At 67.7% G+C, this 56074-nt stretch carries 53 protein-coding genes (2 of these 53 only partly in view); 30 read left to right on the top strand and 23 right to left on the bottom strand.

The genetic code is table 11. The annotated features are described in order from the left end of the window. A protein-coding gene (locus tag E5P3_RS21840; RefSeq protein ID WP_162587871.1) for an HPP family protein crosses the window boundary here: on the top strand, positions 1–775 show its 3' portion. It extends 389 nt beyond the left edge of the window; only the last 775 of its 1164 coding nucleotides appear in the window; its start codon lies beyond the left edge, outside the window; it ends in the stop codon at positions 773–775. Here E5P3_RS21840 and E5P3_RS21845 read toward each other — a convergent pair. The 3 genes from E5P3_RS21845 to E5P3_RS21855 are packed head-to-tail and all read right to left on the bottom strand — an operon-like array spanning position 747 to position 3888. Then, positions 747–1727 carry a tripartite tricarboxylate transporter substrate binding protein gene (locus E5P3_RS21845; protein ID WP_162587872.1) on the bottom strand — a complete coding sequence of 327 codons (981 nt, stop codon included), beginning with the start codon at positions 1725–1727 and terminating at the stop codon, positions 747–749. The two genes, E5P3_RS21840 and E5P3_RS21845, sit on opposite strands and share 29 nt — an antisense overlap. 44 nt (positions 1728–1771) lie before the next feature. Then, complete coding sequence (locus E5P3_RS21850; RefSeq protein ID WP_162587873.1) at positions 1772–2926, bottom strand: CaiB/BaiF CoA transferase family protein; 1155 nt, start codon at positions 2924–2926, stop codon at positions 1772–1774. An 11-nt stretch (positions 2927–2937) separates the two neighbouring features. Then, positions 2938–3888 (bottom strand): hydroxymethylglutaryl-CoA lyase, encoded by a 951-nt coding sequence (locus tag E5P3_RS21855; protein WP_162587874.1) that lies wholly within the window; start codon positions 3886–3888, stop codon positions 2938–2940. A 114-nt stretch (positions 3889–4002) separates the two neighbouring features. Here E5P3_RS21855 and E5P3_RS21860 point away from each other — a divergent pair, with 114 nt between their 5' ends. Continuing rightward, positions 4003–4908, top strand: coding sequence for a LysR family transcriptional regulator (locus tag E5P3_RS21860; protein WP_162587875.1), 906 nt, complete (start codon positions 4003–4005; stop codon positions 4906–4908). Between the two features lie 82 nt (positions 4909–4990). Here E5P3_RS21860 and E5P3_RS21865 read toward each other — a convergent pair whose 3' ends face one another. After that, entirely contained in the window at positions 4991–5914 is a 924-nt protein-coding gene (locus E5P3_RS21865) for a LysR family transcriptional regulator (protein ID WP_162587876.1), read from the bottom strand. Positions 5915–6089: 175 nt separating this feature from the next. Between E5P3_RS21865 and E5P3_RS21870 the strand changes: the two genes are divergently transcribed. Together E5P3_RS21870 and E5P3_RS21875 are read left to right on the top strand one after the other, a co-directional pair. After that, positions 6090–6707 carry an NAD(P)-dependent oxidoreductase gene (locus E5P3_RS21870; protein ID WP_162587877.1) on the top strand — a complete coding sequence of 206 codons (618 nt, stop codon included), beginning with the start codon at positions 6090–6092 and terminating at the stop codon, positions 6705–6707. Between the two features lie 152 nt (positions 6708–6859). Next, complete coding sequence (locus E5P3_RS21875) at positions 6860–7996, top strand: branched-chain amino acid ABC transporter substrate-binding protein (RefSeq protein WP_162587878.1); 1137 nt, start codon at positions 6860–6862, stop codon at positions 7994–7996. Between the two features lie 19 nt (positions 7997–8015). On the opposite strand, the gene E5P3_RS21880 is transcribed toward E5P3_RS21875, so the two are convergent. The 9 genes from E5P3_RS21880 to E5P3_RS21920 all read right to left on the bottom strand — a co-directional run bounded on the left by E5P3_RS21880 (position 8016) and on the right by E5P3_RS21920 (position 16140). Continuing rightward, positions 8016–8423 carry an SRPBCC family protein gene (locus E5P3_RS21880; RefSeq protein WP_162587879.1) on the bottom strand — a complete coding sequence of 136 codons (408 nt, stop codon included), beginning with the start codon at positions 8421–8423 and terminating at the stop codon, positions 8016–8018. A gap of 52 nt (positions 8424–8475) precedes the next feature. Next, the gene (locus E5P3_RS21885) at positions 8476–9180 is read right to left on the bottom strand and encodes an ABC transporter ATP-binding protein (protein WP_162587880.1); all 705 of its coding nucleotides are present in this window, start codon (positions 9178–9180) and stop codon (positions 8476–8478) included. Beyond that, positions 9173–9931 carry an ABC transporter ATP-binding protein gene (locus E5P3_RS21890; protein ID WP_162587881.1) on the bottom strand — a complete coding sequence of 253 codons (759 nt, stop codon included), beginning with the start codon at positions 9929–9931 and terminating at the stop codon, positions 9173–9175. Before E5P3_RS21890 ends, E5P3_RS21885 begins: the two co-directional genes overlap by 8 nt. Continuing rightward, entirely contained in the window at positions 9928–10899 is a 972-nt protein-coding gene (locus tag E5P3_RS21895; protein ID WP_162587882.1) for a branched-chain amino acid ABC transporter permease, read from the bottom strand. Before E5P3_RS21895 ends, E5P3_RS21890 begins: the two co-directional genes overlap by 4 nt. A gap of 3 nt (positions 10900–10902) precedes the next feature. Beyond that, entirely contained in the window at positions 10903–11775 is an 873-nt protein-coding gene (locus E5P3_RS21900) for a branched-chain amino acid ABC transporter permease (protein ID WP_162587883.1), read from the bottom strand. A gap of 148 nt (positions 11776–11923) precedes the next feature. Further along, the gene (locus E5P3_RS21905) at positions 11924–13099 is read right to left on the bottom strand and encodes an ABC transporter substrate-binding protein (protein WP_162587884.1); all 1176 of its coding nucleotides are present in this window, start codon (positions 13097–13099) and stop codon (positions 11924–11926) included. Between the two features lie 155 nt (positions 13100–13254). Next, positions 13255–14265, bottom strand: coding sequence for a PDR/VanB family oxidoreductase (locus tag E5P3_RS21910; protein ID WP_162587885.1), 1011 nt, complete (start codon positions 14263–14265; stop codon positions 13255–13257). A gap of 16 nt (positions 14266–14281) precedes the next feature. After that, positions 14282–15037, bottom strand: coding sequence for a GntR family transcriptional regulator (locus E5P3_RS21915; RefSeq protein WP_162587886.1), 756 nt, complete (start codon positions 15035–15037; stop codon positions 14282–14284). Next, positions 15037–16140 (bottom strand): aromatic ring-hydroxylating dioxygenase subunit alpha, encoded by a 1104-nt coding sequence (locus E5P3_RS21920; RefSeq protein WP_162587887.1) that lies wholly within the window; start codon positions 16138–16140, stop codon positions 15037–15039. The genes E5P3_RS21915 and E5P3_RS21920 overlap by 1 nt, the downstream gene beginning before the upstream one ends. A 147-nt stretch (positions 16141–16287) precedes the next feature. On the opposite strand from E5P3_RS21920, the gene E5P3_RS21925 reads away from it, so the two are divergent. From E5P3_RS21925 to E5P3_RS21935, 3 genes are read left to right on the top strand one after another with little or no spacing between them, the layout of a single operon-like run. Next, complete coding sequence (locus E5P3_RS21925) at positions 16288–17409, top strand: 5-methyltetrahydropteroyltriglutamate--homocysteine S-methyltransferase (protein WP_162587888.1); 1122 nt, start codon at positions 16288–16290, stop codon at positions 17407–17409. Positions 17410–17447: 38 nt separating this feature from the next. Beyond that, complete coding sequence (locus tag E5P3_RS21930; RefSeq protein WP_162587889.1) at positions 17448–18125, top strand: glutathione S-transferase family protein; 678 nt, start codon at positions 17448–17450, stop codon at positions 18123–18125. A 16-nt stretch (positions 18126–18141) separates the two neighbouring features. Continuing rightward, positions 18142–19518 (top strand): phospholipase D-like domain-containing protein, encoded by a 1377-nt coding sequence (locus tag E5P3_RS21935; protein ID WP_232073259.1) that lies wholly within the window; start codon positions 18142–18144, stop codon positions 19516–19518. Between the two features lie 24 nt (positions 19519–19542). Here the strand turns inward: E5P3_RS21935 and E5P3_RS21940 are convergent, their stop codons facing one another. Together E5P3_RS21940 and E5P3_RS21945 are read right to left on the bottom strand one after the other, a co-directional pair. Beyond that, positions 19543–20676, bottom strand: a complete 1134-nt coding sequence (locus E5P3_RS21940; protein ID WP_162587890.1) for an ROK family protein — start codon at positions 20674–20676, stop codon at positions 19543–19545. A gap of 30 nt (positions 20677–20706) precedes the next feature. Then, entirely contained in the window at positions 20707–21495 is a 789-nt protein-coding gene (locus tag E5P3_RS21945; protein ID WP_162587891.1) for an alpha/beta fold hydrolase, read from the bottom strand. A gap of 106 nt (positions 21496–21601) precedes the next feature. Here E5P3_RS21945 and E5P3_RS21950 point away from each other — a divergent pair, with 106 nt between their 5' ends. Beyond that, positions 21602–23134, top strand: coding sequence for an ABC transporter permease/substrate-binding protein (locus E5P3_RS21950; RefSeq protein ID WP_174263151.1), 1533 nt, complete (start codon positions 21602–21604; stop codon positions 23132–23134). A gap of 192 nt (positions 23135–23326) precedes the next feature. Here E5P3_RS21950 and E5P3_RS21955 read toward each other — a convergent pair whose 3' ends face one another. From E5P3_RS21955 to E5P3_RS21970, 4 genes are all read right to left on the bottom strand, one after another. Continuing rightward, positions 23327–24763 carry an aldehyde dehydrogenase family protein gene (locus E5P3_RS21955; protein WP_162587892.1) on the bottom strand — a complete coding sequence of 479 codons (1437 nt, stop codon included), beginning with the start codon at positions 24761–24763 and terminating at the stop codon, positions 23327–23329. A 114-nt stretch (positions 24764–24877) separates the two neighbouring features. Further along, on the bottom strand, positions 24878–25789 hold the full coding sequence (gene kdgD / locus E5P3_RS21960) for a 5-dehydro-4-deoxyglucarate dehydratase (RefSeq protein WP_162587893.1): 912 nt from the start codon (positions 25787–25789) through the stop codon (positions 24878–24880). 224 nt (positions 25790–26013) lie between these two features. Then, a complete protein-coding gene (locus E5P3_RS21965) occupies positions 26014–26985 on the bottom strand; it encodes a Bug family tripartite tricarboxylate transporter substrate binding protein (protein ID WP_162587894.1) in 972 nt (323 codons plus the stop codon). A 133-nt stretch (positions 26986–27118) separates the two neighbouring features. Then, positions 27119–27931 (bottom strand): FadR/GntR family transcriptional regulator, encoded by an 813-nt coding sequence (locus E5P3_RS21970; RefSeq protein ID WP_162587895.1) that lies wholly within the window; start codon positions 27929–27931, stop codon positions 27119–27121. Between the two features lie 68 nt (positions 27932–27999). Between E5P3_RS21970 and E5P3_RS21975 the strand changes: the two genes are divergently transcribed. The 14 genes from E5P3_RS21975 (at position 28000) to dnaJ (ending at position 41867) form a co-directional block, all read left to right on the top strand. After that, on the top strand, positions 28000–28821 hold the full coding sequence (locus tag E5P3_RS21975; RefSeq protein WP_162587896.1) for an NAD-dependent epimerase/dehydratase family protein: 822 nt from the start codon (positions 28000–28002) through the stop codon (positions 28819–28821). 9 nt (positions 28822–28830) lie between these two features. Next, complete coding sequence (locus E5P3_RS21980) at positions 28831–29724, top strand: SMP-30/gluconolactonase/LRE family protein (protein WP_162587897.1); 894 nt, start codon at positions 28831–28833, stop codon at positions 29722–29724. Positions 29725–29771: 47 nt separating this feature from the next. Next, positions 29772–30746, top strand: coding sequence for a TRAP transporter substrate-binding protein (locus tag E5P3_RS21985; protein WP_162587898.1), 975 nt, complete (start codon positions 29772–29774; stop codon positions 30744–30746). Positions 30747–30835: 89 nt separating this feature from the next. Then, positions 30836–31282: a TRAP transporter small permease gene (locus tag E5P3_RS21990; RefSeq protein ID WP_162589794.1), complete on the top strand. Its 447-nt coding sequence runs from the start codon at positions 30836–30838 to the stop codon at positions 31280–31282. A 67-nt stretch (positions 31283–31349) separates the two neighbouring features. Beyond that, positions 31350–32648, top strand: coding sequence for a TRAP transporter large permease (locus E5P3_RS21995; RefSeq protein ID WP_162587899.1), 1299 nt, complete (start codon positions 31350–31352; stop codon positions 32646–32648). Continuing rightward, entirely contained in the window at positions 32645–34219 is a 1575-nt protein-coding gene (gene garD / locus E5P3_RS22000) for a galactarate dehydratase (protein ID WP_162587900.1), read from the top strand. The genes E5P3_RS21995 and garD overlap by 4 nt, the downstream gene beginning before the upstream one ends. Before the next feature lie 23 nt (positions 34220–34242). Then, positions 34243–35007 carry an SDR family NAD(P)-dependent oxidoreductase gene (locus E5P3_RS22005; protein WP_162587901.1) on the top strand — a complete coding sequence of 255 codons (765 nt, stop codon included), beginning with the start codon at positions 34243–34245 and terminating at the stop codon, positions 35005–35007. A gap of 53 nt (positions 35008–35060) precedes the next feature. Beyond that, positions 35061–36053: a Bug family tripartite tricarboxylate transporter substrate binding protein gene (locus tag E5P3_RS22010; protein ID WP_162589795.1), complete on the top strand. Its 993-nt coding sequence runs from the start codon at positions 35061–35063 to the stop codon at positions 36051–36053. 67 nt (positions 36054–36120) lie between these two features. Beyond that, on the top strand, positions 36121–36969 hold the full coding sequence (gene asd / locus E5P3_RS22015; protein WP_162587902.1) for an archaetidylserine decarboxylase: 849 nt from the start codon (positions 36121–36123) through the stop codon (positions 36967–36969). Between the two features lie 162 nt (positions 36970–37131). Continuing rightward, positions 37132–37500: a winged helix-turn-helix transcriptional regulator gene (locus E5P3_RS22020; protein ID WP_162587903.1), complete on the top strand. Its 369-nt coding sequence runs from the start codon at positions 37132–37134 to the stop codon at positions 37498–37500. A 37-nt stretch (positions 37501–37537) separates the two neighbouring features. Next, the gene (locus E5P3_RS22025) at positions 37538–37888 is read left to right on the top strand and encodes an FKBP-type peptidyl-prolyl cis-trans isomerase (RefSeq protein ID WP_162575998.1); all 351 of its coding nucleotides are present in this window, start codon (positions 37538–37540) and stop codon (positions 37886–37888) included. A 150-nt stretch (positions 37889–38038) separates the two neighbouring features. Continuing rightward, positions 38039–38605, top strand: coding sequence for a nucleotide exchange factor GrpE (grpE, locus tag E5P3_RS22030; protein ID WP_162587904.1), 567 nt, complete (start codon positions 38039–38041; stop codon positions 38603–38605). Between the two features lie 101 nt (positions 38606–38706). After that, the gene (gene dnaK, locus E5P3_RS22035; RefSeq protein ID WP_162587905.1) at positions 38707–40659 is read left to right on the top strand and encodes a molecular chaperone DnaK; all 1953 of its coding nucleotides are present in this window, start codon (positions 38707–38709) and stop codon (positions 40657–40659) included. A gap of 77 nt (positions 40660–40736) precedes the next feature. Then, positions 40737–41867: a molecular chaperone DnaJ gene (dnaJ, locus tag E5P3_RS22040; protein WP_162587906.1), complete on the top strand. Its 1131-nt coding sequence runs from the start codon at positions 40737–40739 to the stop codon at positions 41865–41867. A gap of 63 nt (positions 41868–41930) precedes the next feature. Here the strand turns inward: dnaJ and E5P3_RS22045 are convergent, their stop codons facing one another. Beyond that, positions 41931–42602 carry a FadR/GntR family transcriptional regulator gene (locus E5P3_RS22045; RefSeq protein ID WP_162587907.1) on the bottom strand — a complete coding sequence of 224 codons (672 nt, stop codon included), beginning with the start codon at positions 42600–42602 and terminating at the stop codon, positions 41931–41933. 132 nt (positions 42603–42734) lie between these two features. On the opposite strand from E5P3_RS22045, the gene E5P3_RS22050 reads away from it, so the two are divergent. The 5 genes from E5P3_RS22050 (at position 42735) to E5P3_RS22070 (ending at position 49839) form a co-directional block, all read left to right on the top strand. After that, on the top strand, positions 42735–43607 hold the full coding sequence (locus E5P3_RS22050; RefSeq protein ID WP_162587908.1) for a fumarylacetoacetate hydrolase family protein: 873 nt from the start codon (positions 42735–42737) through the stop codon (positions 43605–43607). Between the two features lie 64 nt (positions 43608–43671). Continuing rightward, complete coding sequence (locus E5P3_RS22055; protein ID WP_162587909.1) at positions 43672–44655, top strand: tripartite tricarboxylate transporter substrate binding protein; 984 nt, start codon at positions 43672–43674, stop codon at positions 44653–44655. Between the two features lie 430 nt (positions 44656–45085). Further along, positions 45086–47008 carry a PrkA family serine protein kinase gene (locus E5P3_RS22060; RefSeq protein ID WP_162587910.1) on the top strand — a complete coding sequence of 641 codons (1923 nt, stop codon included), beginning with the start codon at positions 45086–45088 and terminating at the stop codon, positions 47006–47008. A 30-nt stretch (positions 47009–47038) separates the two neighbouring features. Then, positions 47039–48325, top strand: a complete 1287-nt coding sequence (locus E5P3_RS22065) for a YeaH/YhbH family protein (RefSeq protein ID WP_174263152.1) — start codon at positions 47039–47041, stop codon at positions 48323–48325. After that, entirely contained in the window at positions 48322–49839 is a 1518-nt protein-coding gene (locus tag E5P3_RS22070; protein ID WP_162587912.1) for a SpoVR family protein, read from the top strand. The genes E5P3_RS22065 and E5P3_RS22070 overlap by 4 nt, the downstream gene beginning before the upstream one ends. A gap of 61 nt (positions 49840–49900) precedes the next feature. On the opposite strand, the gene E5P3_RS22075 is transcribed toward E5P3_RS22070, so the two are convergent. The 3 genes from E5P3_RS22075 to E5P3_RS22085 all read right to left on the bottom strand — a co-directional run bounded on the left by E5P3_RS22075 (position 49901) and on the right by E5P3_RS22085 (position 52780). Beyond that, the gene (locus tag E5P3_RS22075) at positions 49901–51148 is read right to left on the bottom strand and encodes a CaiB/BaiF CoA transferase family protein (RefSeq protein ID WP_162587913.1); all 1248 of its coding nucleotides are present in this window, start codon (positions 51146–51148) and stop codon (positions 49901–49903) included. A gap of 73 nt (positions 51149–51221) precedes the next feature. Next, positions 51222–52001 carry an IclR family transcriptional regulator gene (locus tag E5P3_RS22080; RefSeq protein ID WP_162587914.1) on the bottom strand — a complete coding sequence of 260 codons (780 nt, stop codon included), beginning with the start codon at positions 51999–52001 and terminating at the stop codon, positions 51222–51224. After that, positions 51998–52780, bottom strand: coding sequence for an IclR family transcriptional regulator (locus E5P3_RS22085; protein WP_162587915.1), 783 nt, complete (start codon positions 52778–52780; stop codon positions 51998–52000). The genes E5P3_RS22080 and E5P3_RS22085 overlap by 4 nt, the downstream gene beginning before the upstream one ends. Positions 52781–52936: 156 nt before the next feature. On the opposite strand from E5P3_RS22085, the gene E5P3_RS22090 reads away from it, so the two are divergent. The 3 genes in view from E5P3_RS22090 to E5P3_RS22100 are tightly spaced (at most 13 nt apart) and all read left to right on the top strand, a layout consistent with a single transcriptional unit that may run on beyond the window. After that, the gene (locus E5P3_RS22090) at positions 52937–53905 is read left to right on the top strand and encodes a Bug family tripartite tricarboxylate transporter substrate binding protein (protein WP_162587916.1); all 969 of its coding nucleotides are present in this window, start codon (positions 52937–52939) and stop codon (positions 53903–53905) included. A gap of 13 nt (positions 53906–53918) precedes the next feature. Beyond that, positions 53919–55079: an acyl-CoA dehydrogenase family protein gene (locus E5P3_RS22095; RefSeq protein WP_162587917.1), complete on the top strand. Its 1161-nt coding sequence runs from the start codon at positions 53919–53921 to the stop codon at positions 55077–55079. Positions 55080–55088: 9 nt separating this feature from the next. Further along, positions 55089–56074 carry the 5' portion of an acyl-CoA dehydrogenase family protein gene (locus E5P3_RS22100; RefSeq protein ID WP_162587918.1) on the top strand. The gene runs 178 nt beyond the window's last position, so 986 of the gene's 1164 nt are visible here — the first part of the coding sequence; it begins with the start codon at positions 55089–55091; the stop codon falls past the right edge of the window.

Below are 56074 nucleotides of genomic sequence, written 5' to 3' on the forward strand. Positions count from 1 at the left end.
GCTGCTGGTAGCGCTGAACCACACGACGCACTTCCCTTTCGCGCTCCACCCCGTGCTGGCCGATTCGGTGCTGCTGGTGCTGGCCGGCGTGCTCTACAACAGCCTCACAGGGCGGCGCTACCCGCACGTCCAACTGGCGCCGCGCACGCCGCAGGCCGATACGCGCTTCAGCTCTGCCGACGTCGACGCGGTGCTGGCGCGCTACAACCAGGTGCTGGACATCAGCCGCGACGACCTCGAGTCGCTGATCCGCGAAACCGAGTTGGAGTCCTACCGCCGCCGCCTGGGAACCGTGCGCTGCGCCGACATCATGTCGCGCGACCCGGTGGCCGCCGAGTTCGGCACGCCGCTGCAGGAGGCCTGGGCCCTGATGCAGGTGCGCCGCATCAAGGCCCTGCCGGTGATCGACCGCACGCGCCGGGTGGTGGGCATCGTGACGCGGGCGGACTTCCTCCGGCACATCGACCTGGATCACCACGAAGGCCTGGGCGGGCGCCTGCGGGACTTCATCCGGGCCACGCGCACCGTGATGTCGAGCAAGCCCGAGGTGGTCGGCCAGATCATGACGCGGCAGGTCCGCGTGTCCAGCGGGGAGCGGCCGATGGTGGAACTGGTGCCGCTGTTCTCCGAGGGCGGCCACCATCACATCCCGATCATCGACGGCGAGAGGCGGCTCACCGGGATGATCACGCAATCCGATTTCGTGCGCGCCCTGTACCGCGCTGTCGGTCCTGAGACCGGGCCGCCTACTCCAGCGTCACGTTCGCCTTCTTGACGAGCGCCGCGTAGCGCTCGGCCTCGCTGCGGAAGTAGCGGGCCGCCTCCTCCGGCGTCGTCGGCTTGACGATGTTGCCCTGCTTGTCCATGGCCTCGCGCACCTCGGCCGTGCTGAAGGCGGCCACGATGGCATCGTGCACGCGCTTGACCTCGGCTGCCGGCAGCCGGGCCGGCCCGATCACGGCGAACCAGCCCTCCACGCTGTAGTTGGGCAGGCCCTGCTCCGCAATGGTCGGGATCTCGGGCGCGGCCGGCGAACGTGCGGGGCCACACAGTCCGATGGCGCGCAGCGCGCCGCTCTTGATGTGCTGCTGCACCGCCGGCAAGGCCACCACGCCGATCTCGACCTGGCCCGCAATCATGTCGGTCACCATCGGGCCGGTGCCCTTGTAGGGGATGTGGCGCGCCTTCACGCCGGCTTCGTCCATGAACATCTCACCGGCCAGGTGGATGATGGTGCCGTTGCCCGAGGACGCGTAGTTGTAGCCATCGGGCTTCGCCTTGAGCAGCGCCACCACCTCCTTCACGTTCTTCGCCGGCATCTTCGGATTCACCACCAGCACCAGCGGTGTCGCGCCCACCACGCTGATGGGCGTGATGTCGTTGAGGGCGTCGAAGGGCATCTTCTTGTAGACGCTCGGGTTGATCACGTGGTTGTTCGAGACCATGCCGAGCGTGAGCCCGTCCGGCGCCGCCTTCACCACGGCGGAGGTCCCGGTGATGCCGCCCGCGCCCGGCAGATTCTCGATCACCACCGGCTGGCCGAAGGCCTTGCCCAGCGCCGGAGCGGCAGCGCGCGCGATGGTGTCCACGCCCGAGCCGGCGCTGATCGGCAGAACGATGCGCACCGGCTTGTCGGAGCCGCCCTGGGCCAGGACAGGCAGCGCGGCGGCAGCGAGTGCGCAAGTGCTGAAGTGCAGCATCGTCCGGCGCGAGAGGATGGGGTTCATGTCATGTCTCCTTGGTTTGTTCAAATCGTCGAGGCACCGCCCGATCAGGCCGCTTCGCGCGCCGCGAGCTGCGACAGCACCTCGTCGGTGTGCTCGCCCACGCGCGCCAGGGGCTGCCGCACGCCGGGCCGGCGGCCGCCCATCAGCAACGGCAGCAGCACCACCTCGGTCATGCCGCCATCGTCGGTTTCCATCGGCACGAGGCCGCCGCTGGCCTTCAAGTGGGGGTCTTGCAGCAGCTGGTCGGGCCGCACGATCGGGGCGTAGGGAATGCCAGCCTCCTCGAGCTTGGGCGCGAGTTCGTCGACGCGATGGTGCGCCAGGATCTCGCCAAGCCGCTGCAGCAAGGCCGGGCGCACCGCCACGCGCAGCGCATTGTTCGCCAGCGCCGGGTCCGCCGCCAGTTCGGGCGCATCCAGCACGCGGCACAGCGTGAGGAACTGCTTGTCGCTCACCGCGCCGATGAAGAGCTGCTCGCCCCCGGCGAGTGTGAAGACGTCGTAGACGCTCCAGGCCGACACGCGCGAGGGCATCGGCGGCGGCGGCTCGCCGGTCATCGCAAACTGCTGCATGTGCTGCGAGGACAGGAAAACGCAGTTCTCGAACAACGCGCTCTGCACCTCCTGCCCGCGGCCCGTGCGCTCGCGCTCGCGCAGCGCCGCCAGTACGCCGATGGCGCCGAACATGCCGCCCATGATGTCGTTGACCGAGGTGCCCGCGCGCAGCGGGCGGCCTTGCGGGCCCGTCATGTACGAGAGGCCTCCCATCATCTGCACCACCTCGTCGAGCGCGAGCCGCTTCTCGTACGGGCCGGGGAGAAAGCCCTTGTGCGAGACATAGATCAGTGCGGGGTACTTCTTCGAGAGGGTCTCGTGGTCGAGGCCCAGCGAGCTCATCAGCCCCGGCCGGAAGTTCTCGAGCATCACGTCGCACTGGCCGATCAGCTGGCTCGCCGTGGCACGCCCCTCTTCGCTCGTGATGTCGAGCACCACGCTCTTCTTGTTGCGATTGAAGGAGCGGAAGAAGCCGATACCGAGGCCCGGCAGCCGACGCGTCTTGTCGCCGCCCGGCGGCTCGATCTTGATCACCTCGGCGCCGAGGTCGGCCAGGATCATTCCGCAGGTGGGGCCCATGACCATGTGGGTGAACTCGACGACGCGGACGCCGGCGAGAGGCAGGGAATCGGTTTCGGTTTGCATGGTGCTTCGTATCAGGCTGCCAGGGCTTCGGGTGTGAAGGTCTTGGGCAGGCCAGCCCGCCAGAGCGTGCCGTGCAGCGTCTCGCCGTGCAGCCAGTCGGCCACCCGCGCACGCAGCGCGAGCAGTTGCCCGATGTCCACACCGGTCGCGATGCCCATGCTGCCCAGCATGTAGGCCAGGTCCTCGGTGGCGACATTGCCGCTCGCGCCGGGCGCATGCGGGCAGCCGCCAATGCCGGCCAGGCAGGCATCGAAGCGGCTCACGCCCAGCTCCAGCGCCGCATGCACGTTGGCCAGGCCCAGGCCGCGCGTATCGTGGAAGTGCCCGCACCAGAAGCGCTCGCCTGCGATCTTCAGCGCCTGCTCGAACAGCTCGCGCACCATGGCCGGATCGGCATAGCCCACGGTGTCCGCCAGGCTCACCCGGTCGGCGCCGGCGTCGAGCAGGGCCTGCATCAGGCGCAGCACCTCGCCTGGGTCGACCTTGCCCTGTAGCGTGCAGCCAAAGGCCGTGCCCACCCCGCCCTCGATCAGCGTCTTTGCGCCGGCCGCGTCGCGCGCCGCGCGGACACGCGCGACCTCCGCTACCACCTCGTCCGGCGTCTTGCGCAGGTTGGCAAGGCTGTGGGCATGACTGGCCGACAGCGGCACGATCATCAGGTCGGCGCCGCTCGCGATCGCGTTCTCGGCGCCGCGCATGTTGGGCACCAGCACCGAGACGAAGAGGCCGGGCAGCGTCTTGGCGAAGCTCACCAGCTCGGCGGTGTCGGCCAGCTGCGGCAGCAAGCGCGCCGGCACGAAGGAGCCGACCTCGATCTCGCGCTGGCCCGCGGCATGCGCTGCGCGGATCCACTCGCACTTGCGCTCGGTGGGCAGGATGGTCGCGATGCTCTGGAGGCCATCGCGCAGACCGACTTCGCGGATGACGGCGGCGCGCGGCAGGCGCGGGTTCGATGCGGGCATGGGGCTTTGTCTCCGTAGCCGGCAGGAAGCCGGCCCTTGCCCCGAACTCTAGACGTTCCCTATTGCTCCCGAAAGCGTTAATCTGGCACGCCCAACATTCCGATACGGAACGTCATGCGAGACCTGGACCTCACGAGCCTGCGCCTTTTCGTGGCGGTCTGCGAGACCCGCAACATCGCCCGGGCCGGCGAACAGCACCACATCGTCGCCTCCGCCATCAGCAAGCGGCTGGCCCAGCTCGAAAGCGTGGTCGGCGCCACGCTGTTCGAGCGCCGCCGCCGCGGCGTCACCCCGACGGCGGCTGGCGAGATCCTGTTGGAGCATGCACGTGCCATGCTGGCCAGTGCCGACCGCGTCGCCCGCGACATGGCGGCCTACGGGCGTGGCGTGAAGGGCCAGGTGCGGGTGCTGGCCACCGTGTCCTCCATCGCCGAGTTCCTGCCCGACGACATCGCGGATTTCCTGCAGACTGAGGCGCACCGCGACATTCGCGTCGACATCGAGGAGGCGCTCAGCCGCGACCTGGTTCGCGCCCTGCGCGAAGGCTCGGCCCCGGTCGGCGTGTGCTGGGACGCGGCAGACCTCGAAGGCCTGCAGGCCTGGCCCTACCGGCGCGACCGGCTGGCCATGGTCGTGCATCCTTCGCATCCGATCGCGCGGCGCCGGCGCTGCAGCTTCGAGGAGACGCTGGAGTTCGACCACGTGGGCCTGCCGGCCTCCACCGCGGTCCACACCATGCTGGCGCGCGCGGCCGCCATCATCGGCCGGCCGCTCAGCTATCGCGCGGTGGTATCGACCTTCGACGCGGCGCTGCGCTGCGTGCGCGCAGGCCTGGGGATCGCCGTGGTGCCGCGCGAGGTGGTCGACCCCGTGGTGCAGAGCCTCGGACTGCGCGTGGTGCCGCTGTCCGACGCCTGGGCCGAGCGGCGCTTTGCAATCTGTTTTCGCAGCGAGGCCAACCTCTCGCCGGCGGCCAAGCTGCTGGTGGCGCACTTGCGCGAGCGTGCCCGGGTCAGCTGACGACCGAATGCGGAGGTGCGGACGAAGAAGACGCGAAGGTTCCGCGAAGACACAAAAGGCGCAACCCGGTCTGGATGTTCATTCAGCGCTTCTTCTTCAGCGCCGTTGCCGGCGGCCAGTAGCGTGCGTCGGCAAAGCGCGCGGCCAGGAAATCCAGCATCGCGCGCAACGCGGCGGGCATCTGCCGGCGCGAGCCGTAGACGCCGTAGACCCCCAGCGCCTGCGGTTTCCATTCGGGCAGCAGCGCGACCAACCGGCCACTGGCCACCAGCGGCGCGGCTGAATACACCGGCTGCATCGTGATGCCAGCGCCTTCGAGCGCGCCCGCCAGCAACACGTGCGATTCGTTCGCGCTCAGGTTGCCGCCCACCGGCACCGCGAGCTGCCGCCCCTGCCGTTCGAACTGCCAGAGGCTCTTGCCGAAATAGGAGTGCGTCAGACAGTTGTGAAGCGCGAGCTCCTCCGGCGCACGCGGGGTTCCATGCGCCGCCAGGTAGGCTGGTGTGGCGCACACCAGCGAGCCGCAGCTGCCCAGGGGCCGCGCGATCAGGTTCGGGTCCAGGTCGTTGGTGATCCGGATCGCGAGATCGATGCGCTCCTCCACCAGGTTCACCGTGCGATCGCTGGTCTGCAGGTCGACCGTCACCGCCGGATAACGCTGCAGGAAGGCCGTCACCGCCGGCGCCAGTACGTCCTGCGCCATGGACTGGGCGCAGCTCAGCCGCAGCAAGCCGCGCGGCAGCTCGGCCTGCGCATCGACGGCCACGGGCATCTGGCCGGCAATCTCGAGCATCTGCCGGCTGCGCGAGAGCGTCTCCTCGCCTGCCGGGGTGAGGCTGAGCCGGCGCGTGGTCCGGTGCAGCAGGCGCGCGCCGGCCCAGCGCTCCATCTGGGCCAGATACCGGGTGACCATGGCGCGGGACATGCCCAGCGTTTCGGCCGCAGCGGTCATGCTGCCGCGTTCGGCCACGTTCACGAATACCTGCGCGGCGGTGATGCGGTCCATGATGATCTGATCGATTCAAGCAACAAACCTTTGCATGCTAAGCGGTTTTTCGATCGGATCGAGAAACATAAGATCGTTGCCACGCCCAGGCAACGACAGTAGGCATCTACAGCGGTGCGCAAGTTGCCCGAGCTCTCGGAGTCCTTGCTTTTCCTTTTCAACCAGGAGTTCTTCCATGAGTCACATCGCCATCCTCGGCATCAGCGGCCGCGTCGGTTCACGCATTGCCAACGAGTTGCTCGCAAGGGGGCACACCGTCACCGGCATCGCGCGGGACATCGGCAAGGTCCAGCCCAAGCCCGGCCTCACGCCCAAACAGGCCGATGCCACCCGGGTCGACGCGCTGGTGCCGCTGCTGCGGGGCCATCACGCCGTCGTCAGCGCGACCCACTTCGCGGGCGGCATCGACGCGGCCACCGCGATCGCCGCGGCGAAGCAGGCCGACGTGCCGCGCCTGCTGGTCGTGGGCGGTGCGGGCAGCCTCGAGATTGCGCCGGGCAAGGCGCTGGTGGATACGCCCGAATTCCCCTCGGCCTACAAGGCCGAGGCGCTGGCGGGCCGCAGCTTCCTGCAGGCGTTGCGCGCCGAGAAGGACCTGGACTGGACCTTCCTCTCGCCCTCCGCACTGCTGGAGCCGGGGGAGCGCACGGGCCGCTATCGCACCGGCCGCGATCAGTTGTTGGCCGACGCCAACGGCAAGAGCTGGATCTCGATGGAGGACTACGCGATCGCCATGGCGGATGAGATCGAGAAGCCCGCGCATCCGCGCCAGCGCTTCACCGTCGGCTACTGAAAGGCCGCGCAGGCGCCTCGAGCGCCTTGTTCGTTGCCCCGCCATGCGCTTGTCGACCATCGTGACATGAATGCTCGCGAAATCTGTTCGACCGCCCGAGATTGCCAGGACCCCCTCGTAGAATTTTTTTTCTACAACTTTCAGGGGGGTCCATGAGACTCGTCGGTATTGGCTTTTCGGCACTTGCGCTCGTCGGGCTCATCGCCTGTTCCAAGGTGCCCGACACGGTGAAGATCGGCGTCGCCCAGCCATTGTCAGGCCCGCTGGCTGCCCTGGGCAAGGACATGCTCCAGGGCGTCGAGTTGGCCGTGAAGGAGATCAACGCCAACGGCGTCGCGGTAGACGGAAAGACCTTGCGTTTCCAGATCGTCGCCGTCGACGATCAATCGAGTCCGGGCGTCGGCGAGCAGGTGGCTCGCCATCTTGTCGACGAGGGCGTGGTCGCGGTCATCGGTCACCTCAATTCCGGCGTGAGCATCCAGGCCGCGCCGATCTACGCTGCGAAGAACATCCCGCAGCTTTCCATTTCCACCCAGCCCAAGTACACGCAGCTCGGCTTTCCCACGACGCTGCGCCTGGTGGCCAGCGACGCGATCCAGGGGCGCGCGATGGGCGCCTACGCAGCCACGACGCTCAGCGAGAGCGCCGGCGCCTGTGCGATCGTCGACGACAGCACGTCCTACGGCAAGGCGTTGGCGGACCTGGCGGAAAAATCGCTCAACGCCCATGGCCGGACCGTCGCCCTGCGCCGATCGTTCGACGACAAGACCACCGAATTCGGCGCCCTGGTCAAGGAACTGAATACCCGTTCGGTCGAAACCATCGTCACGACCCTTGCGGATTTCCAGGTCGTCGCGCTCGTCAAGCAGTTGGCAGATGCTGGCCTGAACAACATTAAGATCGTCGGCGGCGACACGCTCAAGACGAACAAGCTGCTGGCACAGAAGCTCCCGCTCGAAGTCTTCGCCACCTCGCCCGTGCTGGAGCCGAGGGAGTTCTACCGGGGCGCGAAGTTCGTCGGCGCCTTCAGCGCTGCATACGGCCACCCACCGGTGTATGGCGCGCACTACGCCTACGATGCAATGCACCTGTTGTCCAACGCCGTGCAGCGGGCCGGGTCGGTCGACGGGAAGGTGCTGACGACCAAGCTTCGCGAGCTCGACTTCATGGCCCCCGTCACCAACGTGATGAAGTTCGGCCCCGACGGCGAGCAGATCTACGGTAGCGTGGGCGTTTATCGACCCCGCGCGGGCCGCTGGGAACCGCTGATGAGTTCGGACCGCTGGTGAACGAAGCGCCCTGCCCCGGCTACTGAGCAGCCGGCTGCGCCTCCAGGGTTTTCTTCATCACACGCATGCCCTCGTCGATCATGCCGGCGATGGGGCCGGCCATCTCGTGCGGAAGCAGATCGGCGATCCAGACCAGCCGGCTTTGCCCGCCGCCCTCGTCGAAAATCTGCAGCGATGCGTTGTGATGGCTGAGCCGGCCGCCGCTGGCCGACCAGACCAGCCGGCGCGCGGCATCGTCCATATCGACGATCACCTCCCGCGCCACCACCCCGTTGCCGAAGGTGACGATGCGCGCATCGCCCTCCAGCTTGCAGTCCGTCACGAAGCCGGGCACCAGCCGGCGGTGGATCGCGCCGATGTCGCGCACCACTTCCCAGACCTGCGCGGCGCCCGCGGCCACCTGCGTTTCGCGTCGAATGCTTGCCATCTCGAGTCTCCTGTGACGGATCGTTTCGAACCATTGCAGGTCGGGCGCAAGGTCAGCGCGAGACGCCCAGCAAGCGCTCCAGCACCTCGGGCTGGGCACTCAAGGTCGCCGCGCGATCGGCATGCACCACCGTGCCATGGTCCAGCACCACCGCTTCGTCGGAGATCGCGAGGATGGCCTGCGGGTGCTGCTCGACGATGATGGCCGCGAGCCCCTCGTCCTGCGTGATGCGGCGGATCGCGCGCAGCAACTCCTCCACGAGGATCGGGGCCAGCCCTTCGAGCGGCTCGTCGAGCAGCAGCAGCCGCGGATTCACCACCAGCGCCCGGCCCACGGCCAGCATCTGCTGCTCGCCGCCCGACAGCTGCGTGCCCAGGTTGCGTTTGCGCTCGGCCAGGCGCGGGAACATCTCGTAGACGCGCTGCGGGTTCCACCGGCCGGGCCGCTCCACGGCCGTCAGGTTCTCGTGCACCGTGAGCGACTTGAAGATGTTGCGCTCCTGCGGCACCCAGCCGATGCCGGCGGCGGCGCGCTGGTGGGGCGGGAGCTTGTGCAGCGCCGCGCCCGAGAGCGCGATGCTGCCGCCGTGCTGGCGCGTCGCACCGGCCAGCGTGTTGATCAGCGTGGTCTTGCCGGTGCCGTTGCGCCCCAGCAGCGCCAGGCTCTGGCCCTCGCCGAGGCTGAGCGAGACGTCGTGCAGCACCACGGCCTCTCCGTAGCCGGCGCTGAGCTTCTCGATGCGCAGCAGTTCAGACATGCACGGCTCCCTGCCCCAGATAGACCTCCTTCACTTTGGGATCGTTGGCGATCGTGTCCGGGTCGCCCTCCGTGAGCAAGGCTCCGTTGACCAGCACCGTCATGCGGTCCGCGAAGCTGAACACCAGGTCCATGTCGTGCTCGATCAGCAGCACCGAGACATCGGCCGGCAGCGCGGACACCGTCTGCAGCAGCTCCTCGCGCTCGCCCGCCGGCACGCCGGCCACGGGCTCGTCCAGCAGCAGCACGCGCGGCTCGCAGGCCAGCGCGATCGCGATCTCGAGCAGGCGGCGCTTGCCATAGGCCAGCTCACGCGTCGGCTGGCGCGCCACGTCGGCGAGACGGAACTGCTCCAGCAGCTGCGCCGCCCGCTCCGAGACCCGCGCCGTCGCGCCCAGCGGCCGCCACCACTGCGCTCCCAGGCCCGAGCGCTGCGACACGACCAGCGCCAAGGTTTCCAGCGGCGTCATGGAGTCGAAGAGCTGGTTGATCTGGAAGGTGCGCACCATGCCGCGCGCCACGCGGGCATGCGGCGCCAGGCGCGTGATGTCCTCGCCCTCCAGCACGATGCGCCCCGCGGTCGGCGTGAGCACACCCGTCAGCAGGTTGACAAGCGTGGTCTTGCCGGCGCCGTTGGGGCCGATCAGCGCGTGGCGTGCGCCGCGCTTCAGGCTCAGCGTCACGTTGTCGGTGGCGGTGATGCCACCGAAGCGCATCACCAAGCCGGTGGCGGACAGGACGGTATCGCTCATGGCGTCGAACCCGCGCGCCGGCCAAACCACGTCCAGGGCCTGAACAGCCGATCGCGCCCGACCAGCACCAGCAGCACCAGGATCAGCCCGATCCAGAACATCCAGTACTGCGGCGTCACGGTCGACAGCGCGTCCTGCAGCAGCTTGAAGACGATGGCACCGGCGATGCCGCCGTAGAGCCAGCCCACGCCCCCGATCACCAGCATCAGCAGCACGTCGGCCGAGCGGTCGAAGGCCAGCACGTCGAGCGAGGCGAAGCCGGTGGTCTGCGCCAGCAGCGCGCCCGCCGCGCCGGCCACCGCCGCGGCCACGGTGTAGATCACCGCGATGCGCGAGATCACCGGAATGCCGATCGCCATCGCGCGCAGGCGGTTGTCGCGAATCGCCTTGAGCGTGGCGCCGAAGGATGACTGCACCAGGCGCCGCATCACGAGGAACAGCAGCAACAGCACCGCGAGCGAGTACCAGGCCGCCGTCCGGCCGTAGAGGTCGAAGTCGAACAGGCCCAGCACCGGCCCCATCACCACACCCTGCAGCCCGTCGGCGCCGCCCGTGAGCCAGTCCAGCTTGTTGGCAAGTTCGAGCAGCAGCAACGCGGTGCCCAGCGTGACCATCAGCCGCGTGAGGTCGCTGCCGCGCAGGATGGTGATGCTGGCCAGGGCGCCGAGGGCGGCCGAGGCGACGATGGCGACCAGCAGGCCCACGGTCGGGTCCGGCATCACGTGCTTGGCGAAGAGCGCGGCCGTGTAGGCACCGAAGCCGAAGAAAGCCGCGTGGCCCAGCGAAACGATGCCGGTGTAGCCGAGGATCAGGTCCAGCGACAGCGCGAACAGCGCGATGATCGCGATCTCGTTGATCATCAGCGCCTTCGAGGGCAGCAGCCCCGGCAGCACGAAGACCACCGCCCAGAAGACGAATTCCCAGGGCCGCCAGCGCGTCCTGGCGAGCAGCGCGTCGCGTGAATCCATTGGCTAACGCCCTCCCCGGCGCGTGAACAATCCCTGCGGGCGCCACATCAGGATCAGAATCATCAGCAGGTAGACCGTGAAGGCCCCCATCTTGGGGATGAAGTACTTGCCCGCCACGTCGGCGATGCCCAGCAGCAGCGCCGCCAGCAGCGGCCCGGTGATCGACGAGGTGCCGCCGACCGAGACCACGATCAGGAAATAGATCATGTACTTGAGCGGGAAGGTCGGGTCCATGCCGAGGATCTCGGCGCCCAGCGCGCCGCCCAGCCCGGCGAGGCCCGAGCCCACCGCGAAGGTCGCCAGGAACACCACGTTGACGTTGATGCCCAGCCCCGCCGCCACGCGCGGATCGTCCACCGCCGCGCGCAGCCGGCTGCCGAAGCGCGTCTTCGACAGGATGAGCTGCAGCACCACGGTGAGCACGGCGCATACCGCGATGATGAAAAGCCGGTAGTGCCCCATTCCCAGCAGCCACGGATCCTCGCCGATCTCGCTGCGGCCGCGCAGCCATTCGGGCAGGTGGATGTTCTGCTGCGAGGAGCCGACGAAGTAGTCGATGGCCGCCACCGCCATGAAGGCCAAGCCGATCGAGAACAGCACCTGGTCCAGGTGCGGCTTGCCGTACATCGGCCGGTAGAGCGTGCGTTCCAGCAGCGCGCCCGCCAGGCCGACCACGATGAAGGCCAGCGGCAGGCAGGCCAGGAAGGGCACGCCCAGCTTCTGCATCGCGAACACCGTCAGATAGCCCCCGGCCATCGCGAAGGCCCCGTGCGCGAGGTTGATGAAGTTCATCAGCCCCAGCGTCACCGCCAACCCGACCGCGAGCACGAACAGCAGCATGCCGTAGGCGATGCCGTCGAAAAGAATGGTCAACACAACTCGCCCCCAGGTTGCCCGCACTTCGTGTCGGGCGCCCACCCCCTACCGGGGGCAACACCAGCGGCCCGGCAAAGCCGGTTCCGCGGTGTTTCCCGAAGGGAGCGCAGCGGGGCCATGTGGCTGGAGCGCGCGGGCGTTTGCTGAATCACTGCTTGTTCTTGCCCGGATCCTTCACCGCCTTGATCACGTCGAACTCGACGTTGTAGAGCTGCCCGTCCTTCTTCTCGACCTTGCGCAGGTACACGTCCTGCACGATGTCGCGCGTCTGCGCGTCGATCAGCACCTGGCCGCGCGGGCTCTCGAAGAGCTGGCCCTTCATCGCCGCCAGCAGCGCGTCGCCGCCGCCCTGCCCCTTGGTGGCCTTGAGCGCCTCGTAGATCACGCGCATGCCGTCGTAGCCGCCGATCGCCATGAAGTTGGGACGCATGTTCTTGTTGGCCTTCTGGAAGGCCTCGACGAACTTCTTGTTGGCCGCCGACGGGTGCGCCGCCGAGTAGTGGTGCGTGGTGACCACGCCCAGCGCACCGTCGCCCATGTCGTTGAGCTGGTCGTCGTCCGTCACGTCGCCGGTCGCGATCATCTTGATGCCGGCCTTGTCCATGCCGCGCTCGATGAACTGCTTCATCACCGCCGCGCCGGCGCCCGAGGGCACGAAGACGAACAGCGCGTCGGGCTTGGCGTCGCGCACCTTCTGCAGGAAGGGCGCGAAATCCGGGTTGCGCAGCGGCACGCGCAGCTTGTCGAGCACCTTGCCGCCGTTGAGCTGGAAGCGCTCGGCGAAGAACTTCTCGGCGTCATTGCCCGGCCCGTAGTCGGCGACCAGCGTGACCACCGACTTCACCCCGTTCTTGGGCGCCCAGTCGCCCATCGCGACCGAGACCTGCGGCAGCGTGAAGCTGGTGCGCACGATGTAGGGCGAAGCCTCCGTGATGCTGGAGGTGGCGGCGGCCATCACCACCATCGGTGTCTTCGACTGGGTGGCGATGGGCGCGGTGGCCATGGCCGAGGGCGTGATGCCGAAGCCGGCCAGCACGTTGACCTTGTCGTTCACCACCAGCTCCTGCGCCAGGCGCTTGGTCACGTCGGGCAGGCTGGTGTCGTCCTTGACGATCAGCTCGATCTTCCTGCCCGCGACGGTGTCGCCGTTCTGCGCCATGTAGAGCCGGGCCGCAGCCTCGATCTGGCGACCGGTGGTGGCCTGCTGCCCTGTCATCGGCAACACCAGGCCGATCTTGAAGGTGTTGCCCTGGGCCTGCGCCAGCGGCATGGCCAGAGCGAGGGCCGTGAGGCTCGCGGCCTGCAGGAGGTGGCGACGTTGCATGGATGTCTCCTTGTGATGCATCGGAACGGGGCGTATTGTGATCAATTGAAACGACGTTGGCGCCTTGGCAAACACCTAAGGCGCGGGCCCGCGGGCCTGCATTCTGCGCGATCCATCGATCATTTGCGCGATGATCGCGCACAGCTCCCAGGCCTTCACGGCGCGTCGGGCCGCCACGCGGAATCGAGGGTGATGCTGCCGACGGCGCGCGACACGCAGGCGCAGATGCGTCGGCCTTCGCGCTTCTCATGCTCGCTGAGGAACACATCGCGGTGGTCGATCTCGCCATCGACGGAAAGCACGTCCATGGCGCACAGGCCGCATTCGCCGCGACGGCAATCCCACAGCGTCTGCACGCCCGCGGCTTCGAGCGCTTCGAGCAGGCTGCAGTCGGCCGGTACCTCGATGCTGAGGCCGTGCCGTGGAATGCGCACCTGGAAGGCTTGTGCGGGCAGCCGGCCGCTGCTGCCGAAGGTCTCGAAGCGCAGGTCCGCCGGCGGGCGCCCGGCTGCCGCCCAGGCGCGCTTGACGGCTTCCAGCATCGGCACCGGTCCGCAGGTGTACAGCTGACCGCCAGGGGGCAACGCCTCGATCTCGGCGGCGAAATCGATGGGTGCGCTGCCGGCGTGAGCCTGGACGCTGGTGGCTTGCGAGCCTCCAAGCGCCTTCTGCAGCAACGGGAGATAGGCCAGTTCCTCGGCACTTCGCGCGCCGTAGAGCATGCGCACCGGCACGCCCCTGCGCGCGGCCAGCGCGCCCAGGCGCTGCGCCATGAAGACCATCGGCGTGATGCCGATGCCGCCCGCCACCAGCAGGTAGCCGGGCGCCGTGGTGTCGAGGCCGAAGTGGTTCTGCGGCTGCGTCACCAGCAGGCGATCGCCGGGCGCCAGGCGCCACATCGCGAGCGAGCCGCCGCGGCCGTCGTCCAGGCGCTTGACGGCAATGCGCCACACCAGGCCATCGGGTTCGCCCACGAGCGAGTAGTGGCGCGTCTGCATCCGGCCTGCGCCAGGCACCCCGACCAGCACCTGGACCTGGAGATGGGACCCGGGCTCGTAACCGGCCGCCACGCCCGACTCGGGGGTGATTTCGAACTCGCGCACCGTGGGCGTCAGATCGCGGCAGGCCGTGATGCGCGCAGGCATCCAGTGGATTTCGCTGTTCATCGCAAGAAAGGTGGATTCAGGCCCGCCGGCGGATCAGTTGCACACCCGGCAGGGGATGGTTGTGCACGCCATGCAGCGCCTCGCGCAGGTTGCGCTGCGCCAGGCGGCTGTGCTCGCGCATCAGCGCCTCGGCGCGCGAGCCCTCGCGGTTCTCGACCGCGTCCAGCACCTGGCCATGCTGGTCCTGCGCGATCACGAGCATGTCGCGCGCGGCCGGCGAGTTGGCTTGCACCACCACGAAAGCGGAGGGCGACGCGAAGGGAAGGTTGATCACGCGCTCCATCTGCTGCGCGAGCAGCGGGCTGCCGGCCATCTCCGACAGCAGCCGATGGAACTGCCCGTTGAACTCGACATAGCGCGAGAAGGCGGCGTCGTCGAGCGCAGGCTCCCTCAGCAGCTCGTCGATGCGCCGCAGGCAGGCGCGCGCCTCGCGCAGCAGCACGGGCGCCGCGCCGCGCTCGGCCGCCAGCCGCGCCGACAGGCCTTCGAGCGTGCCGCGCAGCTCGATGGCATCGGCAACGTCGCGTTCCGAGAAGGTGCGCACCGCGTAGCCGCCATTGGGCAGGGCTTCGAGCAGTCCTTCCTGCTCGAGGCGCATGAGCGCGCTGCGCACCGGCGTGCGCGAGACGCCCAGCTGCTCCGAGATCGCCACCTCCGCGATGCGCGTGCCGCCCGGCAGCTCGCCGGCCAGCACCATCTCGCGCAGCCGCAGCTGGGCCTTCACGGCCTGCGAGCCGCCGACGTCCGTAGAAGCCTCGTTGACCGTGGCCATCACGCGCGTTCCGCCACCGGCACCGGCCGGATCGGGATGCCAGCCGGCCGCTCCTTCGCGATCATCTGGTCGATCAACCGGCGCGCCCACATCGCACCGGCGTCGATGTTCAAGTTGTGGAACTCGTGCCCGGGGCGCTCGTCCATCGCGCGCTGCTGCGCCTCGAGCACCAGCTCGTCCTCGCGGAAGATGCCGGCCACGCCCTCGCGCAGTTCGTGCGTGAGCCGCTGCTCGCCGATGCAGTAATTGCGTGCGAACGCCCAGAAGTAGAGGCAGGTGGTGTCGGTCTCGGGCGTGATTGTGTTGAGCACGTAGCCGTTCACGCCCCCGCTGCGATCGCCCGGATGGCCTTCGCGCGGCACCGCGCCGCTGCCCGCCGCGGCGACACCCACGTCGATATTGACAGTGCACGGCCCCTCGAAGCGGATGATCTGCCAGCGGTCGACCTTGCCCTCGTAGCCATGCGCATGCCGGATCTGTGCAGCCCAGAACGGCGGCGGGTCGATGTTCTCCATCCAGCGCGTGACGGTGGCGGACCGATCCCCGTGCGTCGCGACGAAAGGCGCCTCGGCCACCGCGCGGTTGCCGATGGAGGAGCCGTGCACGAAGGCCTCGTGCGTGAGGTCCATCAGGTTGTCGACCACCAGCCGGTAGTCGCAGGCCACGCGGATCATCTTGCCGTCGCCGGCCCAGGCCGGATCGTCGTTCCAGTGCATGTCGGGCACCAGCGCCGGGTCGGCCTTGGCAGGGTCGCCGGGCCAGATCCAGACGAAGCGATGCTTCTCCACCACCGGGTAGGCCCGCACGCAAGCCGAGGGGTTGAGCGTCTCCTGGCTCGGCATGTGAGTGCAGCGGCCCTGGCTGTTGTAGACCAGGCCGTGGTAGCCGCAGACCAGCTCGTCGCCTTCCAGCCGGCCGAGGGAGAGCGGCATCAGGCGATGCCAGCAGGCGTCCTCCAGCGCGGCCACCTGGCCATCGTTGCGCCGGTACAGCACCAGCTTCTGGTTGCAGACGGTACGCGCCAGCAGGCTGTGCTTGATCTCGACGTCGTAGGCCGCCGCATACCAGGCATCGAGGGGAAAAGGACTTGTGGAACGGCTCATGGGATACGCAATGTATACAGTCACCGCTCAAAATCCAATACTTATGGCCCTCTTTTAAGGGAAAACACTGAACTCGCTGTATTCATCCGCCCGAATTGCGCAGCGTTTACGATCGGTCGTTCTTTTTCAGACTCGACGGAGCCCACCATGTCCGAACACGCCCGCCTGCCTGCCCGCTACGACCACGTCGGCAGCTTCCTGCGCCCCCAGTACCTGCTCGAAGCCCGCGAGCAGAAAGCCAAGGGCGAGATCACGCCCGAACAGCTTCGCAGGGTCGAAGACAAGGCCATCACCGAGATCGTGAAGTTCCAGGAGGACATCGGTCTCAAGAGCATTACCGACGGCGAGTTCCGCCGGACCTACTTCCACATCGACTTCCTCGAGCAGCTCGGCGGCGTGAAGACCGACATCCCGGTCACGATCCGCAAGCCCGATGGCAGCGAGGAGCTCGCACCGCCGGTGATGCGCGTGATCGACAAGGTGACCCACGCCAAGGCCATCCAGCTGGCCGACTTCCAGTACCTCAAGAGCCAGGTCTCGCCCGGCAACACGCCCAAGGTCACCATCCCCTCGCCCACCATGCTGCATTTCCGCGGCGGCCGCGCCGGGATCAGCAAGGAGGCCTACCCGGAGCTCGACCCGGCCTTCTACGACGACGTGGCCCGTGCTTACGGCGACGAGCTGCGCTCGCTGGCCGAGGCCGGCTGCACCTACGTGCAGATGGACGACACCAACCTCGCCTACCTGTGCGACGAGAAGATGCGCGAGGCGGCCCGCCAGCGCGGCGACGACCCCAACGAGCTGCCGCACCGCTACGCCGCCTTCATCAACAAGGTGGTGGCGCAGAAGCCCGCGGGCATGACGCTCGCGATGCACCTGTGCCGCGGCAACTTCAAGAGCACCCATGCCGCGGCCGGCAACTACGAGCCGGTGGCCGAGGCGCTGCTCAAGGAGATGGACCTGGACGCCTACTTCCTCGAATACGACGACGCGCGCTCGGGCGACTTCCGGCCGCTGCGCTTCCTGCCCAAGGGCAAGACCGTGGTGCTGGGCCTGGTGACCACCAAGTTCGGGCAGCTGGAAGACAAGGACGAGCTCAAGCAGCGCATCGAGGCTGCCGCCAAGTACGTCCCGCTGGAGCAGCTGGCGCTGTCGCCGCAATGCGGTTTCTCCAGCACGGTGCACGGCAACAAGATCGCCGTGGAGGACCAGCGCAGCAAGCTGCGGCTGGTGGTGGAAACGGCCCAGGAGGTCTGGGGCTCGACCTGAGGTGCATGCCCGGTGAAGTCGCGGCATGATCGCGCTCCATGAAGCTCTTCACCGGCCCCCTCAGCATGTTCGGCGCCAAGGCGCAGATCGCGGCGCTCGAAAAAGGCATCGCGATCGAAGCCGTCATGGTGCCTTTCGACAAGGACGACAACTACCTTCCCAAGCACCCCGAGGTGCTGCGCGTCAATCCCAAGCGGCAGGTGCCCGTGCTGATCGACGGCGAGGTGGAAGTCTTCGACTCCACGCAGATCTTCGAGTACCTCGAGGACAAGGTGCCCGAGCCGCCGCTGTGGCCGCGCGACGTCGCCGGCCGCGCCCGTGCCCGCCAGCTCGAGCACCTGTCCGACGAGGTGTTCTTCCCCCACGTGATCAGGCTGATGGGCTTGCAGCACGACATGCGCAGCGAGGCGGCGGTGACGGCCTGCGCTGCCTGCTCGCGCTTCTACGAGCAGATGGAAGAGCGCCTCGAGCAAGCCGACCATCTGGCCGGCCCCTACTCCTTCGCCGACATCGCCTTCTACATGGCGCAGGTCTTCGCCGACCGCAAGGGTGCCGGCATGACGGACGCAACGCCGCGCCTGCTCGCCTGGCGCGAGCGCGTGGGCGCGCGTCCCGCGGTGCGCGCGGTGGTCGGGCCGATGATGCGCTTCCTGGCCTCGGAGGGGCGGCCCGTGCCCGCCGCCCTTCGGTCGCATCTGGCGCCTGCCAACGCGTGAATCAGGCCGGCGCCGCGTGAACCGCATCGACGACTGGCTGGACTGGCTGCCCTCGCCGTCGCAGCACCTGCTGGTCGTGACCTTCGCGCTGCTGGTCTATGTGCTGACCACGCGCGGGCGGCGCGAGCATCGCGCGCCCGCCACCGCGATTGCCTGGGTCATGGGCCTGACGCTGCTGCCCTACCTCATCCTGCCGATGTACCTGTTGTTCGGCCAGCGCAAGCTGCGGCCTTCGGGTTCGCCCCGGCCGCCGCGCTCGGTGCCGGCGGGGCACTGGGCGGCCGACCTGATCGAGAGCTTCGGCCTCGCGCCCCCCGGGCCCAGCGCGGTGCGCTTCCATGCCGACGGCGGCGCGGCACGCGACGCGTTGTGGGAGGTGATCGAGGGCGCGCGCACGCGCATCGACGTCTGCACCTTCATCATCGGCGACGATGCGCTGGGCCACGAGGCGATCAACCGGCTGTCGCGGCGCGCGCGCGAGGGCGTCAAGGTGCGCGTGCTGCTCGACGGTTTCGGCGCCCTGTCGCTGCCGCGCCATCACTTCGACACGCTGCGCGAGGCCGGCGCGGAAGTCGCCGTGTTCCGCCCCCTCTTCAGCCTGCGCCGCACCGGCCCGCGCAACCTGCGCAACCACCGCAAGCTCACCATCGCGGACGACGGCTGGCTCTGGTCGGGCGGGCGCAACCTCGCGGGCGAGTACTTCCTCGGCAACCATGAGCACCCGCAGCCGTGGCGCGACCTGTCCTTCGATCTCCGGGGGAACGTGGCCGTGGCGGCGGCGCGCCAGTTCGACCACGACTGGGCCTCGGTGCGCGGGCGCAAGCCGCGCGCCATCGCCGCCGCCGCGCCGCCGGCGGGCGAGCTCGCCCAGTTCCTTCCCAGCGGGCCCGACCAGACCGAGGACACGGCCCATGCGCTGCTGATCGACGCCTGCTTCCGCGCGGAGCACCGGCTGCTCGCGGTCACGCCCTACTTCGTGCCCGGCGACGGCCTGCGCGATGCGCTGCGCCTGGCAGCACGGCGCGGCGTGCAGGTCACGATCGCGATGCCGGCGCAATCCAACCACCGGCTCGCCGACTTCGTGCGCGCCCGGGCCATGCGCGACCTCGCGCGCGCCGGCGTCAGCTTCCGCATGCTGCCCTTCATGGCGCACGCCAAGGCCGTGGTGGTGGACGAGCAGCTGGCGCTGTGCGGCTCGATCAACCTCGACATGCGCAGCCTGCTGCTGAACCACGAGGCGGCCGTGGTGTTCTACGGCGCCGAGCAGATCGACTGGCTCGCGCAGTGGATCGAGACCACCGCCTCGGCCGGCGAGACCTACCGTGCGCGGCGCCCCGGGCTGGTGCGGGACGTGGCGGAAGGCCTGCTGCTGACGATCGCCTTCCAGCTCTAGCCTCTGGCGGGCTGTTGCGGCCCGCTACTGCTTCTTGGACGGCTCCAGGTTGGTGTAGCTTGCGTTACCCAGCCCCGTGCCGATGGTCAGCACCGCCCAGCGCTTCACGTCGCGCATGAAAGGCAGCTCGCTCATTCCCTGCACCACGGCATCGTTGTGCATCAGCACCATCGTCGGCACGCCGCGGATGGTCCGGATCTTCTTGGCGAGTTCGGTGGGCAGATGGAAGTGCTCGCTGGTCCAGTCGCCGGGCATGTTCTGTGCGCCGCGCGCGATCGAGCCGTCCTTGCGGATCAGCCCCGGGCAACCGATGCCGACGAAGGGCGCCAAGCGAATGCCCGCCTTCTTGCAATAGTGGACCTGCTCCTCGAGCATCTCGGCCAGCCGTGCCACCAGCATGCGCCGGTTGGGGCCGTCGTCGGCATGGCGCCACTTCTTGCGGCGAATCACCTTCGCCTTCGACAGGTCGGCCGCCCGCTTGCGCCGCGTCTTCACGATGCCGCAGCGCACATTGGTGCCGCCGATGTCGAGCGCAAGGATGGCGTCGTAGTGCTCCAGCAGCTCGGGCGGCGTGAGGTGCAGCCAGCCGAGCAGCCCGGCGTCGTCGGGCTCGTGGCAGATGCGTGCGAGCTCCGTCCGCACTTTCGCTTCCTGGAGGATGGCGGCCGCCTGCAGCACCGCGCGCTCGCCGACGTCGCTTTCCGGGAAGCCGCCGCCGATCACGATGCGCTCGACGCCCTTCCACGAAGGCTGGCGAAGGAAGCTCTGGATGACCTCAGACAAGGCCTCGGCGAACTCCTCGATGGCCGCATGGACGATGTCGGTGGCTTCCGTGGCCTTGCCTGCCTTCAACGCCGCGTCGAGCGTGCCCTTCCCCAGCTCTTTGGAATGCTGCTCGCCCAGCGGATCCGGCTTGCCCTTCTTGCGATGGCGCCGGCGCCAGCGCTCCAGCAGCTCGCGGAACGCCGTCTGGCTGGCCCGGTCGCCGAGGAAACCGTTCTCGCCTCGCAACTGGAGGCTGTAGCCCTCGACCACCACAGCCGGCAATTCCTTCGCTCCATGAATGTCGGCCGATGGCGGCGTCGGCGCGTATCGGTTGTTGTTGTTGTCGTTGCTCTTCTTCGGTCGCGCCTTGTGCGTCTTGTTCTTGGAGGCCATGAAGTCCTTCGCAGGTTTGGGGTAGTGCCGTCAGTCGGCCGTGGCTTCGAGGATAAGGCGCGTGGTCTCCTCCGGCGCGTCCCAGTGCGGGAAGTGGCCGCAGCACTCGAACCAGTGCAGGCGTGCCCCGGGATAGAGCTGCAGCGCCCGCGCCGCCTGCTGCGGCAGGCAGACACGGTCGAGCCGCCCCCAGCCGATCACCAGCGGCCTGGGCAGGCTGCCCGCATCCGCGCCCTGCCTCGCCGGCTCGCGCAGGAGCGCACGCAGCACCGCGTCGTAGGAGCGTGCCGACGCATAGCTGCGCATTTCCTCTAGCACCATGGAAGGCGGCAGCGCGGCAGGCTGAACCGAGAACTGCGCCAGCAGCAGGCTGCGCGCCCAGTCGTGCGCGATGAGGGTCGGCATGGCGAATTGCAGGCTCTGCGCAAGCCGGTGCGAGAACCAGACCGACGCGGCGAAGAGGAAGCGCTCCCAGCCGAGCCAGAAGCCGCCCGGCCCCAGCGAAACCACCGAGCCCAGTACGCCGCCGCGGCGCGCCAGCTCGAGCAGCAGGCGCGCGCCGATCGAGCTGCCGGCGGCATCGGTGCCGATCAGCTCATGCTCCCGGAGGAACTGTGCGAGCGCGTCGGCCAGTGTCTGCAACGAGACCTCGCCGTCCAGCGGCGGACTCTTGCCGAAGCCGGGGAGGTCGATCGCGGTCACGCTGCGCCGGGCCGCCAGCGGTTCCATGATGCCCTGCCACGAACGCCAGCTGCTGCCCAGTCCATGGACGAGCAGCAGCGACTTGCCTTGGCCACGCCGGACGTAATTGATGAGCACCCTCTCACTGTGCGGGCACGCGCCATGGCATGCATCAGCCTCGCTCACGATCTCCTGTAGGAAGGCGGCCTGTCGCGATCCGCAGCCCGTCGATACACTGCGGCCGATGCATTGCCTGCACCACCTGCGGCTCCTCGCCTTGTCCTTCCTGGGCCTGCTCTGCGCAGCGGCCCCCTCGCAGGCGCAGGACGCGGGCCTGGACATCGGCTCCAAGCGCTTCACCGAGTCCTACATCCTGGCCGAGGTGCTGGCGCAGACCGCCGCGCCTCACCTTCCGGCCCCGCCCCGGTTGCGGCAGGGCCTGGGCAACACCGCGATCGTCTACGAGGCCCTGCGCTCGGGCAGCATCGACCTCTACGCCGAATACACCGGCACGGTGGCGCTGGAGATCCTCAAGAACCCCCAGCCCATGACGCCCGAGGCCATGAACGCCGCGCTCGCGCCGCTCGGCCTCGGCATCGCGATCCCGCTGGGCTTCAACGACGGCTACGCGCTCGCCATGCGTGCGGCCGATGCCGATCGGCTCGGCGTGCGCACCCTCGGCGACCTGGCGCGCCATCCCGATCTGCGGCTGGGACTGTCCAATGAATTCATCGGCCGCGCCGATGGCTGGCAAGGCCTGGCCGCGCGCTACGGCTTCGCGCAGAAGCCCACCGGCCTGGACCATGGCCTGGCCTACGACGCGATCGCGGCGAAGCAGGTCGACGTCATCGACATCTACACGACCGACGCCAAGATCGACCACCTCGGCCTGCGCGTGCTGGCCGACGACCGCGGCTACTTCCCGCGCTACGACGCGGTGGTGCTGTACCGGCTCGACGTGCCCACGCGCTGGCCGGCGGCGTGGGCCGCGCTGCAGAAGCTCGAGGGCCGCATCGACGAGCGCGCGATGATCGCGATGAACGCCCGTGCCGAGCTGCAGGGCGTGGCCTTCGACGTGATCGCGCGTGATTTCCTGGCGCAGGGCGGCGTGGGCGGAAAGGCCGGCGCCGCCGGCAGCGAAGATGCGCGCGGCTTCGTTGCCAAGCTCTTCGGCCCCGACCTCGGCCGGCTCGCGCGCCAGCATCTTCTGCTCGTGGCGATCTCGGTCGGGCTGGCGATCCTCGTCGCCGTGCCGCTGGGCATTGCCGTGTTCCCGCACCTGCGGCTGCGGGCCCTGGTGCTCGGCCTTGCCGGCCTCCTGCAGACCGTGCCCTCCCTTGCGCTGCTCGCGGTGCTGATCTCGCTCATCGGCGCCATCGGCACCTTGCCGGCGCTGATCGCGCTCACGCTCTATTCGCTGCTGCCTATCATGCGCAACACGGTGACCGGCTTGGCGGAGGTGCCGGCCGGGCTGCGGCAAGCCGGGACGGCGCTGGGAATGACGAGCGGCCAGAGCCTGCGGCTGGTCTTGCTGCCGCTCGCGCTGCCGACGCTGCTGGCGGGTGCGCGCACGGCGACGGCGATTGCGATCGGGACGGCGACCATTGCGGCGTTCATCGGCGCGGGAGGGTTTGGGGAGCGGATCGTGACGGGGCTGGCCTTGAATGACCGTGAGTTGCTGGTGGCGGGGGCGGTGCCGGCGGCGGTGCTGGCGTTGCTGAGCGAAGGGGTGTTCGAGGCGATCGAGTATTGGCTTCGTCGGGGGCGGGCTGGGTGACTTCTTGTCTTGCTCTCCCTCCCTCCAGGAGAAGAGTGTGGGGCACCCTAGCTGTCGATTCGTGCCTTGCGCTTTGGTTGAGCCAGGAGCCGGGGAGTCGTCCCGGCCCCGGACTCAAACCAAAGCGCAACGTACCGATCGGATCCTGGTGCCCTCACCCCAGCCCCCTTTCAGAGAGGGAGGGACAAGACCTCAAGCCAGCGTGTACGCCGTCTTCACCACCGTAAAAAACTCCTGCGCATACCTCCCCTGCTCCCGCGCCCCATAGCTCGACCCCTTCCGCCCGCCAAAAGGCACGTGATAGTCCACCCCCGCCGTCGGCAGGTTCACCATCACCATCCCCGCCTGGCTGTGCCGCTTGAAATGCGTCGCATACTTCAGCGAAGTCGTGGCGATGCCCGCCGACAGCCCGAACTCCGTGTCGTTCGCCGTCGCCAGCGCCTCCTCGTAGTTCTTCACACGGATCACGCTCGCCACCGGCCCGAAGATCTCTTCCTTGTTGATGCGCATGCTCGCCACCGTTTCGCTGAACAGTGCCGGCGACATGTAGTAGCCCTCGGTATCCAGCCTCAACCGGTCGCCACCGGCAGCCAGGGTGGCGCCTTCCCCCTGGCCGATGTCGATGTAGTCCAGGTCCTGCCGCAGTTGGCTCTCGCTGGAGACCGGGCCGATGTCGGTGCCCTGCGCCAGCGCATCGCCGACCTTGATCTTCGCCATGCGCGCCTTCATCGCCTCGATGAACTTCGGGTAGATGCCGTCGGTCACGATCAGCCGGCTGGACGCGGTGCAGCGCTGGCCAGTGGAATAGAAGGCGCTCTGCACGCTGAGCTCCACCGCCTGGTTCAGGTCGGCATCGTCGAGCACCACCTGCGGGTTCTTGCCGCCCATCTCGAGCTGCACCTTCTTGTGGGTCGTCGCGCATTGCACCGCGATGCGGCGGCCCACGCCGACCGAGCCTGTGAAGCTGATGGCGTGGATGCCCTGATGATTGACCAGCGCATCGCCGATCACGCTGCCGCGCCCCATCACCAGGTTGAAGACGCCGGCCGGGATGCCCGAGCGGCTGATGATCTCGGCCAGCGCCCAGGCGCAGCCCGGCACCAAGTCGGCGGGCTTCAGCACCACGCAGTTGCCGTAGGCCAGCGCCGGTGCGACCTTCCACGCCGGGATCGCGATCGGAAAGTTCCAGGGCGTGATCAGCCCCACCACGCCCACGGGTTCGCGCGTGATCTCGATGCCGATGCCGGGACGTACCGACGGGATCACCTCGCCCGCCAGGCGCAGGCATTCGCCCGCGAAGAACTTGAAGATGTGGCCGGCGCGCGTGGCCTCGCCGATCCCTTCGGCGCGGGTCTTGCCCTCCTCGCGCGCGAGCAGCGTGCCGAGTTCCTCCTTGCGGGCCAGGATCTCGTTGCCGATCTTGTCCAGCGCGTCCGAGCGCGCCTGCACGCTGCCGGTGGACCAGGCCGGGAAGGCGGCGTTCGCCGCGGCCACGGCCTCGTCGACCTGGGCGGCGTCACCCTGGGCGTAGTGGCCGAGCACGTCCTGCAGGTTGCTCGGGTTGGTGTTGGGGCTGTAGCTGGCGCCGGCGCGCCATTCGCCGTTGATCAGGTTGTCGAAGTTCTGCATGGCAGGATCCTTGGTGTCGGTCGGAAAAAAGTACGGGGCCGTCTGGGCGGCCCCGCACGCTGTCTCAAGAATAGGCGAGGCGCGGCGCCTCGGCCAGCGCCCCGCCCTGCGACCCTACTGCGGCCCGAGTTGGTCGATAAGCGCCGCCAGCGCTTCGTACTCCTGCGGCTTGAGCTCGGTGAGCGGCGTACGCACCGGGCCCGCGTCGCGGCCGACGATGCGCGCGCCGGCCTTGACGATGCTCACCGCATAGCCCTGGCCCTTGTTGCGGATCTCCAGGTAAGGCATGAAGAACTGCTTGAGCAGGCGGTGCTGTGTCGCCATGTCGTCGGCCGCCACCGCCTTGTAGAAGTCCATCGCGGTCTTCGGGATGAAGTTGAAGACGGCCGAGGAATACACCGGCGTGCCCAGCGCCTTGTAGGCCGCGGCGTAGACCTCGGCCGTGGGCAGGCCGCCGAGGTAGGCAAAGCGGTCGCCCATGCGCAGGTGAATCGAGCTCATGAGCTCGATGTCGCCGATGCCGTCCTTGAAGCCGACGAGGTTGGGGCAGCGCTCGGCCAGCTTCGCCAGGGTATCGGGGTACAGCCTGCTCTGCCCGCGGTTGTAGACGATGACGCCGAACTTCACGCTCTTGCACACCGCCTCCACGTGCGCCGCCAGGCCTTCCTGGCCGGCTTCGGTCAGGTAGTGCGGCAGCAGCAGGACGCCGTGCGCGCCGGCCTTCTCGGCGGCCTGCGCGCACTGGATCGCGAAGCGCGTCGGGCCGCCCGCGCCCGCGATGATCGGCACCTTGCCGCGGCAGGTCTGCACCGCCGTCTCGATGATCCCCGGGTACTCGTCACCAGTCAGCGAGAAGAACTCGCCCGTGCCGCCGGCCGCGAACAGCGCACTCGCGCCGTAGGGGGCCAGCCATTCGAGTCGCTCGATGTAGCCCTTCTTGTCGAAGTTGCCCTCGGCATCGAAGTCGGTCAGCGGAAAGGACAGCAGGCCGGAGCCCATGATGGATTTGAGTTCTTGGGGATTCATCCAAAGATCCTGGAAAGAGTGAAGGAAAGTCGGGGAACACCGCGGAACCGGCTTTGCCGGGCCGCTGGTGTTGCCCCCGGTGAGGGGGTGGGCGGCTACACGAAGTGAGCCAACCTGGGGGAGAGCAACATGCCCACCGCGGAACCGGCTTTGCCGGGCCGCTGGTGTTGCCCCCGGTGAGGGGGTGGGCGGCGACACGAGGTGAGCCAACCGGGGGGAGAGCTTTAGTCCAGCTTGATCTGCGCCGCTTCGACCACCTTGGCCCAGCGCGCGCGTTCCTTGTTGAAGAACTGCTCCTGCTCGGTCGGCGTCATCGTCACGACCTCCGCGCCCTGTCCGGCCAGCCGAGAACGGATGTCGGCCGAGCGGATGATGGTGACGAGCTCTTTGTTGAGGCGCTGGATGACCGCCTCGGGCGTGCCGCGCGGCGCCAGCATGCCCTGCCAGGTGCCCGACTCGAAGCCCGCCACGCCCTGCTCGGCGATGGTGGGCACGTCGCCGATCAGCGGCATGCGGGTGGACTTCGAGACGCCCAGCACCTTGAGCTTGCCGCTCTGTACGTGCGGCAGGGTCGCGAGCATGCCGTTCATCAGCACCTGGGTCTGGCCGCCCACTGTGTCCTGGATGGCCTGCACGCCGCCCTTGTAGGGCACGTACTGCCAGCGCGCGCCGCTGGCACGCTCGAGCGCCACGCCGGCCAGGTGCGGGGCGCTGCCGGTAGCGGTCACGGCGAAGTTCAGATCGGCCTTCTTCGACAACGCGACCAGTTCCTTCAGGCTGCCGGCCTGCACCGACGGATGCACCACCAGCAGGTGCGGCGAGTAGGCCAGCATGGTCACGCCGCGCAGGTCCTTCGACGGATCGAACGCGAGCTTGGTGTAGACGGAGGGGCTGATCGCCAGCGCGCCGACGTCGCACAGCAGCAGCGTGTAGCCGTCGCCCGGCGCCTTGGCCACCAGGTCGGCGCCGAGATTGCCGTTGGCGCCCGCGCGGTTCTCCACGATCACCGACTGCTTGAGCGCCTCCGACAAGGGCTGGCTGATGGCGCGCGCAATGATGTCGGATGAGCCGCCCGGTGGGTAGGGCACCACGATGCGCAGGGGCTTCGAAGGCCAGGCATCGGCTGCATTGGCGGAGCCCGCCAGCAGGCTCGCGCCAACGGCGCCGAGCACGAGATCACGTCGATTGAGGGTCATGTGTGGTGTCTCCGGGGAACGAGGGATGAGGGATGGGGGCGTTTCAAGCCGTGGGAACGAGATCAGGGTTGTCTTAAGTTATCAGTCATCGTACAACTGAAAGAGCAGGATGTCCAGCACGCACCTGCGCCGCTCAGGTCGACGAGGCGCCTCCGGCCGGCGCGGGCGCAGGCGCTTCGCGCTGGGCGGCCTCCTGCGCCAGGCGCAGGCGCTCCCGGCTGTTGGTCAGATGGATGCGCATGGCAGCACGCGCCGAGTCCGGATCGCCCCGCGCGATGGCAGCGTAGATTTCCTCGTGCTCGCGGTTGACACGGCTCAGGTACTCGCCGCGGCGGTCGTGGTTGCGGATGGCAGTGATGCGGGTGCGCGGAATGATGGTGGTGCCGAGGTGGCTCATGATGTCCGCGAAGTACGGGTTGCCCGTGGCCTGCGCGATCTGCAGGTGGAAGCGGAAGTCGGGCGCCACCGTGTCGCCCGCCACGGCCACGTTGCGCTCGAAATCGTCGAGCGCGTCGCGCATCGCCGCCAGGTGCTCCTCGGTACGGCGGGTGGCAGCCAGCCCGGCCGACTCGGTCTCCAGGCTGATGCGCAGCTCCAGCACCGCCAGCACGTCGACCGTGGTCGCGATGTCGGAGCCCTCGAGACGGAACATGCCCGCCGCCCTGGGCTGCAGCACGAAGGTGCCGATGCCATGGTGGGTCTCCACCAGCCCGCCGGCCTGCAGCTTCGACAGCGCCTCGCGCACGACGGTGCGGCTGACGCCATAGGCCTGCATGATGGCCGACTCGGTGGGCAGCTTGTCGCCCGGCCGCAGCTGCTGGCTGCGGATCTTCTCGCCCAGGTCGTCGACCAGGCCATGCGCCAGGCCGCGCCCGCGACGCCGCGGGCTGCCGCCCAAGGCGGCCGGATCGGCGGCGGCGGTTGACCCCGTTGACAGGCTCGACATGCGTTGATGATAATCAACCGAACGTTGTACGACAACCGATAACTTACGACTTCAGAGAGACAGCAACGATGAGTGCGCCTTCCTCCCCTCCCCGCCTGAACCGCTTGCTGCTAACCGGGGCCGCCGGCGGCCTGGGCAAGGTCCTGCGCGAGCGCCTGCGTCCCTTCGCCCGGACGCTGCGCGTGTCCGACATTGCCGCGCTCGCGCCGGCCGAGCGCCCGCAGGAGGAAGCGATCCCCTGCGACCTGGCGGACAAGGCCGCGGTCGATGCGCTGGTCGCCGGCTGCGACGCGATCGTTCACTTGGGCGGTGTGTCCGTCGAACGTCCTTTCGAGGAGATCCTCGAGGCCAACATCAAGGGCGTCTTCCATATCTATGAAGGCGCGCGCCGTCACGGCGTGAAGCGGGTGGTCTTCGCCAGTTCGAACCATGTGATCGGCTTCTACAAGCAGACGGAGACGATCGACGCCCACGCCCAGCGCCGGCCCGACGGCTACTACGGCCTGTCCAAGTCCTTCGGCGAGGACATGGCCCAGTTCTACTTCGACCGCTGGGGCATCGAGACGGTGAGCATCCGCATCGGCTCCTCCTTCCCCGAGCCGGCCAACCGCCGGATGATGAGCACCTGGCTCAGCTACCGCGACCTCACGTCGTTGGTCGAGAAGTCGCTCTTCACGCCGGACGTGAAGCACACGGTGGTCTATGGCGTGTCGGCCAACCGCGACGTCTGGTGGGACAACAGCGCCGCGGCGCACTTGGGCTTCCAGCCGCAGGACAGCTCGGAGGTCTTCCGCGCCAAGGTCGAGGCCCAGCCGCCGGTGGCCGCCGACGATCCCAATGCCGTCTACCAGGGCGGCGCCTTCACCGCCCAGGGCCCTTTCGGCGATTAGGGGGACATCATGTCCACGCAGGCCGAGCTCGTGGTCGATGCCCGCTGCGGCACCGGCGAAAGCCCCGTCTGGTCGACCGCCGAGCAGGCGCTCTACTGGGTCGACATCCCGGGGCGAGCCCTGCATCGCTGGTCGCCCGACGGGCACCGACATTGGACCGGCGAGGAAATGATCGCCTGCATCGCCCCGCGCGCAGATCTGCCCGGTGCGTGGATCGCCGGCATGGAAAGCGGCCTCTTCTCGATCGAGCCGAAGGACGACGGCACCCTCGCCGCGACGCCCCTCGCGCAGGTGGCGCACGCCCTGCCGGGCATGCGCTTCAACGATGGCCGCTGCGACCGCCAGGGCCGCTTCTGGGCCGGCACCATGCTGATGGACATGGGGCCAGGCGCCCGCGCAGGCCGGCTCTATCGCTTCGACGGCGACAACCACAAGCCGCCATCGCTGCAGCTCGAAGACCTCATCGTCCCCAACGGCCTGGCCTTCAGCCCCGACGGCCGCACCATGTACCTGTCTGATTCGCACCCGAGCGTGCAGACCGTCTGGGCCTTCGACTACGACACCACCACCGGCACGCCGACCAACCGGCGCGTCTTCATCGACATGAAGCCCCTGCCCGGCCGCCCCGACGGTGCCGCGGTCGACGCCGACGGCTGCTACTGGATCTGCGGCAACGACGCCGGCCTGGTGCACCGCTTCACGCCGCAAGGCCGCCTCGACCGCTCTCTCGAAGTGCCGGTGAAGAAGCCGGCAATGTGCGCCTTCGGCGGCCCGAGGCTGGACACCCTCTTCGTGACCTCCATCCGGCCCGGCGGCGATCTCTCCGACCAGCCGCTGGCCGGCGGCGTGTTCGCGCTGCGCCCGGGGACCCAGGGCATCGCGGAGCCCGCATTCGGCGCCTGACGAAACCGGATTTCATCCCGACAGCAACCACCAACAGAGGAAGACAAATGAAGTTCAAGTTCAACCGCACCCTGATCGCACTGGCGGCCGGCACCCTGGGCCTGGCCGCGCATGCCGTCGAGTTCCGCTCGGCCGACGTGCACAACAGCGACGACTATCCGACCGTGGCCGCCGTCAAGCACATGAGCGAGCTGCTCGACAAGCGCAGCAACGGCAAATACAAGATCAAGGTCTTCAACAAGGGCGCGCTCGGCACCGAGAAGGAAACCATCGACCAGGTGAAGATCGGCGCGCTGGAGATGACCCGCGTCAACATCAGCCCGCTGAACTCGCTGTGCGCCAAGACGCTGGTGCCGACCATGCCCTTCCTGTTCGAGTCGATCGCGCACATGCGCAAGTCGCTCGACGGCCCGGCCGGCGAGGAGATCCTGAAGAGCTGCGAGCCCGAGGGCCTGGTCGGCCTGGCCTTCTATGACAGCGGCGCGCGCTCGATCTACGCCAAGAAGCCGGTGAAGACGCTGGCCGACGCCAAGGGCATGAAGATCCGCGTGCAGCAATCCGACCTGTGGGTCTCGCTGATCAACGCCATGGGCGCCAACGCCACGCCGGTGCCGATCGGCGAGGTCTACACCGGCCTGAAGACCGGGCTGATCGACGCCGCGGAGAACAACATCCCGTCCTATGACGGGTTCAAGCACTACGAGGCCGTCAAGTTCTACTCGCGCACCGAGCATTCCATGGCGCCCGAGATGCTGGTGATGTCCAAGGCCGTCTACGACAAGCTGCCCAAGGCCGACCAGGACATGTTCCGCGCCGCGGCCAAGGAATCGGTCGCGTTCCAGCGCAAGAAGTGGGACGAGCAGGAGGCCAAGTCGCTGGAGGTGGTGACCAAGGGCGGCGCCACCATCGTGTCCGACGTCGACAAGGCCTCGTTCCGCGCTGCGATGGCGCCGGTGTACGCCAAGTTCATTTCCACGCCCGACCTGCAGCGCCTGGTCAAGACCATCCAGGACAACAAGTGAGCGTCGGCACCCTCGAAACCGCAGTCCCGCGTCCGCCCTCGCGGCACGCGTACTCGCGGCTGTGCGCGTTGCTGTCCAAGGTCAGCCTGATGCTGGCGGTGGTGCTGCTGATCGCGATCATCGCGTGCGTGCAGTATCAGGTGGTCGGGCGCTACCTCTTCAACGACACGCCGGTCTGGGCCGAGGGGCTGGCGCTGCAGCTGGTGCTGTATGTCACCGCGCTGGGCGTGGCGGTCGGCGTGCGCGATGCCGGGCATATCGGGCTGGATTCGCTGGTTGCGCTGTTGCCGGACTCGCTGCGCCTCAAGGTCGAGATCCTGATCCACGCGCTGGTGGCGCTGTTCGGTGCCTTCATGGTGTCCAGCGGCTGGCTCTGGACACGGCTCAAATGGAGCGACATGAAGCCCATGCTGGGCATCCCTGTGGGTGCGGACTACCTGGCGCTCGTGATTGCGGGCCTCCTGATCGTGCTGTTTTCGGTTGAACATATCGTGGCGTTGCTGCGTGACGAAGAAGTGGTGCCGGCATGGAATTGACGAAGAGCCGCCTCATGGCAATTCGCGTCCCCTCGGGGGGCCGCGAGCAAAGCGAGCGTGGGGGCCTATGGAACTAGCAGTCCTGTCTTTCAGTTTTCTGGTGCTGCTGGTCATCGGCGTGCCGGTGGCGTTCTCGATCGGCCTGGCATCGATCGCGACCGTGACCTATGCGGGCCTGCCGGTCGCGGTGGTGTTCCAGAAGATGGTCGGCGGGATGCAGATCTTCTCCTTCCTGGCCATCCCCTTCTTCGTCTTCGCCGGCGAGCTGATGCTCTACGGCGGCATCGCGCAGCGCATCGTGCGCTTCGCCAACAGCCTGATCGGGCATGTGCGCGGCGGCCTCGGCATGAGCAACGTGATCGGCTGCACGCTGTTCGGCGGCGTGGCGGGCTCGCCGGTGGCGGACGTGTCGGCCATGGGCTCGGTGATGATCCCACTGATGAAGCGCGAAGGCTACGACGCGGACTACGCGGTCAACGTCACCACCCACGCCGCGCTGGTCGGCGCGCTGATGCCGACATCGCACAACCTCATCATCTTCACGCTCGCCACCACCGGCATCGCCTCGGTCAGCGTGCTGAGCCTGATCCTGGCGGGGCTGATCCCGGCGCTGCTCCTGACGCTGTGCAACCTGGCGGCGGCCTACTACGTGGCGATCAAGCGCGGCTACCCGATCCGCGGCGCCTTTCCCGGCTGGGGCGAGGTGCTGGCGGCCTTCATCGGTGCGCTGCCGGGGCTGCTGATCGTGGTGATCATCCTGGTCGGCATCCTGTCGGGGGTGTTCACCGCCACCGAGTCGGCGGCCACCGCGGTGCTCTGGGCGTTGGCCGTCACGGTGCTGGTGTACCGGTCGCTGAGCTGGAAGGACTTCCTGAAGGCCTGCGCCAAGGCCTGCAAGACCACCGGCGTGGTGCTGCTGCTGATCGGCATCTCCTCGGCCTTCGGCTACTTCATGGCGCTGTACGAGGTGCCGCAGAAGACCGGCGAGCTGATGACCTCGGTCTCCAGCAGCCCGTGGGTCATCTTCCTGATGATCAACGTGCTGCTGTTCGTGCTGGGAACCTTCCTGGACATGGCCGCCACCATCCTGATCTGCACGCCGATCTTCCTGCCGATCGCGATGCAGTTCGGCATGAGCCCGGTGCAGTTCGGCATCGTCATGCTGATCAACTGCGCGCTGGGGCTGAACACGCCGCCGGTGGGCACCACGCAGTTCATCGGCTGCGCGATCGGGGGCGTCTCGGTCGGGCAGGTGATGCGATCGATCTGGCCCTTCTACGGGGCGCTGCTGGTGTGCCTGATGCTGGTGACCTACGTGCCGGCCTTCTCCCTGTGGCTGCCCGACTTCTTCTCCACACCCAAATGAGCGAACCCCTCTGCATCGCCATGCACGAGCGCGACAACGTCGCGATCGTGGCCAACGACGGCGGCCTTCCCGCGGGCACGGTCTTCCCCTCGGGGCTGACACTGCGCGAGAAGGTGCCACAGGCGCACAAGGTGGCGCTGGTCGACATCCCCGAGGGCGGCGAGGTGCGCCGCTACGACGTCGTGATCGGCTATGCGCTGAAGCCCATCGTGGCCGGCAGCTGGGTCCACGAGCGTCTCTTGAAGATGCCGGCCGCGCGCGCGCTCGACGGCCTGCCGATCGCGACCGTGAAGCCCCTGCCGCCGACGCCGCTGGAGGGCTACACCTTCGAGGGCTACCGCAACCCGGACGGATCGGTCGGCACGCGCAACATCCTGGCCATCACGCAGACCGTGCAGTGCGTGGCCGGCGTTACCGAATTCGCGGTGCAGCGCATCAAGGCCGAGCTGCTGCCGAAGTACCCGAACGTCGACGACGTGGTCGCGCTGGAGCACAGCTATGGCTGCGGCGTGGCCATCGATGCGCCCGACGCGGTCATTCCGATCCGCACGTTGCGCAACATCAGCCTCAACCCGAACTTCGGCGGCGAGGTGATGGTGGTGAGCCTGGGCTGCGAGAAGCTGCAGCCCGAGCGGCTGATGCCGCCCGGCACCATCCCGCTGATCGACGAGCGCAACGTGGCCGACATCGGCGACAGCGCCGAGGCGAAGCTCGACGTGGTCTGCCTGCAGGACGAAGCTCACGTCGGCTTCATGTCGATGGTCGACTCCATCCTGCGCCAGGCCGAGGAACACCTGGAGCGCCTGGACGCCCGCCGGCGCGAGACAGTGCCGGCCAGCGAACTGGTGGTCGGCGTGCAGTGCGGCGGGAGCGACGCGTTCTCGGGTGTCACCGCCAACCCGGCCGTGGGCTTCTGCACCGACCTCCTGGTGCGCGCCGGCGCCACCGTGATGTTCTCGGAGGTGACCGAGGTACGCGACGGCATCGACCAGCTGACCTCGCGCGCCGCCACGCCGGAGGTGGCCGAGGCCATGATCCGCGAGATGGCCTGGTACGACGCCTACCTGGACCGCGGCCGGGTCGACCGCAGCGCCAACACCACGCCCGGCAACAAGAAGGGCGGGCTCTCCAACATCGTCGAGAAGGCGATGGGCTCGATCGTGAAGTCGGGCAGCGCGGCGATCTCCGGCGTGGTGCCGCCCGGCGAGAAGGCGCGGCAGAAGGGCCTGCTCTATGCGGCGACGCCGGCCTCCGATTTCATCTGCGGCACGCTGCAGCTCGCGGCCGGCATCAACCTGCATGTCTTCACCACCGGCCGCGGCACGCCCTACGGGCTGGCCGAGGTGCCGGTGATCAAGGTCGCCACGCGCAGCGAGCTGGCGCGCCGCTGGCACGACCTGATGGATGTCAACGCGGGCCGCATCGCCGACGGCGAAGCGAGCATCGAGGACGTGGGCTGGGAGCTCTTCCGCCTGATGCTCGACGTGGCCAGCGGGCGCAAGAAGACCTGGGCGGAGCACTGGAAGCTCCACAACGCACTGGTGCTGTTCAACCCGGCGCCGGTTACCTGACACAAAGAGAACAGGAGAACATCATGGAAGATCTCAAAGGCAAGATTGCCCTCGTCACCGGCGCCAGCACCGGCATCGGAGCGGCCGTCGCGAAGGGCTACGCGGCCCGCGGCATGCGCGTGGCGGTGCATTACAACCGCTCGGCCGGCCCCGCGAAGGCAGTGGTCGACGCCATCACCGCCGCCGGCGGCGAGGCCTTCGCGCTGCAGGGCGACGTGCGCGACAGCGAAGCGATCCGGCGCGTGGTGCGGGAAACCACGGCGCGCTGGGGCGCCATCGACATCCTCGTCAACAATGCGGGCAGCCTGGTCAAGCGCGTGCCGATCACCGAGTTCGACGACGCGCTGTTCGACGAGATCCTGCACATCAACGCCCGCTCGATGCTCGCCTTCTGCCGCGAGGTCGTGCCGCTCATGCGGGCGCAGGGACGCGGCGGCAGCATCATCAATGTGTCTTCGGTCGCGGCGCGCCACGGCGGCGGGCCGGGTGCCTACCTGTACGCGGGCGCCAAGGGCTTCGTCAGCACGGCAACCCGCGGCCTGGCCAAGGAACTCGCGGCCGAGCGCATTCGCGTCAATGCGGTGGCGCCGGGCGTGATCCAGACACCTTTCCACGACCAGTTCTCGACGCCCCAGATGCTCGAGTCCTTCAAGGCCACGATCCCGATGGCCCGCATCGGGGAGCCCGACGAGTGCGTGGGCGCCTTCCTCTACCTCGCCTCGGAGCAGCTCTCGGGCTACGTGACGGGCCAGATCCTCGAGGTCAACGGCGGCCAGTACATGCCCTGAGCCACCAGGGGCATCGCTATTTATTACCTGAACGTCAAGGAGACACCTTCATGCTGCAACGCCGCACCCTGATCCGCACCGCGCTCGCATCGCTCGCCGCGGGCCTGCCGGGCCTGTCTGCCCTTGCGCAAGGCCAATGGCCAACCGGCAAGGCCATCACCTACCTCGTGCCCTTCCCGGCCGGCGGCACGACCGACGTGCTCGGCCGCCTGATCGCCCAGAAGCTCGGCCCGGCGCTGGGCACCAGCGTCGTGATCGACAACAAGGGCGGCGCGGGCGGCAGCATCGGCTCCGAGATCGCGTCGCGCGCCGCACCCGACGGCTACACGATGCTGGGCGGGACCATCAGCTCGCACGCGATCAACGTGAGCCTCTATCCGAAGATCGGCTACGACCCGCTGAAGTCCTTCGCGCCGGTCACCCTGATCGGCACCAACCCGGTGGTGCTGGTCGTCAACCAGGCCAGCCCCTACAAGACGCTGAAGGACGTGCTGGAGGCCAGCAAGACCAAGTCGGGCGGGCTCTCCTCCGCTTCGGCCGGCACCGGCACCTCGCAGCACCTGACGCTGGAGCTGCTGGCCTACAAGTCGGGCGTCAAGTTCACGCACGTGCCCTACAAGGGCAGCGGCCCGGCGATCCAGGACGTGATCGGCGGCCAGGTCGACATGATGTTCGACACCACGGTCGTCGCCGGCCCGCACATCCAGAGCGGCAAGCTGCGCGCGATCGCGGTGAGCTCGGCCAAGCGCCTGCCTTCGCTACCGGACGTGCCGACGGTGGCCGAGTCCGGTGTGCCGGGCCTGCAGGACTTCGAGGTGCTGTCCTGGCAGGCCATCTTCGTGCCGGCCGGCACGCCGGCGCCGGTGATCGACCGGCTGCACACCGAGATCCGCAAGATCCTGGCCGAGCCCGAGATGCAGGACAAGCTCAAGGGTTTCGGCATGCAGCCGGCCGACATGAGCACCGCGCAGATCGCGGCGTTCCAGAAGGCCGAGGTCGAGAAGTGGGCGCAGGTAATCAAGGCGGCGAACATCAAGCCGGAGTAGGCGCCGTCCCGCAGGCGACGGATGGGGCGCTGGCTAGAATCGCCTTCCTTTTCGGAAGCCTCCCTTCGTGTCCCGTTTCGCCGTCCTGCCGCAATACCTGTTTCCCAAGCAGGCGCTGACCAACTTTGCCGGCTGGGTCGCAGGCAAGGAGCGCGGCGCGCTCACGACGTGGATCATCCGGCGCTTCGTCGCCAAGTACGGCATCGACATGGCCGAGGCGCTGAACAGCGACATCGCCAGCTACCCCAGCTTCAACGACTTCTTCACCCGCGCGCTGAAGCCCGGCGTGCGGCCGATCGCGCAGGCCGACCTGGTCTGCCCGGTCGATGGCGCGATCAGCCAGTTCGGCGCGATCGAGGGCGACCAGATCATCCAGGCCAAGGGCCATCTCTACACCACCACGGCGCTGGTGGGCGGCGACGCGGCACTGGCTGCGCAGTTCCAGCACGGCAGCTTCGCCACGCTGTACCTGAGCCCGAAGGACTACCACCGCATCCACATGCCCTGCGACGGGCGCCTGCTGCGGATGATTCATGTGCCGGGCGAGCTGTTCTCGGTCAATCCGGTGACCGCGCGCGGCGTGCCGGGCCTGTTTGCGCGCAACGAGCGCGTGGTGTGCGTCTTCGAGTCGGCACGCGGCCCCTTCGTGCTGGCGCTGGTCGGCGCCACCATCGTCGGCAGCATGGCCACGGTCTGGCATGGCGTGGTCAACCCGCCGCGCGGCGGCAAGCTGCGGGAATGGCGCTACGACGACCGGCAGATCGTGCTCAGGCAAGGCGAGGAGATGGGCCGCTTCCTGCTCGGCTCGACGGTGGTGATGCTGTTTCCGAAGCCGCCGCTGGAATTCAATCCCGCCTGGGCGCCGGCAGGCGCGGTTCGCCTGGGTGAACCTATGGCCCGCTACCCTGGCGCCTGAACGCCCCGCCTCCACAGCCCGCAGCCTGCCTGACCGGCCAGCTATGAAACTTGTAGCACATCGCCATCTGGGATATATTCGCCGGCCCGGTCGGTAGCCGGGTTCGACAAGAACACGCAGCGCCCTCGCGGCCGCCGCCGTCCTCCCGAGGAGATGCCCCCAATGAGCAGCAAGGAAAACGCGGCGGTCAGCCAACTGCTCGCGTTGCTCGAAGCCCGCTACGCGCTGCGCGTTCTCTGGGCGCTGCGCGACGGCCACGCCCAGACCTTCCGGCTCCTGCAGGACAGCGTCGGCAACATCACGCCGAACACCCTTAACACCCGGATCAAGGAGATGCGCGAGGCCGGCATCGTGAGCCATGGCGGCGAGGGCTACAGCCTGACGCCCACCGGCCAGGACCTGCTCAGGCGCCTCTCGGACCTGCAGGCCTTCGCGGTGAAATGGCAGCTCAACCAGGTCAAGAAGAACGTGCCGGGGCCCCTCAAGCCGGTCGCGCCGCCGCCGCCGGAGGCACCACCGGCGCCTCGTTAAACTTCGGGGCTTTCCCTTCCACTTCCCAAGGAACGCCATGCCCACCACTCCCTCCGGCCTCCAGTATGAAGACAGCGTCGTCGGCGATGGCGCCGAAGCCCAAGCCGGCCACCATGTGCACGTGCACTACACCGGCTGGCTCTACAACGACGGCGTGCAAGGCGCCAAGTTCGACTCCAGCCGCGACCGCAACGACCCCTTCGCCTTTTCGCTCGGCGCCGGGCAGGTGATCAAGGGTTGGGACGAGGGCGTCGCCGGCATGAAGATCGGCGGCAAGCGCACGCTGATCATTCCGCCCGCCCTGGGCTACGGTGCCCGCGGCGCCGGTGGCGTGATCCCGCCGAACGCCACCCTGAAGTTCGACGTGGAGTTGCTCGACACCCATTGAGCAGCCGCCCGCGCGGCGCGCCGCCTGCGCCGCTCGACAAATGCGCCTCTCGAGGCGCATTTTTTTCTTGAAATCCCCACCGTTGGCCCCAGTTGGCCGTGATCGTTCTCTTCTTCTTGAGTTCCCGGCGATGCCGCCGGCTTTTTGAGCATGACTGATCCGCAAAAACCCCCATCGAATCCCGAGACACTGCAAGGCGAAGCCAGCCCCGAGGAACTGGAGGCCGCGCAAGCTGCCAACGAGGCTGATGCGCGGACGGCTACCACCGCCGAGATCGCCCAGCTCCAGGCCAAGAACGCCGAGTTGGCCGACCAGTTCCTGAGGGCCCAGGCCGACGTGCAGAACGCGCGCCGCCGCGCGGACGAGGAGATCACCAAGGGCCGCAAGTTCGCCATCGAGTCCTTCGCCGAGAGCCTGTTGCCGGTGCTCGACAGCCTCGAGGCCGGCCTGGCGCACAAGGACGCCACGCCCGAACAGATCCGCGAAGGCGCCGAAGCCACGCTGCGACAGCTCAAGAGCGCGCTGGAACGCAACAAGGTGATCGAGATCGCGCCGCCCGCCGGCAGCAAGTTCGATCCGCACCAGCACCAGGCCATCTCGGTGGTGCCGGTCGAGGGCCAGGAGCCCAACACCATCGTCGGCGTGCTGCAGAAGGGCTACACCATCGCCGAGCGCGTGCTGCGACCCGCGCTGGTGACAGTCTCGCCGGCCAACTGATCCCCACGAAATTCACAGGAAATCCCCGCTCCTTCCCTTGAATCGAGACGGGTTATCCACAAGTTCACAACAACATCTTTTTCGCGTTCAGGAGCAACCAAATGGGCAAAATCATCGGCATCGACCTCGGCACCACCAACTCGTGCGTGTCGATCATGGAAGGCAACACGACGCGCGTGATCGAGAACTCTGAAGGCGCCCGGACCACGCCCTCGATCGTCGCGTACCAGGAAGACGGCGAAGTGCTCGTCGGCGCCTCGGCCAAGCGCCAGGCGGTGACCAACCCCAAGAACACCATCTACGCCGTCAAACGCCTGATCGGCCGCAAGTTCGAGGAGAAGGAAGTCCAGAAGGACATCGACCTGATGCCCTACAGCATCGTCAAGGCCGACAACGGCGACGCCTGGGTCGAAGTGCGCGGCAAGAAACTGGCGCCGCCCCAGGTCAGCGCCGAGATCCTGCGCAAGATGAAGAAGACCGCCGAGGACTACCTCGGCGAGGCCGTGACCGAGGCCGTGATCACCGTGCCCGCCTACTTCAACGACAGCCAGCGCCAGGCCACCAAGGACGCCGGCCGCATCGCCGGGCTGGACGTCAAGCGCATCATCAACGAACCGACCGCGGCCGCGCTGGCCTTCGGCCTCGACAAGCAGGACCGCGCCGACCGCAAGATCGCCGTGTATGACCTGGGCGGCGGCACCTTCGACATCTCGATCATCGAGATCGCGGACGTCGACGGCGAGAAGCAGTTCGAGGTGCTGTCGACCAACGGCGACACCTTCCTCGGCGGCGAGGACTTCGACCAGCGCGTGATCGACTACATCATCGGCGAGTTCAAGAAGGACCAGGGCGTGGACCTGAGCAAGGACGTGCTCGCCCTGCAGCGCCTGAAGGAAGCGGCCGAGAAGGCCAAGATCGAGCTGTCGAACAGCGCGCAGACCGACGTCAACCTGCCTTACATCACGGCCGACGCCTCGGGCCCGAAGCACCTGAACATCAAGCTCACCCGCGCCAAGCTGGAGAGCCTGGTCGACGAGCTGATCGAGCGCACCATCGCCCCCTGCCGCACCGCGATCAAGGACGCCGGCGTGTCGGTCAACGACATCCATGACGTGATCCTGGTCGGCGGCATGACCCGCATGCCCAAGGTGCAGGAAAAGGTGAAGGAGTTCTTCGGCCGCGAGCCGCGCAAGGACGTGAACCCCGACGAGGCGGTGGCCGTGGGCGCCGCGATCCAGGGCCAGGTGCTCTCGGGCGACCGCAAGGACGTGCTGCTGCTCGACGTCACCCCGCTGTCTCTCGGTATCGAGACGATGGGCGGCGTGATGACGAAGATGATCACGAAGAACACCACGATCCCGACGAAGTTCGCGCAGACCTTCTCGACCGCCGACGACAACCAGCCGGCCGTGACCATCAAGGTGTTCCAGGGCGAGCGCGAGGTGGCCGCGGGCAACAAGCTGCTGGGCGAATTCAACCTCGAGGGCATTCCGCCGGCCGCCCGCGGCACGCCGCAGATCGAGGTCAGCTTCGACATCGACGCCAACGGCATCCTGCACGTCGGCGCCAAGGACAAGGGCACCGGCAAGGAGAACAAGATCACCATCAAGGCGAACTCGGGCCTGTCGGAGGACGAGATCCAGAAGATGGTGAAGGACGCCGAGCTCAATGCGGCCGAGGACAAGAAGAAGGTCGAGCTGGCCCAGGCCCGCAACCAGGGCGAGGCCATGGCCCACAGCGTGAGGAAGTCGCTGGGCGAGCATGGCGCGAGCCTGGAAGCCGGCGAGAAGGAAAAGATCGAGGCCGCGATCAAGGAGCTCGAAGAAGTCCTCAAGGGCGAAGACAAGGCGGCGATCGAGGACAAGACCAACACGCTGATGACCGCCAGCCAGAAGCTCGGCGAGAAGATGTACGCCGACGCCCAGTCAACGGCCGGAGCCGCCGGAGCGGCACCGGGCGGCGCGGCAGGCGGTGCTGGCCCGGAAGCTGCAAGCGGCGCTGCGGCCGACGACAACGTGGTCGATGCCGAGGTCAAGGAAGTCAAGAAGGGTTGATCTGAAGACCCCGATGCAAGGCTGGATCTCCTGACAGGGCGGTCCGGCCTTTTCCGTTCTCGACACCGCTACCGAACATGGCCACCAAACGCGACTACTACGAAACCCTCGGCGTTCCCAAGAACGCAAGCGAGGAGGAAATCAAGAAGGCTTATCGCAAGCTGGCGATGAAGCACCACCCCGACCGCAACCATGGCGACAGCAAGGATGCCGAGACCAAGTTCAAGGAGGTCAAGGAAGCCTACGAGATGCTGTCGGACCCGCAGAAGCGCGCCGCCTACGACCAGTACGGCCACGCGGGGGTCGATCCCAACATGCGCGGCGGCCCCGGGCCCGAGGGCTTCGGCGGCTTCGCGGAAGCCTTCGGCGACATCTTCGGCGACGTGTTCGGCGCCCGGGCCGGCCGCGCGGGCGGGCGTCAGGTGTTCCGCGGCGCCGACCTGAGCTACGCGATGGAGATCACGCTCGAGGAGGCGGCCGACGGCAAGGATGCGCAGATCCGCATCCCCAGCTGGGACGATTGCGGCACCTGCAAGGGCACGGGCGCCAAGCCCGGCACCAAGCCGATCACCTGCACCACCTGCCATGGCAACGGTGTCGTCCAGATGCGCCAGGGCTTCTTCAGCGTGCAGCAGACCTGCCCCACCTGCCACGGCACCGGCAAGATCATCCCCGAGCCCTGCGCCACCTGCCACGGCCAGGGCAAGATCAAGAACCACAAGACGCTGGAGGTCAAGATCCCGGCCGGCATCGACGACGGCATGCGCATCCGGAGCACCGGCAACGGGGAGCCCGGCACCAACGGCGGGCCTCCCGGCGACCTCTATATCGAGATCCGGCTGAAGAAGCACGAGCTGTTCGAGCGCGACGGCGACGACCTGCACTGCGTGGTGCCGGTCAGCATCACGACCGCAGCGCTCGGCGGCGAGATCAGCGTGCCCACGCTCAAGGGCCCGGCGGCCATCGACATCCCGGACGGCACGCAGAGCGGCAAGCAGTTCCGCCTGCGTGGCAAGGGGATCAAGGGCGTGCGCTCGAGCTACCCCGGCGACCTGTACTGCCACATCCGCGTGGAGACGCCGGTCAAGCTCACCGAGCACCAGCGCAAGCTGATGAAGGAGCTGGACGAGTCGCTCAAGAAGGGCGGCGACAAGCACAGCCCGACCGACAAGGGCTGGTTCGACAAGGCCAAGGAATTCTTCAGCTAGGAAACCCGGGCCACATCCAGTCGATTGGGCCTGATTGGTATAGGCGCCGCAGCGCGCCTGCTTTCAGTAGCCGAGGAGGTTGCGCCGCACGTGCGCCAAATGCTCCAGGCAGAGCTGCACGGCGCGGGCGCCGTCCCGGTCCTTGAGCGCGGCGACCAGCTGGCGGTGTTCGCGCTGGTAGTCGAGCCGGCGCTCGGGCGTCGCGCTTCGGCGCTTGAGCATGCCCCACTCGCCCTGGGCCCGCACCTCGTTCATTCGCTGGAACACGGCCGAGATGAAGGCGTTGTGCGCGGCATCGGCGATCGCCTCGTGCAGGCGGCCGTCCCACAATTCGAACTCCTCCAGCGTGGCGGCCGCCTCACCCCTGTCGCAGCAGACCTCCATTCGGGAGAAGTCCGCGGCGGTGGCGCTCCCCACCACCATGGCCATGATCGCCGGCTCGAGCACCAGGCGCGCGCTCATCAGCTCCGCAGGGCTGGTGGCGAGCGGGGCCTCGCCCTGGTTCAGGTCCGCCAGCGCCCGGGCGACTTCGTCGCTCACATAGGTTCCGCTGCCCACGGTCTGCGTGATCAGGCCGCGCTCCTTCAGCTCTGCCAGTACCCGCCGCACGGTCGTGCGGCTGAGGCCGAACTGCCCGCTCAACGCGCGCTCGGTGGGCAGGCGCTGCCCGGCTCGCCAGGTGCGTGACTTGAGGTTGTCGAGAATGGCTTCCCGCAGGGTCAGGGCGCTGTACACGGTTGCGGAAGGTTCGAGCTAAGAATCTTGGAGAAAGGGCCGGCGGCTATCGTATCAACCACGGTTCGATGCCAGCATTGTTGTGAGATTGGTCTTCGATTGGTAGCATTTGGTCTCCCCAAGGAGATCATTTTGCGCATTGCCACCTACCAGTATCAAGGCCGTCGCCAGGTCGGCCTGCTTTCCGATGACGGACAGACCGTCCACCCGCTCGCCCTGGACGCCGATCGCGCGCGCCGCGGCGTCCTGCCCCTCATCGAAGACCAGGCTGCCGGCACGGCATGGCCGGCGCCCACCGGCGAGACCCTGGCGCTCGCCGACGTGAAGCTCGAAGCCCCCCTGCCGCTGCCGCGCCGCAACCTGTTCTGCGTGGGCCGCAACTACCACGCGCACGCCAAGGAGCTGTCGGGCTCGGTGTTCAGGAACAACGCGGCGAACCCGCAGGAATGGCCGATCGTGTTCACCAAGGTGCCCGAATGCGTGATCGGGCCGGCCGACGTGGTCCGGCTGCCGGGCGACGCAGTTTCGGCGCAGATCGACTACGAGGCCGAGCTGGCCGTGGTCATCGGCAAGACCGGCCGCAACATCGCGCGCGCGGACGCGATGTCGCACATCTTCGGCTACACCATCGTCAACGACGTCACCGCGCGCGATGTCCAGATGCGGCATCAGCAATGGGACCTCGGCAAGTCCTTCGACACGTTCTGCCCGATGGGGCCCTGGATCGTGAGTGCCGACGCGCTCGACGGCACGCAGACCCGGGTGCGCTGCTGGGTCAACGGCGAGCTGCGCCAGGACGCCCGCACCACCGATTTCATCTTCGACATCCCGACCCTGATCGAAACCTGCTCGCGCGGCATCACGCTGTATCCAGGCGACGTGATCGCGACCGGCACGCCGGCCGGCGTCGGCATGGGCTTCACGCCGCCGCGCTACCTGAAGGGGGGCGATACGGTCCGCATCGAGATCGACGGCCTCGGCACGCTGGAGAACAGCTTCGCCTGACGGCTCGAGATTCGCCCGGGATCCCGGACGCAACTACATATATAGATAGAACGGAGACAGAACCATGCACCGATCCCCCCGCGCCCTGCTGCGCACCGCGCTGCTCGCCGCCGCTTGCTGCATTGCCGCAAGCGCGCCCGCCCAGACGAGCTGGCCCGCCAAGCCGATCACCATGATCGTGCCCTTCCCGCCTGGCGGCGTGGCCGATACGGTCGCGCGGCCGGTGGCGGAGGCCTTGTCGCGCGAGCTCGGGCAGCCGGTCGTGGTCGAGAACCGGGCCGGCGCAGGCGGCGCGGTGGGCATCGGCTTCGTGGCCCGCGCACCGGCCGACGGCTACACGGTGCTGCTGAGCCTGTCCTCGATCTCCATCCTGCCGGAGGCCGACCTCCTCCTGGAGCGCAAGCCGGCCTACCAGACGAGCCAGTTCATGCCGATCGCGCGCTTCACGGCGGATCCGACCGTGCTGGCGGTGCGCGCCGACGCACCTTGGAAGACGCTGTCCGAGTTCGTGGCCGATGCGCGCCGCAAGCCCGGCGCTTACAACTACGGCAGCTCCGGCAACTACGGCACCATGCACGTGCCGATGGAGATGCTGAAGAGTGCTGCGGGCTTCCGCATGACCCACATCCCCTATACCGGCGCGGGACCTGCCGTGGTCGCGCTGCTTGCAGGCCAGGTGGACGCGGTCGCCAGCGGGCCGGCGACGGTGGTGCAGCAGATCAAGGCCGGCAAGCTGCGCGCGCTTGCGCATTGGGGCGACCGGCCGCTGGCAGCGCTGCCGGGCGTTCCCAGCCTCGAGGAGGCCGGGTTCAAGGTGAAGTTCGCGCAGTGGTCGGGCCTGTTCGTGCCGGCCGCGACGCCGGACGAGGTGGCCAGGAAGCTGCGCGCGGCCTCGGCCAAGGCGGCAGCGGATCCAGCAGTGGTCCAGGTCATCGAGAAGGCGGGCAGCCCCATGGCCTACCTCGATGCACCCGAGTTCCAGTCCTACTGGCGCACCGACGCCGTGGCGATGACCGAGGCGGTCCGGAAGATCGGAAAGGTCGAGTAACAAAAAAGGCGGCCTCCAGGGCCGCCTTTTTTTACATCTCGCCGGCCGCCGTGGCGTTCACGTCATGGCCGGAATAGTCTTCGCGCATGTCCTGCTGACGCGCGAGCCCGAATCGATGATGATGTCCTACATCGGCATATGCGCTGCAGACGATGAAGGTGCTACCTCTCCTGTCATACGCTTACTTCGATTTGCACAGCGTGTATGCCGATTGCTCCCGCTTCGCGTTGGAACTTTTAGACGGACGGTTCGTTCTTATTTGAAAACCAATTTGCTCGACGCGTTGTTTGTTCTATGCTTTGAGCCAAGTTACTGCTCGAGGAGTTTTCCGTAAGCGTGCTCAACTCACCTGGCACCATTCCTGCGAACGATGCGACGTGTGCAGCACGGAAACTCCGGGCAGCGCCCCGCTGACTCGATGGAGGTGTTTATGGATGTCATCAGTAACTTCGCCGCCCGCTACGAGCGGACTCGCGAAGAGGTCCTGTCCCTGCAGGAGTACCTCGAGATCTGCAAACGGGAGCCCACGGCCTACGCGACCGCGTCCGAGCGAATGCTCAAGGCCATCGGGGAGCCGGAGCTTGTCGACACGCGCAACGACCCGCGCCTGTCGCGCATCTTCGCCAACAAGGTCATCAAGATCTACCCGGCCTTCCGCGAGTTCTATGGCATGGAGGACGCCATCGAGCAGGTGGTCTCCTACTTCCGGCATGCGGCGCAGGGGCTCGAAGAGAGGAAGCAGATCCTCTACCTGCTCGGTCCGGTCGGCGGCGGCAAGAGCTCGATCGCCGAGCGGCTGAAGCAGCTGATGGAGCAAGTGCCCTTCTATTCCATCAAGGGATCGCCGGTCAACGAATCGCCGCTCGGCCTCTTCAACGCCACCGAAGACGGCGAGATCCTCGAGAAGGAATACGGCATCCCGCTGCGCTACCTCAACCGCATCCTCTCGCCCTGGGCGGTGAAGCGGCTCGAGGAGTACGGCGGCGACATCCGGCAGTTCCAGGTCGTCAAGCGCTATCCCTCGGTCCTGCGCCAGATCGCGGTGGCCAAGACCGAGCCCGGCGACGAGAACAACCAGGACATCTCCTCGCTGGTCGGCAAGATCGACATCCGCAAGCTCGAGACCTATGCGCAGGACGATCCCGATGCCTACGCCTACTCCGGCGGACTGTGCCTGGCCAACCAGGGGCTGCTGGAGTTCGTCGAGATGTTCAAGGCGCCGATCAAGGTGCTGCACCCGCTGCTGACCGCCACGCAGGAAGGCAACTTCAAGGGCACCGAAGGCTTCGGCGCCATCCCCTTCGACGGCATCGTGCTCGCGCACAGCAACGAGAGCGAGTGGAAGGCCTTCCGCAACAACAAGAACAACGAGGCCTTCCTCGACCGGATCTACATCGTCAAGGTGCCCTACTGCCTGCGCGTCTCGGAAGAGATCAAGATCTACGAGAAACTGGTGCGCAACTCCTCGCTCTCGCTGGCGCCCTGCGCACCCGGGACGCTGCGCATGATGGCCCAGTTCTCGGTGCTCACGCGGCTGAAGGAGCCGGAGAACTCCAGCATCTTCAGCAAGATGCAGGTCTACGACGGCGAGAACCTCAAGGACACCGATCCGAAGGCCAAGTCGATCCAGGAGTACCGCGACTACGCGGGCGTCGACGAGGGCATGAGCGGCGTGTCCACCCGCTTCGCCTTCAAGATCATCTCCAAGGTCTTCAACTTCGACAGCGGCGAGGTCGCCGCCAATCCGGTGCACCTGATGTACGTGCTCGAGCAGCAGATCGAGCGCGAGCAGTTCGCGGCCGAGACCGAGCAGAAGTACCTGTCCTACATCAAGGAGCTGATGGCGCCGCGCTATGCGGAGTTCATCGGCAAGGAGATCCAGACCGCCTACCTCGAAAGCTACTCCGAGTACGGCCAGAACATCTTCGACCGCTACGTCACCTACGCCGACTACTGGATCCAGGACCAGGAGTACCGCGACCAGGACACCGGCGAGGTGTTCGACCGCGGCTCGCTGAACGCCGAGCTCGAGAAGATCGAGAAGCCCGCGGGCATCAGCAACCCCAAGGACTTCCGCAACGAGATCGTGAACTTCGTGCTGCGCGCGCGCGCCGGCAACGCGGGCAAGAACCCGCTGTGGACCAGCTACGAGAAGCTGCGCACGGTGATCGAGAAGAAGATGTTCTCCAACACCGAGGAGCTGCTGCCCGTCATCAGCTTCAACGCCAAGAGCAGCGCCGACGAGATGAAGAAGCACGAGGATTTCGTCAACCGCATGGTGCAGAAGGGCTACACCGCCAAGCAGGTCCGCCTCTTGTGCGAGTGGTATCTGCGCGTACGCAAGAGCTCATGATGAGCTGACAAGGGAGTCAGGGCCGTGGCCATGCTGCAGCAGATCATCGACCGTCGTCTGTCGGGGAAGAACAAGTCCATCGGCAACCGCGAGCGTTTCCTGCGGCGCTATCGCGAGCAGATCGGCGAGGCCGTGCGCCGTGCCGTCAGCGGCCGCAACATCCGGGACCTCGAGCAGGGCGAGGACATCACGCTACCCAAGCGCGATGTGTCCGAGCCGGTGTTCGGCCACGGCCCCGGCGGCGACCGCGAATACGTGCACCCCGGCAACCGGGAGTACGTCAAGGGCGACCGCATCGAGCGGCCGCAGGGCGGCGGCGGGGGCAAGGGAAGCGGCTCGCAGGCCGGCGACGGCGAAGGCGGCGAGGACGACTTCGTCTTCCGCCTCACCAAGGAAGAGTTCATGCGGGTGTTCTTCGAGGACCTCGCCCTGCCCCACCTGATCCGCACCCAGCTGGCCGAAGTGCCGGAATGGAAGAGCCACCGCGCCGGTTTCACGCAGGACGGCATGCCCACCAACCTGCACGTGGTACGCTCCATGCGCGGCGCACTGGCGCGGCGCATCGCGCTGGGCGGCGACTCGCGGCGCGAGATCCGCGAGCTCGAGGCCCACCTGCTGCACCTGCAGCGCAGCCCGCGCGCCACCGACGCGCTGGTGCAGCGCGAGATCCGCGACATCGAGGCCAAGATCGAGGAGCTGAGGGCCAAGGCCAAGCACGTTCCTTTCCTGGATCCGATCGACCTTCGCTACCGCAACCGGGTCAAGGTGCCGATCCCCTCGGCCAAGGCGGTGATGTTCTGCCTGATGGACGTCTCGGGCTCGATGGACGAGGCGCGCAAGGACATGTCCAAGCGCTTCTTCATGCTGCTGTACCTGTTCCTGACGCGCCACTACGAGAAGATCGAACTGGTCTTCATCCGGCATCACACCCAGGCCAGCGAAGTCAGCGAGGAAGAATTCTTCCACGCCACCGAGACCGGCGGCACGGTGGTTTCCAGTGCACTCACGCTGATGCACGAGATCATCCGCGCGCGCTTCCCCAGCAGCGAGTGGAACATCTACGGCGCCCAGGCCAGCGACGGCGACAACTGGCACCAGGACAGCGGCCGTTGCCGCGAGCTCCTGACCGAGCAGCTGCTGCCGCTGGTGCGCTACTACGCCTACGTGCAGGTGGCGGACGCCGAGCAGAACATGTGGGAGGAGTACACGCAGCTGGTCGACTCCCACAAGAACTTCGCGATGCGCAAGGTCGCCGACGCGGCGGACATCTACCCGGTGTTCCGCGACCTGTTCAAAAAGGAGAGGGGGACGGTGTGAACGCCAGGAAACGAGAACCTCTGCCCAGCCCCTCGGACTGGACCTTCGAGCTGATCGAGCGCTACCACAGCGAGATCGCCCGCGTGGCGCGCGGCTACAACCTGGACACCTACGCCAACCAGCTCGAGATCATCACGGCCGAGCAGATGATGGACGCCTACGCCTCGGTGGGCATGCCGGTCATCTACCGCCACTGGTCCTACGGCAAGCAGTTCATCTCCACCGAGAAGAACTACCGCCGCGGACACATGGGCCTGGCCTACGAGATCGTCATCAACTCCGACCCCTGCATCGCCTACCTGATGGAAGAGAACACCATGGCCATGCAGGCCCTGGTGATCGCCCATGCCGCCTATGGGCACAACAGCTTCTTCAAGGGCAACTACCTGTTCAAGATGTGGACGGACGCCTCGTCCATCATCGACTACCTGGTCTACGCCCGGAACTACATCACCGAGTGCGAGGAACGGCACGGTCTGTCCGCGGTCGAGGACCTGCTCGACTCCTGCCACGCGCTGATGAACCACGGCGTGGATCGCTATCGCCGCCCGCAGCGCCTGTCGCTGAGCCAGGAACAGGCGCGTCGCGAGGACCGCGAGCACCATCTGCAGCAACAGGTCAACGACCTCTGGCGCACCCTGCCCAGGCGCGCCGGACGCACGGCCGAGGAAGAAGAGGCCTCCAGGCGCTTCCCCTCCGAGCCGCAGGAGAACCTGCTCTACTTCATCGAGAAGAATGCACCATTGCTGGAGCCCTGGCAGCGCGAAGTGGTGCGTATCGTGCGCAAAATCGGGCAGTACTTCTACCCGCAGCGCCAGACCCAGGTCATGAACGAGGGCTGGGCCACGTTCTGGCACTACACCCTGCTCAACACCCTGTACGACGAAGGCCTGCTGGCCGACGGCTTCATGATGGAGTGGCTGCAGTCGCACACCAACGTGGTGTTCCAGCCCCCGGTCGGCCACCGCGCCTACAGCGGCATCAACCCCTATGCGCTGGGCTTCGCGATGTACACCGACCTGCGACGCATCTGCGAGGAGCCCACCGAGGAGGATCGCCGCTGGTTCCCCGACCTGGCCGGCTCGCCCTGGCAGCAGACGCTCGACTACGCGATGCGCAACTTCAAGGACGAGAGCTTCGTCGGCCAGTTCCTCTCCCCGAAGCTGATGCGCGACTTCCGCTTCTTCTCGATCAGCGACAAGCAGAGCGAGTCCGAGCTCGAGGTGTCGGCCATTCACGACGACAGTGGCTACAGGCAGCTGCGGGAGTCGCTGTCGCGCCAGTACGACCTCAACCACCGCGAGCCCAACATCCAGGTCTGGAGCGTCAACCTGCGCGGCGACCGCTCCCTGACCCTGCGCCACACCCAGCACAACGACCGCCCGCTGCACGACGATGCACACGAAGTGCTCAAGCACGTTGCCCGCCTCTGGGGCTTCGACGTGCATCTCGAGAGCGTCGACAGCCAGGGCCGGGTGAACCACCGCAAGGTGGCGGGCCCGCAGGCGGCCTAGCTAGGCGTCTGCCAACAAGCGAATCAGCCCGCGCCGGCGCACAGGAGGCCAGGCGCTCGCATCAGATCACCTTGTTGCGCTGAAGCTCGTCCAACTCTTGGCTTCGCAAACCCAGGGCGCCGTAGATTCCCGCGTTGTGCTCGCCCGTTGCCGGCCCGGTGCGGGGCGCAACCGGATTGAATCCGGAAAAGCGCGGCACGATCGCGGGCGCCGGCAGTGACCCCAGGTCCGGATCGGGCAGGCGGATGATGGCTTCGCGGGCGATGAAATGCGGATCGGCGATCACGTCATCGACCGCATAGACCTTGCTGTAGGGAACGCCCCCGAGCGTCAACGCTTCGGACAGTTCGGCCAGCGTTCTGGACGCGCACCACGCGGCGACGATCGTGTCGATCTCGTCGATGTTCAGCACCCGGGCCGGCGTAGTGGCGAAGCGCACATCATCCGCGAGCGCGGGCTGGCCCATGGCCTGGCAGATGCGCTTGAAGATGGGATCGGACGAGCCCACCAGCGTCACCCACTGATCGTCGGCGGTGCGGTACATGTTGGACGGCGCGGTGTAGGTGGCCCGGCTGCCGGAGCGGCTGCGCGCCTGCCCGAGCAGCTCGTGCTCCACCGGCAGTGCCTCCAGCAAGCGGAACATGGCTTCGGTCGCGGCAAGGTCGATCTCGCGGCCCGGCGCGTCAGGATGGCAATGGCGTTCCGCGATCGCGGTGGCAATGGAGAAAGCGCCGAACAGGCCGGCGATGACGTCCCCGAGCGGGTAGTTCATGTGCTGCGGACTGCGGCCGCTTTCGCCCGTCAAGTGCGCGAAGCCGCTCATCGCCTCGAAGATGCGGGCAAAGCCAGGGCGTTGCGCATAAGGTCCGGTCTGGCCGAAGCCGGTGACGCGAAGGATGATCAGCCTCGGGTTGACGGACCACAGCGTGGCCGCATCCAGCCCCCACTTGTCGAGCGTGCCGGTGCGGAAGTTTTCGACCAGGACATCGAAGGTCTCGATCAGCCTGAGGAACAGCGCGCGGCCTTCCGGCTTGCGCACGTCGAGCGAGACGCCCTTCTTGCCTCGGTTCGAGACCTTCCAGAACAGTGCGTGATCCGGCGTGGTGGGCGACAGCGAGCGCAGGGGATCGTTGCCTTCCGGCAGCTCCAGCTTGACCACCTCGGCGCCCATGTCGGCGCAGAGGGAGGCCGAGAAGGGCGCCGCGATCACGGTCGCCATGTCCAGGATCCGGATGCCGGCCAGCGGCCCCTGGGCGGCAGGCGCCGGCGTTTGCGCGATGGAGGCAGCATGATGTTGGGCGGAATGCATGACTTGAAGTCTCGCTGCAGGGTCCAGCTGCTGCAACTCGCGTTTCGATATCCTGAACGCCGAGCTCTCGTGGCTATCGCAGCCCCAGCGCGAACTCGATGCTGCGCGCCAGGGTGACGAGCCGCGGCGCGACCTCGCGGCGCATCTGCGCAAAGCCCCCGCGCGTCGACGCGACCGCACAGTTCAGCACGAACTGCGTGCCATCGACCCATCCCTGCAATGGCACGGCAAAGCCATGGCGGTTGGGTTGCCAGTCGGCACGTGCGCTGCAGAAGCCGTCGCGGGCCAGTTCTTCCCTTGCCAGGTTCGCTGCCGCGGCGTAGCGCTCGAACTCGGCCGGCGCAGCGAGCCGGATCTGGTTCAGCAACGACCGGCGGTCTTCGTCCGCCGCACGGGCCAGCCAGGCGCGCCCCATCGCGGTGGCCAGCATCGGGATCGGCGCGCCGATATCGGGTGTCACGACGAAATCCTCGCTGTCCCGTGCCGTCTCCACGTACACCATGTGGATGCGGTGCCGCAGGCCCAGCGAGACGGCGCCCTCGATTTCGCGCGCCAGGGTCTGCATCATCGGTCGCGCGACCGGGCGGATCCGCATGCTGGCCAGCAGGGGGTGGCTCAACCCCAGCACGGCCGCACCCAGCCGGTACCTGGCCGTGGCCGCGTCCCGCCGCAGGTAGCCCAGCACGGTGAGCGTGTGCGTCAGGCGGGCCACGGTGGGTCTCGAGAGACCGGTGCGTTCCGCAAAGTCCTTGTTGGCCAGGCTGAGCTCGCCGGCGTGAAAGCACAACAGCAGGTCGATGCCGCTGGCGAGCGTGGTCGCGAACTGCCGGTCCTTGCTGTCGCTCCCGCTCATGGCGCGCTGCCCATGTCGGATTCCACGTTGCGCGCCAGCTCGACGAGGCGGGGCCCGATGCGCAGCTCGAGCTGGCGCGGTGCGAGCCGCGACGTGAGGACGCCGCAATTGAAGACCAGCGTTTCGCCGTCCTGCGGGACCAGGATCGGGACGCCGACGGCCTGCACGTCGCTGCGCCACGCCCCGCGCGAAATGCAGAAGCCCTTGCGCTCCAGGTCGCGCTGCGCCTGGACCAGATCGGCTTCGTACACGCGCCGCTGGCCGGGTTCCAACGCCTCGATCTGCACCAGGACTTCCTCGCGCAGTGCCTGCGGCGCCTGCGCGAGCCAGCTGCGCCCCATCGCCGTTGGCAGCATCGGGACGGCCGCTCCGATGTCGGGCCGCCATGCGCTGAGGTCGTGCCCACGACAGGTTTCGACGTAGACCATGCGCGTGCGGTCCCGCATGCCCAGCGACACCGAGCCGCCCACTTCGTCGGCCAGCTGCTTCATGCGCGCCCGCGCGACTTGTCGGATGCGCAGGCTGGCCATCAGCGGGTAGCCGATCGTGAGCGCCGTGGAGCCCAGGCGATAGCGCCGCAGGTGCGCATCGAAGACCACGAGGCCGCGTGCTGCCAAGGTGTAGGTAAGCCGCGAAATGGTCGCCTTCGACAAGCCCGTGCGCTCCGAGAGTTCCTTGTTGCCGAGTGCGGGTTCTGCGACGGTGAAGCAGTGCAGGACCTGCAGGCCGTGCTGAAGCGTGGTCGCGAAGTCGGGGTCGCAGTGGCGGGCAGCGGACATGTCAGTTCAGGTGTTGCGCACCGGATGCTACGTCCGGCAACGCGCCTTGGCATTCAAGATAGAGAAACATGGTTTTCCATATGTCATGCCCGTCGGTAGTCTCCGAGGCCTGAAGCATCCACAGACAGACCCGACACGAATTGATTGGAGACCACCATGCGCAAGATATTCCTGATCGTCGTTGCCAGCCTCCTGGCAATGACTTCCGCGGTGCACGCCGAGCCGGGCTATCCGAGCAAACCGATCCGGCTCATCGTGCCCTTTGCGCCCGGAGGCTCGACCGACGTGCTCGCACGGCTGCTCGCCGAGGCGTTGCGTCCCGAACTGGGGCAACCTGTCATCGTCGAGAACAGGGCTGGGGCCGGGGGCAACATCGGTGGTGACTTCGTCGCCAAGGCGCCGCCCGACGGCTACACGCTGCTGATCGCCGCTGCGGGCCCGACCGTGATCAACCCGAGCCTCTATGCCCGGATGCCCTACGACCCCGCCAAGGACCTCCGGCCGGTGACCTTGCTGATCCAGGAACCGAACCTGATGGCGGTCAACCCGAAGATCCCGGCGAAGACGGTGGCGGAGTTCATCGCCTACGCCAAATCCAGGCCGGCCGAAATCAGCTTCGGCTCGCCCGGCAACGGCAGCCCGGCGCACCTGGCCGGCGAATGGTTCAATCAGCTCACCGGCACCACCATGGTCCACGTCCCGTACAAGGGCACGGGCCCGGCGCTGAACGATCTGATCGCCGGACAGATCGCGATGATGATCGACAACATGCCGGCCATGTGGCCCCATGTGCAGGCGGGCAAGCTCAGGGCGCTGGCCGTTTCCACCGACAAGCGGGCCGCGGCCGCGCCCGACGTTCCGACCATTGCCGAGTCCGGCGTCAAAGGCTTTGCCTTCGGCGCATGGAAGGGCCTGATGGTGCCCGCCGCCACGCCGTCGGACATCGTCGAGCGCCTGCACGCCGCCGCGACCAAGGCCCTGGCCAAGCCGGACTTCCGCAAGCGCCTGATCGAACTCGGCGCCGAGCCGGTCGGCAGCACGCCGGCGCAGTTCGCCGCGGTGATCAAGACCGAGACGGCCTCGTGGGCGGCGCTGGTCAAGTCCACGGGAACGAAGCTGGACTGATCGAGGAGCGAACATGCAGCGCAACCCAGAAGCCTTCGAGCAATTCCTCAGTGGCCTGCGCAGCTACGTGCGCGAGCGCCTGGTCCCGAACGAAGTGCGCGTGGCCGACGCCGACGAGGTGCCCCCGGACCTCGTGGCCGAAATGGCGGCGCGGGGCCTGTTCGGCTGGTCGATCCCCGAAGCCTACGGCGGTGCGGGCATGACGACCGAAGAGCTGGTGCTGGCCGCCATGGAGCTGTCGCAGTGCTCGGTGGCTTTCAGGGCCCGCGTGGGCACCAATACCGGCATCGGTTCCGAGGCCCTGGTGGCCGATGGCACCGAAGACCAGAAGCGACGCTACCTCCCCCGGCTCGCCAGCGGCGAGTTGACCGGTGCCTTCGCCCTCACGGAGCCGGAAGCCGGTTCGGATGCCGTCTCGCTGCGCGCCTCGGCGCAGCGCGAAGGCGAGCACTATGTGCTGAACGGAACCAAGTGCTTCATCACCAACGCGCCGATCGCAGGCCTGTTCACGGTGATGGCGCGCACCGACCCGGCAGACCTGTCGGCGCGCGGCGTCACGGCCTTCCTGGTCGAGCGCGGCATGCCGGGACTCAGCACCGGCCCGGCTTACAGGAAGATGGGCCAGGCCGGCTCGCCGGTATCCGAAGTGCACATGGACAACTGCATCGTCCCGGCGCACAACGTCATCGGCGGGCGCGAAGGCCAGGGCTTCAAGACGGCGATGAAAGTGCTCAACAAGCAGCGCATCCACCTTGCCGCCTTGTGCATCGGGCCCGCGATCCGCATGCTGGAGGATGCCGTGGCCTTCGTGGCCACGCGCAGGCAGTTCGGCCAGGCGCTCTCGAGCTTCCAGCTGGTCCAGGCGCTGATCGCCGACAGCCAGACCGAGATCCATGCCGCCCGCGCGCTGGTGCTGGACACCGCGCGCAAGCGCGACGAAGGGATCGACGTGACGATGGAGGCGTCGATCTGCAAGTACTTCGCCTCCGAGATGTGCGGCCGCGTGGCCGACCGCTGCGTGCAGATGCTGGGCGGCTACGGCTACATCGCGGATCACGGCATGGAACGCTTCTACCGCGACGTGCGGCTGTTCCGGCTCTACGAGGGCACGAGCCAGATCCACCAGCTCAACATCGCCAGGCGCACCCTGGCGCAAGCCGGGTACGGCAGCTGAGGCGCGGGCATGTTCGGCTACAGCGATCGGCTTCCAGCGCTTCGCGCAGCGGTGCGGCGCTTCGTCGAGGAAGAGGCCATCCCGCGCGAGAGCCCTGCTCTCGCGCACGACCTGAACGCCCTCGAGGAGACGACGCATGCATTGCGCGCCAAGGCAAAGCAGGCGGGCATCTACGGGCCGCAGCTCCCGGCGGCATGGGGCGGGCTGGGCCTGTCCTGGCGCGATCGTTCGGTGATCCTCGAAGAGGCCGGCCGCAGCTTTCTCGCCCCGCTGGCCATGAACTGCGCGCCGCCTGACCAGCCCAACATGATCAACCTGCTGACCGACGGCTCGCCGGCGCAGCAGGAGCGCTACCTCGCGCCGCTGGCACGCGGCGAGACGAGGTCGTGCTTCGCGATGACCGAACCCGAGCCCGGCGCAGGGTCCGATCCGTCGATGCTGCAGACGGTGGCCGTGCGCCGCCGTGGCGGGTGGTCGATCTCAGGACGCAAGTGGTTCATCAGCGGGGCGGTTGGCGCCTCGTTCGCGCTGGTGCTGGCAAGGACCTGCGAGGGTGCGACCATCTTCATCGTCGATGCCGACAACCCCGGCTACCGCGTGGTGCGAAACATTGCGAGCATCGACGGCTTCCAGATCGGCGGGCATGGCGAGATCGAGCTCGAGGACTGCCTCGTCGGCGATGACGCGGTGCTGGGCGAGGTGGGCCGGGGCTTCGTCTACGCGCAGCTCCGCCTCGAGCCGGCGCGCCTGTCGCACTGCATGCGCTTCATCGGACGTGCGTCGCGCGCGATGGCGCTGGCGCAGGACTACGCGAACCGGAGAAGCTCCTTCGGCCAGCCCCTCGCGCAATTGCAGCAGGTGCAGGCGATGGTGGCGGATTCGCACATCGACCTGCACGCAGCGCGACTGATGACCTGGCACGCCGCCGCGAAGCTCGATGCCAACGAAAGCATCAAGCATGAATCGGCCATGGTCAAGGTGTTCGTGTCGGAAGC

Origin of the sequence: Variovorax sp. RA8, from assembly GCF_901827175.1 — a bacterium.
GTDB lineage: Bacteria > Pseudomonadota > Gammaproteobacteria > Burkholderiales > Burkholderiaceae_C > Variovorax.

Coding starts and splice junctions, on each gene's coding strand:
- E5P3_RS21870 (WP_162587877.1), top strand. CDS start 6,090: ATGAGTCACATCGCCATCCTCGGCATCAGCGGCCGCGTCGGTTCACGC.
- dnaK (WP_162587905.1), top strand. CDS start 38,707: ATGGGCAAAATCATCGGCATCGACCTCGGCACCACCAACTCGTGCGTG.
- E5P3_RS21995 (WP_162587899.1), top strand. CDS start 31,350: ATGGAACTAGCAGTCCTGTCTTTCAGTTTTCTGGTGCTGCTGGTCATC.
- E5P3_RS21965 (WP_162587894.1), bottom strand. CDS start 26,985: ATGACCCTCAATCGACGTGATCTCGTGCTCGGCGCCGTTGGCGCGAGC.
- E5P3_RS21975 (WP_162587896.1), top strand. CDS start 28,000: ATGAGTGCGCCTTCCTCCCCTCCCCGCCTGAACCGCTTGCTGCTAACC.
- E5P3_RS21885 (WP_162587880.1), bottom strand. CDS start 9,180: ATGTCTGAACTGCTGCGCATCGAGAAGCTCAGCGCCGGCTACGGAGAG.
- E5P3_RS22085 (WP_162587915.1), bottom strand. CDS start 52,780: ATGTCCGCTGCCCGCCACTGCGACCCCGACTTCGCGACCACGCTTCAG.
- E5P3_RS21860 (WP_162587875.1), top strand. CDS start 4,003: ATGCGAGACCTGGACCTCACGAGCCTGCGCCTTTTCGTGGCGGTCTGC.
- E5P3_RS21880 (WP_162587879.1), bottom strand. CDS start 8,423: ATGGCAAGCATTCGACGCGAAACGCAGGTGGCCGCGGGCGCCGCGCAG.
- E5P3_RS21875 (WP_162587878.1), top strand. CDS start 6,860: ATGAGACTCGTCGGTATTGGCTTTTCGGCACTTGCGCTCGTCGGGCTC.
- E5P3_RS21920 (WP_162587887.1), bottom strand. CDS start 16,140: ATGAGCCGTTCCACAAGTCCTTTTCCCCTCGATGCCTGGTATGCGGCG.
- E5P3_RS22080 (WP_162587914.1), bottom strand. CDS start 52,001: ATGAGCGGGAGCGACAGCAAGGACCGGCAGTTCGCGACCACGCTCGCC.
- E5P3_RS22065 (WP_174263152.1), top strand. CDS start 47,039: ATGCTGCAGCAGATCATCGACCGTCGTCTGTCGGGGAAGAACAAGTCC.
- E5P3_RS21990 (WP_162589794.1), top strand. CDS start 30,836: ATGCTGGCGGTGGTGCTGCTGATCGCGATCATCGCGTGCGTGCAGTAT.
- E5P3_RS21955 (WP_162587892.1), bottom strand. CDS start 24,763: ATGCAGAACTTCGACAACCTGATCAACGGCGAATGGCGCGCCGGCGCC.
- E5P3_RS22090 (WP_162587916.1), top strand. CDS start 52,937: ATGCGCAAGATATTCCTGATCGTCGTTGCCAGCCTCCTGGCAATGACT.
- E5P3_RS21855 (WP_162587874.1), bottom strand. CDS start 3,888: ATGCCCGCATCGAACCCGCGCCTGCCGCGCGCCGCCGTCATCCGCGAA.
- E5P3_RS21930 (WP_162587889.1), top strand. CDS start 17,448: ATGAAGCTCTTCACCGGCCCCCTCAGCATGTTCGGCGCCAAGGCGCAG.
- E5P3_RS21970 (WP_162587895.1), bottom strand. CDS start 27,931: ATGTCGAGCCTGTCAACGGGGTCAACCGCCGCCGCCGATCCGGCCGCC.
- grpE (WP_162587904.1), top strand. CDS start 38,039: ATGACTGATCCGCAAAAACCCCCATCGAATCCCGAGACACTGCAAGGC.
- E5P3_RS21910 (WP_162587885.1), bottom strand. CDS start 14,265: ATGAACAGCGAAATCCACTGGATGCCTGCGCGCATCACGGCCTGCCGC.
- dnaJ (WP_162587906.1), top strand. CDS start 40,737: ATGGCCACCAAACGCGACTACTACGAAACCCTCGGCGTTCCCAAGAAC.
- E5P3_RS21940 (WP_162587890.1), bottom strand. CDS start 20,676: ATGGCCTCCAAGAACAAGACGCACAAGGCGCGACCGAAGAAGAGCAAC.
- E5P3_RS21845 (WP_162587872.1), bottom strand. CDS start 1,727: ATGAACCCCATCCTCTCGCGCCGGACGATGCTGCACTTCAGCACTTGC.
- E5P3_RS22025 (WP_162575998.1), top strand. CDS start 37,538: ATGCCCACCACTCCCTCCGGCCTCCAGTATGAAGACAGCGTCGTCGGC.
- E5P3_RS22005 (WP_162587901.1), top strand. CDS start 34,243: ATGGAAGATCTCAAAGGCAAGATTGCCCTCGTCACCGGCGCCAGCACC.
- garD (WP_162587900.1), top strand. CDS start 32,645: ATGAGCGAACCCCTCTGCATCGCCATGCACGAGCGCGACAACGTCGCG.
- E5P3_RS22020 (WP_162587903.1), top strand. CDS start 37,132: ATGAGCAGCAAGGAAAACGCGGCGGTCAGCCAACTGCTCGCGTTGCTC.
- E5P3_RS21895 (WP_162587882.1), bottom strand. CDS start 10,899: ATGGATTCACGCGACGCGCTGCTCGCCAGGACGCGCTGGCGGCCCTGG.
- E5P3_RS21980 (WP_162587897.1), top strand. CDS start 28,831: ATGTCCACGCAGGCCGAGCTCGTGGTCGATGCCCGCTGCGGCACCGGC.
- E5P3_RS22095 (WP_162587917.1), top strand. CDS start 53,919: ATGCAGCGCAACCCAGAAGCCTTCGAGCAATTCCTCAGTGGCCTGCGC.
- E5P3_RS22075 (WP_162587913.1), bottom strand. CDS start 51,148: ATGCATTCCGCCCAACATCATGCTGCCTCCATCGCGCAAACGCCGGCG.
- E5P3_RS21925 (WP_162587888.1), top strand. CDS start 16,288: ATGTCCGAACACGCCCGCCTGCCTGCCCGCTACGACCACGTCGGCAGC.
- E5P3_RS21985 (WP_162587898.1), top strand. CDS start 29,772: ATGAAGTTCAAGTTCAACCGCACCCTGATCGCACTGGCGGCCGGCACC.
- E5P3_RS21915 (WP_162587886.1), bottom strand. CDS start 15,037: ATGGCCACGGTCAACGAGGCTTCTACGGACGTCGGCGGCTCGCAGGCC.
- E5P3_RS21950 (WP_174263151.1), top strand. CDS start 21,602: ATGCATTGCCTGCACCACCTGCGGCTCCTCGCCTTGTCCTTCCTGGGC.
- E5P3_RS21905 (WP_162587884.1), bottom strand. CDS start 13,099: ATGCAACGTCGCCACCTCCTGCAGGCCGCGAGCCTCACGGCCCTCGCT.
- E5P3_RS21890 (WP_162587881.1), bottom strand. CDS start 9,931: ATGAGCGATACCGTCCTGTCCGCCACCGGCTTGGTGATGCGCTTCGGT.
- E5P3_RS21865 (WP_162587876.1), bottom strand. CDS start 5,914: ATGGACCGCATCACCGCCGCGCAGGTATTCGTGAACGTGGCCGAACGC.
- E5P3_RS22060 (WP_162587910.1), top strand. CDS start 45,086: ATGGATGTCATCAGTAACTTCGCCGCCCGCTACGAGCGGACTCGCGAA.
- kdgD (WP_162587893.1), bottom strand. CDS start 25,789: ATGAATCCCCAAGAACTCAAATCCATCATGGGCTCCGGCCTGCTGTCC.
- E5P3_RS22055 (WP_162587909.1), top strand. CDS start 43,672: ATGCACCGATCCCCCCGCGCCCTGCTGCGCACCGCGCTGCTCGCCGCC.
- E5P3_RS21850 (WP_162587873.1), bottom strand. CDS start 2,926: ATGCAAACCGAAACCGATTCCCTGCCTCTCGCCGGCGTCCGCGTCGTC.